This window comes from Peribacillus faecalis, assembly GCF_014712675.1.
GTDB classification, from domain to species: domain Bacteria; phylum Bacillota; class Bacilli; order Bacillales; family DSM-1321; genus Bacillus_AD; species Bacillus_AD faecalis.
Genome location: NZ_JACXSI010000021.1, coordinates 1 through 56,564 on the forward strand (window position 1 = coordinate 1; position 56,564 = coordinate 56,564).

Genomic DNA, 56,564 nt, shown 5'->3' on the forward strand with positions numbered 1-56,564 from the left:
TGTCCGCTCGACTTGCATGTATTAGGCACGCCGCCAGCGTTCGTCCTGAGCCAGGATCAAACTCTCCAAAAAGTGTTTGATAAAGCTCATAAAATAAAAAGTTTTGTTTCGATCAATGCCGAAACGTTTTATTAGAATTAACGTTGACGTTTTTGTTTTGTTTAGTTTTCAAAGATCAATCCGTTGTTTCAAACAGAAGCTTTTTTATAATAACATTAACTCAATTGTTTGTCAACAACTTTTTTTATTTTCTCCACTTCACTCAGAAGCGACTTTATTAATTTAACATTTCGTGCCGCCTGTGTCAACAACTTTTTTAAGAAGTTTTTTCTTAATTATTTGTTGTATCGCGACGACGTTTATTAATATACCAGCATCTAAAATAGAAGTCAATAACTTTTTCGCAAAAACTTTTAATTAAATTTCCGGCTTCGAACATAACGCGAACACGCTGCCGGACTAGCAAGCTTAGAATATAACTTAAACAGGATACTATAGCGTTCCTCCATAGCCCGCTTAACAATCCCTTCTATTTTCTTATCCTCAAAATCATAAAGAAGCTCATCCATTTCCCGCTTCACCAAATACTCAATTTCCTGCTTTTCAACATCAGTCAATAAAATCCCAAGCATTCTATCACCTCATCTGTACAAATCACTTATATTCTCACCACTATCAGTTCGAATATGTATTTCGCCAGTCATATCTTTTATGTACAAGCATAAAGTGGAATATATAGATGATTGAGGTGATTACATTGAACTTTTTTATAGCGCTCTCTGTGAAAAAAATAAAATTAACACTCTTCATTGTTATGTTGGCATTTTTCACAGCCTGGTTTCTATTCATCCAATATTCAACAGAGACTCCTGTATTTTCGACAAAAGACGGGCCTAAAGCTGTATATCGGGGTGAAAAGAATGTAGCCCTCACCTTCAATATAGGCTGGGGCGATGAAAAGGCAGCTATTATTTTAGAAGAACTGAAGAAGAATGACGTCAAAGCCGCTACCTTTTTCATATCCGGGGCATGGGCAGAACGACATCCGCATCTTGTCGAGAAGATGCTTGAGCAACGGTATGAGATTGGTCTGTTAGGTTACAACTACGTTAATTACGCCAGTGCAGAAAACACGGAAATCACAAAGGATATCATTAAAGGTCGAGAAGCTTTTAAAAAGTTGGGTATTCAAGAAGTAAAATACCTCCGTTCACCAACCGGCCACTTCGATAAACGCCTCTTAGACGTGAGCGAGCAATTCGGCTACACAATTGTCCATTGGAGTGTTGATTCCAAAGACTGGACCAATCCGGGAATCAACAAAATCATCAGCAATATAAAAGATGTAAAGGAAGGCGACATTTTATTATTTCATGCCTCTGATTCCGCTCAACAAACCGCTGAAGCCATCCCTGATATCTTGAAGACAATTCGCGATAAAAATCTAAAAATGGTCACTGTCTCGCAGATGGTCTCCAATTCGTCCGTCAGAACAGAAGAAATTAAGTAAGGCACAAAAGCGCAAGCGCCCTGTTTAGCACCGTATGAACTGGTGACCACCGACCGAGAGACGATATACTTTTTTAAATGATACTCAATGTGAAATTTTATAATGTCCTAAAGCATGAAAAAAGCGACAGTTCATGAAACTGTCGCTTCAACCTTACAGAACACTTGTTCTCACACCGTTGAAATTTCATTATCTTGCCGTCACTTGTTTCTTCTCAATCTCACGCGCAATTCTCTCATTGATTTTATGTAATGTCAGAAGTTGATAGCTATTGCAAATCAAAAGCGGCCACAACATGAAATATAGCCATCCTTGGTCGTTCTCAACTAAAACCGGTACCCACTGTAAAACTGTAAAAACGGTCATAAAAAACAGAGCCGGAATAAACGCTTGACTATTTGTCTGTTTCATTTTCACGTATGCAACTAAAAGACCAACAGCCAATACAAGTCCGGCTAAACCGATGTACGGCATTAAACCTTCTCCCTCATTGAAGGCATTATAACGCAAGTAAATTAAATCAAATAACACAAATACTATCAGGACAATTTGCACTCCGCTCCACATATTCTTAAAAATGCTAATCCCAAAGCGATGGATTGTTAAATACGCAAAGAAGCTCATCTGACTGATGACACTAAAAATTAATCCGACACCCATCAGCCATACGAATGTCGATAAAATCTCCATTACATTTCCGGCCTCAAACAGCGGATCGAATTGCTCCCACCTTACCAAAAAGCCAACAATACCTGCTGATACTCCCCCTATTAACAAGGTAGAGAAAAATAAGCGTACCAATTGACGACTATTCACTGACCGTTCCCCCAATAATTGTACTTTTAGGGTAATTGTACCAATATAAAAGAGGAATTTCTACAAAATATCTAAACGAGGCATAAAGTTCAAAATTCTGCCCAACTTAACAGTAGAACTAGAATTGAAGGGAAATTCCGTTATGAAGAAACAAATGTTGTTCACTCTCCTCCTATTCATCCTCCTTACAGCATGTTCGAATGGCAACCCCTCCGGTACGCAAGACAGTCAATACGAAGTAACAAAACAACTTGTCATCGATCTGCTGAAAACAGATGAAGGAAAAGCTACGTTAGCTGAACTACTAGCTGATAAGGAACTGAAGGAGCAGTTAGTTATTGAGCAAGATATTATTAAGACCTCCATCGAAGAGAATTTGACATCCAAGCAAGCCATGTCTTTTTGGAAAGAAGCATTTAAGGATCCGACTTTCGCTGCTGCTTATGCCAAAAGCTTAGAAGCTGCCCACAAACAGTTGCTAATCGATTTAATGGAAGATGCGCACTACCGAAAACTTCTTTTAGAGGTCATGCAAGATCCAAAGATGGAAAAAGAAATTACTAAAGTTATTCAAAGCAGCGATATTCGGGAAGAAATAAAAAATGCAATCATTGAAACCTTTAGCAGCCCTTTAGTACAAGCAAAACTGCAATCTATAATCTCACAGTCCGGTGGTGCATCCTCAGAATCACAGAGCGACAGCGAATCCAGCCAGACTGATACAGGCAGCGGAGGCGGAAATGGCGGCGGAGAATCCGGTGGCCAAGGCGGGGAATCCGGCGGCAGCTCAAGTAACACCCCGTAAAAATAGAAAGAAGACCCGTCCCATACTGGCAGGTCTTCTTTTCTTTATTTCTCAATAATTGCAATTACTTTCTTAGCAATATCTTTATAAATTTGCCCTAATTTATGATCTTCTTCATAAATAGACGGAGCAAAATCTTCTTCATTCCAGTCCGGCTGTTGCAATGGCAACTGACCCAGCAATTCTGTCTGAAGTTCTTCAGCTAATTTTTGTCCTCCACCTTGACCGAATACATACTCTTTCTCTTTTGTAACCTTACTTTCAAAGTAGGACATATTCTCGATGACACCAATTACTTCGTGTTCTGTTCGGATTGCCATCGCACCCGCTCTAGCTGCTACAAAAGCCGCCGTTGGATGCGGAGTAGTTACGATGATTTCTTTACATGCCGGCAGCATATTGTGCACATCTAATGCTACGTCTCCTGTTCCCGGAGGAAGATCCAGCAATAAGTAGTCCAATTCTCCCCATTCAACTTCTGTAAAGAAATTGTTCAGCATCTTTCCAAGCATCGGTCCGCGCCATATAATCGGTGCATTGTCTTCTACAAAGAAGCCCATTGAAATGACTTTGACGCCAAAACGTTCAACAGGGATAATTCTTTCACCTCGCACAACCGGGCGTTTTGTGATACCCATCATATCCGGTACACTGAAGCCGTATATATCCGCATCAACAAGCCCGACTTTTTTGCCCAAACGAGCAAGGGATGTTGCCAAGTTTACAGATACCGTCGACTTGCCGACACCGCCTTTACCGCTGGCGATGGCAATAAACGTTGTCTTGCTAGTAGGTGATAATAGACCTAAACCATCTTCAGGAGCATTGCTTCCACGGTATTTTTCCAGTTCCTCTTCAGAAAGCGCGCCAAATCGGATCCCAACCGATTCAAAACCTGCTTTTTTCAGCAAATCAACGACTTTCATTTGCAATTGTAACTGTTCCGGAGTGCCTGTTTTTGCAATATTGATTTTTACGCTTATATGATTTTTCTCAGGCTTTATTTTAACTTCTTGAATTCCGTTCGTTTCTTGCAAACCTTTATGTAGAAAAGGGTCTTGCAGGGCCCCTAACAGCTCTACTACTTGTTGTTCCGTCATTATTGAATAGCACCTCTCTTGAATTCATTCTCATCTTTAAGTATATCATAACTGTCCAAAATGAATGTTAATTCAAGATTTTCAGATAAAAGGTAAGCAAGTTAATTTTCTTCTTCCTCATCTATCGGTTCTTCTGTAAAAAAGCGCATAACGCCTTTATAAACCGAAACGGCTATTTTATCTTGATATTCTTCGCTCGCTAGTTCTTGCCTCTCTCTAGCATTCGATAAAAAACCTACCTCCACAAGTGCACCAGGCTTTTTAGCATGCTTCAATACATAGACGTGATCAATCGGCTTTGCCACCCTCTTTGTATTTTCGAGGTTTTTTTTCAACTCTTCCTGTATAAAGGTTGCCGCCCACTTATTCTCTTTATAGCGCAGTGTATAGAAAGTCTGCGCACCGCTTGAGCTTGAGGATGGAAATGCATTTAAATGAATGCTTAAAAATAAGTCCGCTTCCGACTCATTAATCATCTCCAGCCGTTTTTTCAGGTCTGCGGTTTTTCGGGCTCGGTATCCTTCTACATCCCCTGCTAAGTCACTATCTTCCTCTCTCGTCATAATAACTAAAGCACCCTGCTCCTGCAGATAATCTCTTAACATTCTCGAAATCGAAAGAGCTATATCTTTTTCCACTACACCATCCACAACCGCTCCGCCGTCCGGGCCTCCATGACCGGGATCAATAATAATCACCTTTCCCGCTAACGGCAAATTCCAGGCTTTCCACGAATATTCTTCAAGTAGTTGAAATGTAAAAATCAAAAATAACGATACAATCGCAATCGCCAAACCTGTGTACTTCAGTCTGCTCCACATACCCCTTCCCTCCTACTCATCCTACAATAACCTTATGGGACGAGCAGAGCTTTTAGAACCTTTTAATGCAAGCGAAGCTTGTGCCGTTTAGCGCCTTTTGCAAAACCGTCCCGCCACCAGCAATCCACATATCCTTCGCATTGGTAATACAAAGATTCATTATACAAATCATAATCGCTGACTTTTCCCCAGTACAAAATAAAATTAAACAGTGTATCAATTAAGTGCTTTTCTTCAGAAAAACATCTCGACTTCACCTCTTCGATTGACTCACCATATAGACCGAATTTACTGAAGTTCGCACCCAGCAAATAAGATTCAATGGCTACATCATAGCACCCTTCTTCAAGCACTTGTGAAAAAGCAACCCCTAAGGAATGCTTATTGTTAAAAAATAATTGAAAGCGTTCCTTTAACATTTTTGGGGTTATTTCCTTCAATACTTTCCGTTCATATTTCAATTGTTTATCTCTTCGTTTTTCCTTAAACGTCAATATCACATTATCCAAAACTTCACCTCATTCAAGGCTTTCCTTCATTCAGCATACACTCATTTCATTTATCGATGAGCTACCTATAGTTTTCGATGAAAAGCCAGGTGCAATTCTTCCTATTTCTGTGTTCTTTGTTAAACCATATATAGTATAAATATAATGCTTATTCCCTCTAAAAAATCAGAACTTAATTTACTTTTCTGTCTAAACCGAGTACTTGGGCAATTGTTTGTTGAATCAAACGGTCTGTCACAGTTGGAATACCTAATAGCCGAATGCCGCCGTCAGGTTTCGGGATTTCGACTCTGCGGACTGGCTTCAGTTCATAGGCACCTTCGAGAATAGCCTCTCTGATGGATGTCCAATTTTCGATGATGTGCTGTCGTAGGATTTGTACGGGCATCATATCTACTCCGTGGCTTCCTTTGTTCTGTTCCACTCGTTTGAGTGCGAGAAGCATATTTTCCCGTGACAGAATTTGATTCAAAAACATCGTTCTTACTTCCTTCCGTGAATAGTTTATCTTCTTATGCCAGTTGTCACTCCATCCTCCGAGAAGTCCCCCACGGGATTCACCGCTTCCTCCTTCAAGTGAGGTATCTAACGTTTTCTATGGTCACAGTGACAAACTGAATGCCAAGGACTATTCTCTCTTAATTGTTCGGTCCTTCCGGATGGTTCTAGACCCATCCGTACTATGACCTCTGCTGACTTCTGATGGTTCAGCTGCTTATCGCTAAGCAGGTTATGAAGGGTACTTCACGTTTCCATCAGAGCTCCCCGGGTAAGAGTGCAATCTTTCTTTCCATCTATCTGCTTCATTTACTCTGTATCACCTTCGGCAGAAAGGACTTTGTTTTGTTAAGCAAACTCATCCAATGATACTTAGCCTTCTATGAAGTTCGTGTTCCTCAGACCGGAAGTTTGCCGCCCGCTTCCTTCAGATTCCGCGTCACCACGGACACCCTTGCGTTAAGCTAACTGTTACTTCTGCCTTCACAGCTCGGGACTTTCACCCTATAGATTGCACCCATGCCGGGCGCACTTAAAGAGCCTATGTCCCATCTGGGGTGCATAGGCTCTTTAAATACAAAAAAGACTCCCAAACCAAAATGGTTTGAGAGCCTTGAAACGGTAATATAAAAATTAACGTTTTGAGAACTGAGGCGCGCGACGAGCACCTTTAAGACCGTATTTTTTACGCTCTTTCATACGTGCATCACGAGTTAAGAAGCCTGCAGATTTAAGTGCTGGACGGTATGCAGGATCAGCTTGAAGTAAAGCACGTGCAATACCGTGACGGATTGCACCAGCTTGACCAGTGAAGCCACCGCCAGATACGTTTACAAGCACATCGTAGTTTCCAGTAGTTTCTGTAGCTACTAATGGTTGTTTTACAACTAAAATAAGAGTATCGAATGGGAAATATTCATTAATATCACGGTCGTTAATGATAATACGTCCTTCGCCTGGTACTAAACGTACGCGAGCTACTGAACTTTTACGACGACCTGTTCCATAATATTGAACTTGTGCCAAGATAGTTACCTCCTTTTAAAATTATCCGCGTAATTCGTATACTTCTGGTTTTTGAGCTTGTTGATTGTGCTCAGCGCCAGCATATACGTGTAATTTTTTAAACATTTGACGTCCAAGAGAGTTCTTTGGAAGCATACCTTTAATAGCAAGCTCTAACATTTGCTCAGGGTATTTAGTTTTCATTTCTAATGCTGTTCTTTCTTTCAATCCACCTGGGTGCATTGTGTGACGACGATAGATTTTGTCAGTCAACTTTTTACCTGTTAAGTGAATTTCTGAAGCATTGATAATAATTACATGATCACCAGTGTCAACGTGCGGTGTGAATGTCGGTTTATTTTTACCACGTAAGATAGATGCTACTTCGCTAGCAAGACGACCTAATGTTTGGCCTTGTGCGTCGATCACATACCATTTACGCTCGATTTCATTTGCTTTCGCCATGAATGTCGTACGCATTATTTTACCTCCTAATAATTTAAGAAAAATTAGTTTATTTATTTACAATCACGAAAAACTCTTCCGGGGCTCATCGTGGGATTAAATAAAATACATACCATATTATATTAACTATTATAGGTGTGATTGTCAAGATAATGTTCTTCAAATTTAACCCTTCTTACAGATGGTGGAAAGCCCTTTGTGATATAAATCAATTTCATCACGCTATTTATTCAGATAATATACTTCCTTTAAATAAAGTCCTTGTGGTGGTGCAGTCTTACCGGCTGCGCTACGGTCACGTGCTGCTATAATGCCGGCCATTTCTTCCGGCTCTCGTTTACCTGAGCCGATTTCGATCAGCGTACCAGTTAATATCCGTACCATATTGTACAAAAATCCATTGCCTGTATACGTGAGCGTCAACAGATCGCCTGCCTGCACACAATCAATCGAATGGATAGTACGGACTTTGTCTTTCACATCTGTATTGGCTGCACAGAAACTCGAGAAATCATGTGTGCCTAGCGCATATCCAATAGCCTTTTTAATCCTTCCGACATCAATCGGATACGGATAATGAAATGCATGGTGGCGCATGAGCGGATTTCTAATCTTACTCAGTTGAATCTCATATTTATAGGTTTTTCCTTCGGCGTCATATCTCGCATGAAAATTTTCGGAAACGGGTTCAGCTGACAAGACAGCAATATCTTTCGGCAGCATTGCATTCATTGCCTGGACCCACCTGTCGGCAGGAATGTCCAAATGCGTATCAAAGTGTATAACCTGCCCAAGCGCATGCACACCTGCATCTGTCCGGCCGGATGCCACAACCTTTACAGCCTTCTTATGCATCTTTTCCAAAACAGCCTCAAGCTCACTCTGAATGGTGCGCTTGTCCACTTGGACTTGATAGCCGGAAAATAACGTTCCATCATACGAAATGATACATTTCATTCGTTGCATCTTACATAACTCCTACATTCTGAAATAAAAAAGAATAATTGACAATACAGCTAGCGATAACATTAGCAGCGTATCGGCCAAGTTCCATTTTAACTGACGATATTTCGTTCTTCCTTCGCCTCCGCGATAGCCTCTTGCCTCCATTGCGGTTGCTAACTCTTCAGCCCGTTTAAAAGAGCTGACGAACAATGGAACGAGCAAAGGTACAATAGCTTTAATGCGTTCTTTAATCGGCCCTGTCGAAAAATCAACGCCTCTTGCTGCCTGCGCCTTCATGATCTTTGATGTTTCCTCAAGCAAAGTCGGAATGAAGCGGAGCGAAATGCTCATCATTAACGCCAGCTCATGAACCGGCATTTTCAGTTTCTTGAACGGGTTCAGCAAACTCTCCAAGCCGTCTGTTAATGTGATTGGTGTTGTTGTAAGCGTCAATAAAGTCGTGATCAATATCAAATACGTAAAGCGCAAGGAAATATATATCCCTTGTCGCAACCCGCCTTCATAAATTTGCAACCAGCCAAAGTCCCATAACACATCTCCCTCTTTTGTGAAAAACACATGCAGAAAGAAAGTGAATAAGATTAAGAATAAGACAGGCTTCAATCCATTTATAATGAATCGTAACTGGATTTTAGACAGATACACAAGAATTAAGGTGTACAAACCTAAAATAGCGTACGTGATCGTATTATTAGCAATAAACACGATACAAACAAAAAGAAAAACAAGCAGCAATTTCGAACGGGGATCCATTCGATGCAGCACTGAATTCGCGGGCACGTAGCGTCCGATCAGCATGCTCTCTAGCATATAGAAGACCCCCTTTTCAGCACTTCAGCTACTTCAGCTGCCAATGACTCTATCGATAAGCAAGGCCTGTCAAAACGGTAGCCGGCCTCTTTCTGAAGAAGCAATTGAAAGCGAACAGTCTCTGGTACATCCAAGCCAATCTCGAGCAACTGCTCCGGTTGAGAGAAAATATCGAGAGGCGCACCTTTTTTAAAAACCGTTCCTTCTCGCATAACGATAATCTCATCTGCATAAACAGCGGCGTCTTCCATACTGTGCGTAACTAAAATGGTTGTTAAGTTTTTCTCTTTATGCAGTGAAGCAAATAAGTCCATAATCTCACTGCGTCCACGCGGATCCAATCCTGCTGTCGGCTCATCAAGTACAATCACTTCGGGCTCCATCGCTAATACTCCTGCGATTGCTACCCGCCGCATTTGTCCTCCCGACAAGTCAAATGGTGATTTTTGTAAAATATCCTCAGATAACCCAACCAGACCGATTACTTGGCGAGCTATTTTCTTCGCTTCTGCTTCTTGTACACCGAAGTTCATAGGACCGAAGCAAATATCTTTTTCAACTGTTTCTTCAAATAGCTGATGTTCCGGAAACTGAAATACAATGCCTACTTTTTTTCGAATTGGCTTCAGATCCTTCTGCTTCTTGTTTGCTGAGATAACACGATCTCCGATTTGTACTTCGCCTCTTGTCGGACGCAAAAGTCCATTCAAATGCTGCAGCAACGTTGATTTGCCGGACCCCGTTTGTCCGATCACCGCATAGTATTTACCGGATGCAAGTTCGAGATTGACATCATGAATCGCCATCCGTTCAAAAGGTGTATTCATTTGATAGCGATATTCTACTTCTCGGAATTCAATGCGCATAGCTCTTTCACCAACTGTTCAAATAATAAATGTCGACCGGATATCGGCACGTGCTGATCATATAGTGCCTTAGAAAGTTTTATAGCAAAAGGAATATCCAAACCGATAGCAGAAAGCTCTTCATCCAACCTGAAGATATCAGCCGGTTTCCCCTCTCTATACACCTTTCCTTTATTCATGACAATGATGCGGTCTGCCTGTGCTGCTTCATTCAAATCATGAGTAATCGAAACAACCGTAATCTTTTGAACTTCCCTCAACCGTCTCACAAGCTCGATTAACTCTTCTCTGCCCCGAGGATCAAGCATGGAGGTTGCCTCATCGAGAATTATGATGCTCGGCTGCAGGGCCAGTACTGAGGCAATCGCCACTCTCTGCTTTTGCCCTCCCGAAAGATGGTGCGGCTCTTGATCGAGAAATGCTTCCATTTTGACGCTTTCCAAAGCCCAATGCAGCCTTTCGACCATAACTTCACGGGGAATCCCGTTATTTTCTAAACCAAAAGCCACATCATCTTGAACAGTTGTTCCCACAAACTGATTATCCGGATTTTGAAAGACCATACCTACTTCTTTTCTAATATCCCAGACCGTCTCGTTCGTTAGCTGTAGTCCATTTACATATATTTCGCCCGACTCTGGGAAATGCAGTCCGTTTAGCAGCTTCGCCAACGTTGACTTTCCGGAACCGTTATGACCGACTATTGCAAGCCATTCCCCTTCCATAATGGAAAGAGAGACATCCGTCAGCGCTTGTTCTGCTTGTCCATCATATGTAAACGAAACATGATTCACTTTCATTAATTCCTTGCTCATGCAAGCACCTCCGTATTTATAGCTCTGCACATCGTCATAAGTCCCTAATTAGAAGTGTATAACGCTTTTCATCAGCTCGTCCAGAAACTTCTATTATTTTATGTATATTAAAAAACGCTGCACCCCCCCTAAAGGAAACCAAAAGTTCCTTAGCGAAAATAGCAGCGTATACCCTTAGCTTATTTAGCAAAAGCGAGGAGGGGTGCGAGAGCTAGACGTGAAGCACGGATAAAGATTGTGCAGCCATCGTAACACTCTAATTGCGTATTTCTCATTACAATCACTGTCAATTTAGAAAATTGGCAGAATGTTAATTGTAAAAAAAGGGCAAGAACACGTTAGTTCTAAACTGTCCCCACCCTTTTTGGAAAATATAATTAAACTAACTCGATAACTACCATTGGAGCTCCGTCACCACGACGTGGACCCATTTTCATGATACGAGTGTAACCGCCTTGGCGATCTTCGTAACGAGGTGCGATATCGCTGAATAATTTTTGAAGTGCGTCTTGACCAGATTCCTCATTAGCAACTTCTTTGCGGATGAATGCTGCTGCTTGACGACGAGCGTGCAAGTCACCACGTTTACCAAGAGTGATCATTTTTTCCACTACAGAACGAAGCTCTTTTGCTTTAGCTTCAGTAGTTTCGATACGCTCGAAAACGATTAGGTCAGTAGCCAAATCACGAAGTAATGCTTTACGTTGAGAACTAGTGCGTCCTAACTTTCTGTAACCCATTGAAAGTTTCCCTCCTTTGTTGAAATTATTATCTATAAATGCTTAATTAGTCGTCTTTACGAAGACCTAATCCAAGCTCATCTAGTTTTGCTTTAACCTCTTCAAGAGATTTGCGTCCTAGATTACGTACTTTCATCATATCTTCTTCTGTTTTATGAGCAAGCTCTTGAACAGTATTGATTCCAGCACGCTTTAAGCAGTTGTAAGAACGAACAGAAAGGTCTAGTTCTTCGATAGTCATCTCTAGAACTTTTTCTTTTTGATCTTCTTCTTTTTCAACCATAATTTCAGCATTTTGTGCTTCATCAGTAAGACCAACGAAGATATTTAAGTGCTCTGTTAAAATCTTAGATCCTAATGCAATTGCTTCTTTTGGACCAGTGCTTCCATCAGTCCAAACATCAAGCGTAAGCTTATCGTAATTTGTCATTTGCCCTACACGTGTGTTTTCAACTTGATATGAAACACGTGCAACAGGAGTATAAATAGAGTCGATTGGAATCACACCTATTGGCTGATCATCACGTTTGTTTTGTTCAGCTGGTGTATAGCCACGTCCGCGACGAGCAGTTAATCTCATGCGTAGATGGCCGCCTTTACCAATAGTAGCAATGTGCAAATCTGGATTTAGAATTTCCACGTCGCTGTCATGTGTAATATCAGCAGCAGTGACTACTCCTTCACTCTGTACATCAATTTCAAGCGTCTTCTCTTCATCAGAGTAGATTTTTAGCGCTAATTTCTTAACGTTAAGAATAATAGAAGTTACATCTTCTACTACGCCTTCAATTGTTGAGAACTCATGTAGAACTCCATCTATTTGAATAGATGTGACAGCTGCACCTGGCAGTGAAGATAATAAAATACGACGAAGGGAGTTCCCTAAAGTTGTACCATATCCACGCTCAAGCGGCTCGACGACGAATTTTCCGTACTTGGTGTCATCGCTGATTTCAACCGTTTCGATTTTTGGTTTTTCTATTTCGATCATCACTAAACCCTCCTTCAAAACGTCAAAACCTCGGTTAGTATATTAGTTAGGTTCTAACCGAAATTCCCCCATGTAATTGTTCTCGACTATGCGCAACAACTAATTAATCATCTGCAAACATAATAATGTATCATAACCCATTATAGACGAAAGATACTAGTTTTATACAGAAAAATTATACACGGCGACGTTTTGGTGGACGGCATCCGTTATGCGGAACTGGAGTTACGTCTTTAATAGCTGTAACTTCTAATCCAGCAGCTTGAAGAGCACGAATAGCAGCTTCACGACCTGAACCAGGTCCTTTAACTGTAACTTCAAGAGTTTTTAAACCGTGTTCCATTGAAGCTTTAGCTGCAGTTTCAGCTGCCATTTGAGCTGCGAATGGAGTAGATTTACGAGAACCTCTGAAGCCTAGTGCACCGGCACTTGACCATGAAATTGCATTTCCGTGAGTGTCAGTGATAGTAACAATAGTGTTGTTGAATGTTGAACGGATATGTGCAACACCAGCTTCAATATTCTTTTTCACACGACGTTTACGAGTGTTTGTTTTACGAGCCATGAATAGTAACCTCCTTTACAAATTAATTATTTTTTCTTGTTCGCTACTGTACGACGAGGTCCTTTACGTGTACGAGCGTTGTTTTTAGTATTTTGACCACGAACAGGTAGTCCACGACGGTGACGAAGACCGCGGTAGCAGCCGATTTCCATTAAACGTTTGATGTTTAATGAGATTTCACGACGAAGGTCACCTTCAACTTTTAATGAATCGATCGCTTCACGGATTTTGTTTAATTCATCTTCCGTTAAGTCGCGAGCGCGTGTATCTTCAGAGATACCAGTTTCAGCTAAGATTTTTTGAGCTGTAGCTTTACCGATACCGTAGATATATGTTAATGAAATGACAATACGTTTGTCACGTGGAATATCAACACCAGCAATACGTGCCATAGGTGTGCACCTCCTCTTTAATTAGCCTTGTTTTTGTTTATGTTTAGGGTTTTCACAAATAACCATTACTTTGCCTCGTCTGCGGATAACTTTACACTTTTCGCAGATAGGTTTAACTGATGGTCTCACTTTCATGTACCTAACCTCCTTAGATCAATCGGAGTGTAACTCAGATTATTTGAATCTGTAAGTGATTCGTCCGCGAGTTAAGTCATACGGTGAAAGCTCAACAGTCACTTTATCACCAGGCAGAATGCGAATAAAGTGCATGCGTATTTTGCCGGATACGTGAGCTAATATAGTATGACCGTTTTCTAATTCTACCTTGAACATTGCGTTTGGCAGCGTCTCAGTGACAGTGCCTTCAATTTCAATTACATCATCTTTAGCCATTGATGTCGTCTCCCTTCTCTTAAGACAAATTCGCCTTATTGATTATATCCATTCAACACAGTTTTCTACATAGGAAGCTTAAATCTTCGTTAATATTTCAAACCCGGATTCAGTGATAGCTATTGTATGTTCGAAGTGTGCGCACATTTTCCCGTCTTGAGTAACGACAGTCCAGTTATCCTTTAAAGTTTTCACATATCTGCTTCCTGCATTCACCATTGGTTCGACAGCAAGCACCATGCCAGGCTTTAAACGAGGACCTTTGTTCGGCGGACCGTAGTGAGGAATTTGTGGATCCTCATGTAAGTCTTGGCCGACACCATGACCGACATACTCTCTAACAATAGAGAATTTGTTTGCCTCAACATATGTTTGAATGGCATGGGAGATATTTGAAAGTCGCGCGCTAGGCTTTGCTTCTTCCAAACCTCTATATAAAGACTCTTCCGTTACATCCAAAAGTCTTTGCGTTTCTTCATCAATCACTCCAACAGCATACGTCCAGGCTGAGTCGCCGTGATAACCTTGGTACTTGGCACCAATGTCGATGGAGATAATATCTCCTTCTTTTAAAACACGTGAACCAGGGATCCCATGAACAAGTTCTTCATTTACTGAAGCACATATGCTGCCGCGAAATCCATTATACCCTTTAAATGAGGGAATTGCATCATGTTTACGAATAAAGCTTTCTGCAATCGTATCCAGCTCTTTTGTCGTAATGCCCGGTACAATATGCTTCTTCAATTCTTCATGAGTTAAAGCAACAATTTTCCCAGCTTGACGCATTATATCAATTTCGCGTGGGGTTTTACAAATAATCATACTTATAAGCCCCCAAGAAGTTTTTCAATATCTTCGAACACAACGTTAATATCTTGTTGTCCGTTAATATTGCGAAGAGTGCCTTTATCTTCGTAGAAGGATAAAAGCGGCTTAGTTTGTGCAAGATTTACTTCTAAGCGGTTTTGAACCGTTTCAGCATTATCATCTGCACGTTGGTAAAGCTCTCCGCCACAGCGTGTACATACACCTTCTTGAGCAGGTGGGTTAAACACCAGGTGGTAAGTTGCTCCACACTCTTTGCAAATACGTCTTCCAGTCAGTCTTTCCATTAAAATGTCTTGATCTACATCTACGTTAATTACGTAGTCAATCGGACGACTTAATTCAGAAAGCATTTCATCAAGTGCAGCCGCCTGAGCCACTGTACGAGGGAAACCGTCTAAAAGGAATCCTTTTTCGCAATCATCTTTGCTTAATCGATCTTTTACAATGCCGATTGTTACCTCATCAGGTACCAATGCGCCTTTGTCCATGAAAGACTTCGCTTGTAAGCCTAGTTCCGTTCCTTCTTTAATAGCAGCACGGAACATATCTCCAGTTGAGATATGAGGGATGTTATATTTTTCTACAATTTTTTCAGCTTGAGTGCCTTTACCGGCACCAGGAAGCCCCATAAGAACTAGATTCATTTATCTTCCCCCTCAAACTCCATAATGGGTGTTGGGAACATCGTTTGTTCCCAAACCTATTATTTAATAAAACCTTTGTAATGACGTTTCACAAGTTGTGCTTCTAATCCCTTCATCGTTTCTAAGGCAACCCCTACGACGATGATCAAAGAAGTTCCGCCGATTTGCACCGATTGCGGAAGACCCGCAATATTGATGAAAAATACAGGAAGAACAGCTATGACAGCTAAGAAAATAGAACCGACAAATGTTAAACGCGACAATACACGTTTTAAATACTCTTCAGTATTTTTACCCGGACGAATACCAGGTACGTAACCGCCTTGTTTCTTTAAGTTCTCTGCAACTTGTTCAGGGTTAACTTGAACAAACGCATAGAAATAAGAGAAAGCGATGATTAATGCTACATACAGAATCATACCTATTGGTTGAGTATAATCGAAAGTTTTAATAATCCATTCAGTCACACTGTTTGATTCAAAGAAACCAGCTATGATAGGTGGAGTCATGATAAACGATACTGCAAAGATTACCGGGATTACACCCGCAGCATTTACTTTTAACGGTAAGTGCGTTGATTGTCCTCCAATTTGATTGCGGCCTGCAGTACGTTTAGCATACTGAATCGGTATTTTACGCAGTGCTTGTTGGATGAATATAACACCAACGATCATTGCAATTACGGCAAGTACGATAAGAACGACGATCACTATACGCATAAATAGTTGATCTCCAGCATTTTCAAGCTGTTGAGCATAAATCTGATTTACCATATTCGGTATACCGGCAATGATCCCAGCGAAGATAATGATTGAGATTCCGTTCCCTACGCCTTTAGCTGTAATTTGCTCCCCTAGCCACATTAGGAATGCCGTTCCAGCAGTTAGTACCGTAGCGATCAACAAGTAAGTCGCGATGCCCGGATTTGTAATAAGCGTTCCATTAGCCATACTATTAAATCCGATTGACATACCGATTGCTTGAATGAAGCCTAGCACTATTGTCCCATAGCGGGTAAACTGAGCTAATTTACGACGACCAACTTCACCTTGCTTAGACCATTCCGTAAACTTCGGCACAACATCCATTTGCAAAAGCGAAATGATGATGGATGCCGTAATATAAGGCATGATGCCCATAGCAAGGATGGAGAAGTTTTGTAAAGCTCCTCCACCAAATGTATTCAGAAGACCGAATACACCTAATTCATCTTGAGCTTTAAAAAAGTCAGCATTCACATGTGGTACTGGGATAAACGTACCAATGCGGAATACGATGAGCATTAATAACGTAAAGAAGATCTTGTTTCGTATTTCAGCCACGCGCATAAAATTGGAGATTGTCCGAAACATTAAATCACCTCAGTTTGACCGCCAGCAGCTTCAATTGCTTCTTTCGCAGCAGAGGAGAATTTGTGAGCTTTGACAGTAAGTTTTTTCTCTAATTTACCGTTAGCAAGAATTTTGATTCCAGCACGCTCTTTTTTAACAACACCAGCTTCGATTAGAAGAGCTGGAGTTACTTCTGTTCCGTCTTCGAAAACGTTAAGAGTTGAAAGGTTAACGACTGTGTAATCTTTACGGTTGATGTTCGTGAAACCGCGTTTTGGTAAACGACGGAATAATGGTGTTTGACCACCTTCGAACCCTAGACGTACACCGCCACCTGAACGAGCATTTTGACCTTTGTGACCTTTACCAGCTGTTTTACCATTACCAGTACCGATACCGCGACCTTTACGTTTACGTTCTTGACGAGAACCTTCTGCAGGTTTTAATTCATGAAGTTTCATTTGGGCACCTCCTTGTTAAGAGAAAAAGTTTAATTATTGTTCTTTGACAGTAACAAGATGAGAAACCTTATTAATCATACCGCGGATAGCAGCATTATCATCTAGAACAACTGTTTGATGCATTTTACGTAAACCAAGAGTGTTTACTGTTACGCGTTGGTCGTTCGGACGACCGATTAAGCTACGAGTAAGGGTAATTTCTAATTTCTTTGACATTGATATTCCCTCCCTTAACCTAACAGTTCTTCTACTGATTTACCACGTAATTTAGCTACGTCTTCAGCACGTTTTAATTGTTTTAATCCGTCCATAGTAGCACGAACCATGTTAATAGGCGTGTTAGAGCCTAGTGATTTTGAAAGAATGTCACCAACACCAGCTAATTCAAGAACCGCACGAACTGGTCCACCAGCGATAACTCCTGTACCTTCAGCAGCAGGTTTTAAAAGAATTGAACCTGCACCGAATCCTCCAAGAACTTCGTGAGGGATACTTGTATTAACCATTGGTACTGTGATTAAGTTTTTCTTAGCATCTTCGATAGCTTTGCGGATAGCATCTGGTACTTCTTGAGCTTTACCAGTACCGAAACCAACGTGACCATTTTTGTCACCTACAACTACTAACGCAGTGAAACGGAAACGACGTCCACCTTTCACAACTTTAGCTACACGGTTAACTGTAACTACGCGTTCTTCTAGTTCTAATTTATTAGGATCAATACGACGCATTGTTTTGTCCCTCCTTATCCATTAAAATTCTAAGCCGTTTTCGCGAGCAGCATCAGCTAATGCCTTCACACGACCATGGAAAAGGTAACCTCCGCGGTCAAAAACCACAGATGTATAACCTTTTTCAACTGCGCGTTTAGCAATTGTTTCGCCGACTTTTTGAGCTGCTTCAATGTTGCTAGTGCTTTCAACGTTAACATCTTTGTCTAAAGTTGAAGCACTTGCAAGAGTTACGCCGTTCACATCGTCAATTAGTTGCGCATAAATGTGCTTATTTGAACGGAACACATTTAAACGAGGACGAGCTTCAGTTCCAGACAGTTTAGCACGAACGCGTGCGTGTCTTTTTTGACGAACTGCATTTTTATCAAGCTTCGTGATCAATTTACGTCACTCCTTTCATTTACTTATGCAAACTTACTTACCAGTTTTACCTTCTTTACGACGTACAAATTCACCTTCGTAACGAATACCTTTACCTTTGTATGGCTCTGGCGGACGAACGTCACGGATATTAGCTGCTAATGCACCTACGCGCTCTTTGTTCGCACCTTTTACGATGATTTTAGTGTTAGAAGGAACTTCGATTTCGATACCTGCTTCAGGTTCGATTTCAACCGGGTGAGAGTACCCAACGTTAAGAACAAGTTTAGTACCTTGTTTTTGAGCACGGTAACCTACACCGATAAGTTCTAGACCTCTTTCGAAGCCTTTAGACACACCTTCAACCATGTTAGCTAGTACAGCACGAGTTGTACCATGGATTGTACGGTGTTCTTTAGAATCAGAAGGACGAGTTAATGTGATCACGTTCTCTTCTTGAGTGATAGTAATTTCAGGATTGAAAGTACGAGATAACTCGCCTTTTGGTCCTTTTACGATAACATTGTTGTTCGCATCAATTGTTACAGTAACGCCTGATGGAATTTCAATAGGTTTTTTACCTACACGAGACATTTAGTGCACCTCCATTCGTGAAAAAATTTATTACCAAACGTAAGCTAGTACTTCTCCGCCAATTTTCTTAGCGCGAGCTTCTTTATCAGTGATTACACCTTGAGAAGTTGAAACGATAGCGATACCTAAACCGTTTAATACGCGTGGAACCTCTCCAGCTTTTGCATAAACACGTAGTCCAGGTTTACTAATACGTTTAAGACCAGTAATTACACGTTCATTATTTGAACCGTATTTTAAGAAGATACGGATAATACCTTGCTTGTTGTCTTCGATAAGTTCTACATCACGGATGAAGCCCTCACGTTTCAAGATTTCAGCAACATCAGTTTTAATCTTAGAAGCAGGAAGCTCAAGCTTCTCGTGACGCACCATGTTCGCGTTACGAATGCGAGTAAGCATATCTGCAATTGGATCTGTCATGACCATTTAATTTTACCTCCTTCCCAAAATCGGGTTTTACCAGCTAGCTTTCTTCACGCCAGGAATTTGTCCTTTATATGCAAGTTCACGGAAACAAATACGGCAAAGCTTAAATTTACGGTATACAGAGTGCGGGCGACCACAGCGCTCACAACGTGTATATTCTTGTACTTTAAACTTTTGAGTGCGCTTTTGTTTCACGACCATTGATTTTTTAGCCACGTTTACGCCTCCCTTTATTTTTGATTACTTTTGGAATGGCATTCCGATTTGAGTAAGCAATTCACGTGCTTCTTCATCAGTGTTTGCCGTCGTAACGATTACGATGTCCATTCCACGAACTTTACTTACTTTATCGTAGTCAATCTCAGGGAAGATTAGTTGTTCTTTTACACCAAGAGTGTAGTTTCCACGACCATCAAATGATTTCTTAGAAACACCACGGAAGTCACGTACACGTGGTAAAGAAATTGATACTAACTTGTCTAGGAATTCATACATGCGCTCACCGCGAAGAGTTACTTTCGCACCGATTGGCATGCCTTCACGAAGACGGAAGCCAGCAATTGATTTTTTCGCTCTAGTTACAACTGGTTTTTGACCAGTTACTAGGCTTAATTCTTCCACTGCATTGTCAAGAGCTTTAGCATTTGCTACAGCATCACCTACACCCATGTTGATAACAATCTTCTCAACTTTAGGAGCTTGCATTACAGATGTATAATTAAACTTGCTCATAAGAGCAGGAACGATTTCTTTTGTATATTTTTCCTTTAGGCGGTTCATGTATTGTACCTCCCTTCATTAATTACTTATTTATCTAAGGATTCACCAGATTTTACAGAAACGCGTACTTTTTTACCGTCTACTGTTTTGTAGCCAACACGTGTTGGAGCTCCAGTTTTAGGATCTAGAGGCATAACGTTTGATACGTGGATAGCAGCTTCTTGGCTAATAATTCCTCCTTGAGGGTTAGCTTGAGAAGGTTTTGAATGCTTCTTCACGATATTTACACCTTCAACCAATACACGGTTTTTCTTCGGGTAAGCTTCAAGGATAACACCTTGTTTGCCTTTATCCTTACCAGAGATGACTACTACTTTGTCACCTTTTTTAACATGCATGTGTTTCGCACCTCCTTGAAAGGCCTTTACAGGTTTTTACATTACAGTACTTCTGGAGCAAGTGATACGATCTTCATGAAGTTGTTGTCACGAAGTTCACGAGCAACTGGTCCGAAGATACGAGTCCCACGAGGACCTTTGTCGTCTTTGATAATTACACAAGCGTTCTCATCAAACTTGATGTAAGAACCATCGTTACGACGTACACCAGATTTAGTACGCACAACTACAGCTTTAACTACATCACCTTTTTTAACAACGCCACCAGGTGTTGCTTGTTTTACAGTACATACGATGATATCACCGATGTTTGCAGTTTTACGGCCTGAACCGCCAAGAACTTTAATTGTTAAAACTTCACGAGCACCTGAATTGTCAGCAACTTTTAGACGTGATTCTTGTTGAATCATGTACGAGACCTCCTTTCGGAATTTACTTTATCCGAACAGAATATAATTAGATGATAACAGCTTTTTCTACTACTTCAACTAGACGGAAGCGTTTAGTTGCAGATAGAGGGCGAGTTTCCATGATTTTCACGATATCGCCGATTTTCGCTGCGTTTTGCTCATCGTGAGCTTTGAACTTTTTAGTGTACTTTACGCGTTTACCGTATAGTTTGTGCGTTTTGTACGTTTCTACTTGAACTGTGATCGTTTTATCCATTTTGTCAGATACTACGCGTCCAGTGTAGACTTTGCGTTGGTTACGTTCACTCATTTCCGCAAACCTCCTCTCGATTATTAATTGTTGGCACTGATCTCTCTTTGACGAACAACAGTTTTCATACGAGCGATCGATTTGCGCACTTCGCGAATACGTGCAGTATTTTCAAGTTGTCCAGTAGCTAACTGGAAACGAAGGTTGAATAACTCTTCTTTTAGCGATTTTACTTTTTGTTCAATTTCAGCAGTGGTTAGGTCTTTAATTTCATTAATTTTCATTTGATTCACCACCATTTTCTTCTCGTTTCACGAACTTACATTTTACTGGAAGTTTGTGTGATGCAAGACGTAATGCTTCACGAGCAACCTCTTCAGATACACCAGAGATTTCAAACATTACTTTACCAGGTTTAACAACAGCTACCCATCCTTCAGGAGCACCTTTACCAGAACCCATTCGGACTTCTAGAGGTTTAGCAGTGTATGGTTTGCTTGGGAAGATTTTGATCCAAACTTTACCGCCACGTTTCATGTAACGAGTCATTGCGATACGAGCAGCTTCGATTTGACGGTTAGTGATCCATGAAGCTTCTAGAGCTTGGATACCGTATTCTCCGAAGTGTACTTCTTTACCGCCTTTAGCTTGGCCTCTCATTTTGCCGCGGTGTTCACGACGATATTTAACGCGTTTTGGCATTAACATGATTATTTTCCTCCTTCCTCGGATTTCTTCTTAGTAGGAAGGACTTCTCCACGATAGATCCATACTTTAACACCAAGCTTACCGTAAGTAGTGTCAGCTTCAGCATGAGCATAGTCTATATCAGCGCGAAGTGTGTGAAGTGGAACAGTTCCTTCGCTGTATTGTTCTGAACGAGCGATATCAGCGCCACCAAGACGACCAGATACCATTGTTTTGATACCTTGCGCACCAGCACGCATTGTGCGTTGGATTGCTTGTTTTTGAGCACGACGGAAAGATACACGATTTTCTAATTGACGAGCGATGTTCTCTGCAACTAGTTTCGCGTCAAGATCCGCTTTCTTAATTTCAATGATGTTGATGTGTACACGTTTACCAGTTAACTGGTTTAAAGCTTTACGTAGAGCTTCTACTTCAGTACCACCTTTACCGATAACCATTCCTGGTTTCGCAGTGTGAACAGAAACGTTGATGCGGTTAGCAGCACGTTCGATTTCAACCTTAGATACAGAAGCATCATTTAAACGTTGCGCGATGTATTCACGAACTTTTAAGTCTTCATGTAAAAGATTTGCGTAGTCTTTGTCAGCGTACCATTTTGATTCCCAATCACGGATGATCCCGACACGCAAACCGATTGGATTTACCTTTTGACCCACAGATTATCCCTCCTTCTTTTCTGATAAAACGATTGTAATATGACTAGTACGTTTGTTGATCGCACTCGCACGACCCATAGCGCGAGGACGGAAACGTTTTAAAGTTGGTCCTTCGTTCACGTATGTTTCAGCAACTACTAAATTATTTACGTCCATTTCGTAGTTGTGTTCAGCGTTTGCCATAGCAGATTTTAATAATTTCTCTACTACTGGAGATGCTGCTTTTGGTGTGTGGCGAAGGATTGCGATCGCTTCTCCTACTTGCTTACCTCTGATAAGATCGATTACTAAACGAACTTTACGAGGCGCAATGCGAACTGTATTAGCAACAGCTTTTGCTTGCATGAGATGCCCTCCTCTCATTAACGTCTTGTTTTCTTGTCATCACTTGCGTGACCTTTGTAAGCGCGCGTTGGTGCGAACTCACCTAACTTGTGACCTACCATATCTTCCGTTACGTATACAGGAACATGTTTACGTCCATCATAAACAGCGATTGTGTGACCGATGAATTGTGGGAAGATAGTAGAACGACGAGACCAAGTTTTTACTACTTGTTTCTTGTCAGCTTCATTTAACTTCTCGATTTTAACCATTAAATGATCATCAACAAAAGGTCCTTTTTTTAGGCTACGACCCATGGGTGTACCTCCCTTCGTGATTGTCCTACGGTTCGGTTGTTGAACCGTAGCTCAACCCCGTTATTTTTTAGAACGACGAACGATAAATTTGTCGGATTTGTTTTTCTTCTTACGTGTTTTAGCACCAAGAGTTGGTTTGCCCCATGGTGACATTGGTGATTTACGTCCGATTGGAGAACGACCTTCACCACCACCGTGTGGGTGATCAACTGGGTTCATTACAGATCCACGAACAGTTGGGCGTTTGCCTAACCAACGAGAACGACCTGCTTTACCGATGTTGATAAGTTCGTGTTGCTCGTTACCAACTTGACCTACAGTAGCACGGCAAGTAGCTAGGATCATACGAACTTCACCAGAGTTAAGGCGTACTAATACGTAGCGTCCTTCTTTACCAAGTAATTGTGCAGAAGTACCAGCTGAACGTACAAGTTGGCCACCTTTACCAGGTTTTAACTCGATGTTGTGAATTACAGTACCTACTGGAATGTTTTGAAGTGGTAGTGCGTTACCTACTTTGATGTCAGCCTCAGCGCCTGACATGATCTCCATACCTACTTCTAGGCCTTTAGGAGCTAGGATATAACGTTTTTCACCATCCACATAGTTAATCAATGCGATGTTTGCTGAACGGTTTGGATCATACTCAATAGTAGCAACGCGTCCTGGTATACCATCTTTATTGCGTTTGAAGTCAATAATACGGTATTGACGCTTGTGGCCGCCACCTTGATGACGAACAGTTAACTTACCTTGGTTATTACGACCGCCCTTTTTGTGTAAAGGAGCTAATAGTGACTTTTCTGGAGTGCTAGTAGTGATCTCAGCGAAATCAGAAGCAGTCATATTACGTCGACCATTGGAGGTAGGTTTATACTTTTTAATCGCCATTGTTTTCCCTCCTTCTACTAATTAATAAAGCTTACGCTTCAAAAATCTCGATATCTTTACTATCTTGTGTTAGTGTAACAATCGCTTTACGGCGCTTGTTTGTATAGCCTGCATGACGTCCCATGCGTTTGAATTTACCTTTATAGTTCATGATGTTAACTTTTTCAACTTTAACGTCAAAGATTTCTTGAACAGCATCTTTAACTTGAGTTTTGTTAGCTTTTACATCAACTTCAAAAGTGTATTTCTTTTGAGCCATTGCGTCAGCAGAAGCCTCAGTGATTACAGGGCGCTTAATGATATCACGTGCATCCATTATGCAAGCACCTCCTCTACTTTTTCAACAGCTGATTTAGTGATGATTAGCTTGTTGTGAGATACTAAATCTAACACGTTTAAGCCGTTAGCGTCAACAACTGTAACTCCAGGGATGTTACGAGCTGATAATGCTACGTTATCATTCACTACATCTGTTACGATAAGTGCTTTAGTGTCTACAGATAATCCTTTTAAGAACGCTACCGCTTCTTTAGTTTTTGGAGCTTCGAAAGATAAGCTGTCAATTACTAAGATGTTCTCTTCTACTACTTTAGAAGCTAAAGCAGATTTAAGAGCTAAGCGACGTACTTTCTTAGGAAGTTTGTAGCTGTAAGATCTTGGTTGTGGTCCGAATACAGTACCACCGCCACGCCATTGTGGAGAGCGGATAGAACCTTGACGTGCACGACCAGTACCTTTTTGACGCCATGGTTTACGTCCACCGCCTGATACTTCAGAACGATTTTTTACTTTGTGAGTACCTTGACGTAATGAAGCGCGTTGCATAACGATTGCTTCGAATAATACGCTTTGGTTAGGTTCAATACCAAAAATAGACTCAGCTAGCTCGATTTCGCCAACTTTAGCGCCTTTTTGGTCAAATAATGTAACTTTAGGCATTTTCTAATGCTCCTCCTTTCTTGTTAACTTATTTTGCTTTAACCGCACTTTTAACTTTGATTAGAGATTTTTTCGCACCAGGTACGTTACCTTTAATCAATAGTAAGTTACGCTCAGCGTCAACTTTAACAATTGTTAAGTTTTGAACAGTGATTTGATCTCCACCCATACGTCCAGGTAATAATTTACCTTTGAATACACGGTTTGGAGCAACAGGACCCATTGAACCAGGGCGACGGTGGTAACGAGAACCGTGAGACATTGGTCCGCGAGATTGTCCGTGGCGTTTGATTGAGCCTTGGAAACCTTTACCTTTTGATACACCTGTTACATCAACTACATCGCCTTCAGCGAAAATATTAACTTGGACTTCTTGACCAACCTCATATTCATCAAGGTTAACTCCGCGGAATTCGCGAATGAAGCGCTTAGGTGCAGTGTTTGCTTTTGCTACGTGTCCTTTTTCAGGTTTGTTAGCTAATTTTTCACGTTTGTCAGAGAAACCGATTTGGATTGCTTCGTAGCCATCGTTTTCGATTGTTTTCTTTTGAAGAACAACGTTTGAACCAGCTTCAACAACTGTTACAGGGATTAATTCACCGTTTTCAGCAAATACTTGCGTCATACCGATTTTTCTTCCTAAGATTCCTTTGGTCATAAGTCACACCTCCTGATAATGTTTTATTTATGATTACAATTTGATTTCGATATCAACGCCAGATGGCAGATCTAAACGCATTAATGAATCAACAGTTTGTGGTGTTGGATTCACGATGTCGATTAGACGTTTGTGAGTACGCATCTCGAATTGTTCACGAGAATCTTTGTACTTATGAACTGCACGTAGGATCGTATATACTGATCTTTCTGTTGGTAATGGAATCGGACCAGATACAGCAGCACCAGAACGTTTTGCAGTTTCAACGATTTTCTCAGCAGATTGATCAAGGATACGGTGATCATATGCTTTTAAACGAATACGAATCTTTTGTTTTGCCATTATTTTCCCTCCTTTTCGCCTATTTTTCTAAATAGACATTACTCCGCGGAAATTTCCTTACACTCGCCATGGCAAAGCGGCCGGGTGTATCAGCAACCTCCCGCATCATCGCGGCCAAAGACCAACATTGTCTATTATACAGAACTTCAAATCAAAATGCAACCCATTTTTATTTCTGAACATGTTCTGTAGCACACTTTTTCTATTATACATAGTAAACGACTTTTTTTCAAGCTGTAGTTATCAGCTGGCAATTGTTTATTAAAACTCCAGCAAGTAACTGCTCGATGAGTCTTGCTATTCAATCGTAGAGTTCTATCTCGCTGCTTAGTTAATAATAGAAGAAACTCGTCATTTACTTACCTATGCTCTTATAACTTATCGTTTCTCAAGCTTTATGATTATATCATAGAAAATAAAAAAAGCAGATGGAAAATCCATCTGCTTTTGGAATGCGTTAGCGCAAATTACTTGATGATAGAAGAAACTACGCCAGCGCCTACAGTACGTCCACCCTCACGGATAGAGAATTTAGTACCTTCTTCGATAGCAACTGAAGCGATTAGTTCAACAGTCATTTCGATGTTGTCGCCAGGCATAACCATTTCTACACCTTCAGGAAGGTTACAGATACCAGTTACGTCAGTTGTACGGAAGTAGAACTGTGGACGGTAGTTTGAGAAGAATGGAGTGTGACGTCCACCTTCTTCTTTTGATAGTACGTAAACTTCAGCTTTGAAGTTTGTGTGTGGGTTGATTGAACCTGGTTTAGCTAATACTTGACCACGTTCGATTTCGTCACGAGAAACACCACGAAGTAGTGCACCGATGTTGTCACCAGCTTCAGCATAGTCAAGAAGCTTACGGAACATTTCTACACCAGTTACAGTTGTTGATTTAGCTTCTTCAGCAAGACCTACGATCTCAACAACGTCACCAACTTTAACTTGTCCACGCTCAACACGACCTGTAGCAACAGTACCACGACCAGTGATTGAGAATACGTCCTCAACTGGCATCATGAATGGTTTGTCAGTGTCACGAGTTGGAGTTGGGATGTATTCGTCAACTGCAGCCATAAGCTCGTTGATTTTTTCTTCCCATTCAGCTTCTCCTTCAAGAGCTTTAAGAGCAGAACCTTTGATTACTGGGATATCATCGCCAGGGAATTCGTATTCAGAAAGAAGGTCACGAATTTCCATTTCAACTAGTTCAAGTAACTCTTCGTCGTCTACCATGTCACATTTGTTCATGAATACAACTAGGTAAGGAACACCTACTTGACGAGAAAGAAGGATGTGCTCACGAGTTTGTGGCATTGGGCCGTCAGCAGCAGATACTACTAGGATACCGCCGTCCATTTGAGCAGCACCAGTGATCATGTTTTTAACATAGTCAGCGTGTCCTGGGCAGTCAACGTGTGCATAGTGACGAGTTGCAGTTTCATACTCAACGTGTGCAGTTGAGATTGTGATACCACGTTCTCTTTCTTCTGGAGCACCGTCGATTTGGTCGTAAGCGCGAGCTTCAGCTCCACCTACTTTAGAAAGTACTGAAGTGATAGCTGCAGTTAGAGTTGTTTTACCATGGTCAACGTGACCGATAGTTCCGATATTAACGTGTGGTTTAGAGCGATCGAATTTAGCTTTAGCCATTAGGAATTTCCTCCTCAAAATAGATAATTAGATTTGTTAAGTATGCTGCTATAAAGGAAGAATATAACACTTCCTTCATAGCTTACATAAGTAGTTATACTTTATTGAAAGATGAAAATCAATTATTCACCTTTATTTTTTTTGATGATCTCTTCAGAGATAGCTTTAGGTACTTCTTCATAGTGGTCGAAGTGCATTGAGAACGTTCCGCGACCTTGAGTTGCTGAACGTAGAGTCGTTGCATATCCGAACATTTCAGATAGTGGAACGAACGCTTTAACTACTTGTGCGTTACCGCGTGCTTCCATACCTTCAACGCGTCCACGGCGAGAAGTAATGTTACCCATAATATCTCCAAGATACTCTTCAGGCATTACAACTTCAACTTTCATGACTGGCTCAAGAATAACTGGCTTACATTTTGATGCAGCATTTTTCAATGCCATAGATGCAGCAATTTTGAAGGCCATTTCAGATGAGTCAACATCATGGTAAGATCCGTCGAATAATTTAGCTTTAACGTCAACCATAGGGAATCCAGCTAATACACCGCGCTCAAGAGCATCTTCTAGACCTGCTTGAACTGCAGGAATGTATTCACGTGGTACAACCCCACCAACGATTGCGTTTTCGAATTCAAAGCCTTTTCCTTCTTCATTTGGAGCGAATTCGATCCAAACGTGTCCGAATTGACCGCGTCCACCAGATTGACGAGCAAATTTACCCTCAACTTGAGCAGATTGGCGGAAAGTTTCACGGTATGCAACCTGAGGTGCACCAACGTTAGCTTCTACTTTAAATTCGCGACGCATACGGTCAACGATGATATCAAGGTGAAGCTCACCCATACCTGCGATAATTACTTCACCAGTTTCTTGGTCAGTATGCGCACGGAATGTAGGATCTTCTTCTTGAAGTTTTTGTAGAGCAGTTGTCATTTTATCTTGGTCGGCCTTAGTTTTAGGCTCGATAGATAATGAGATAACTGGCTCTGGGAATTCCATAGACTCAAGAATTACAAGATTCTTTTCGTCACATAGAGTATCACCAGTTGTAGTGTCTTTTAGACCTACAGCAGCAGCGATGTCCCCAGCGTATACTTGTGAAATCTCTTCACGAGAGTTAGCGTGCATTTGAAGGATACGACCTACACGTTCACGCTTACCTTTTGTAGAGTTTTGTACGTATGAACCTGAGCTCAATGTACCAGAGTATACACGGAAGAATGTTAATTTACCAACATAAGGGTCAGTCATAACTTTGAACGCTAGAGCTGCGAACGGCTCTTCGTCGCTTGATGGACGAGTAACTTCTTCATCTGATTGAGGTACAGTACCTTTGATAGCCGGTACATCAAGTGGAGATGGAAGATAGTCAATTACAGCGTCAAGCATTAATTGAACACCTTTGTTTTTGAATGCAGAACCACAGATTACTGGGTAGAATTCAACGTTTACTGTACCTTTACGGATAGCAGCTTTAAGCTCATCAATAGTGATTTCTTCTCCGCCAAGGTATTTCTCCATTAATTCTTCGTCAAGCTCAGCTACCGCTTCAACTAATTTTTCACGGTATTCTTCAGCTTGATCTTGGTATTCTGCAGGGATTTCAACTTCCTTGATATCAGTACCAAGGTCGTTTCCGTACATGATTGCTTTCATTTCAACTAGGTCAATGATACCTTCGAATTGATCTTCAGCACCGATTGGTAGTTGAATTGGGTGAGCATTCGCTTGTAGACGATCGTGTAGAGTCCCTACAGAGTATAGGAAGTCTGCGCCGATTTTGTCCATTTTGTTTACGAATACTACACGTGGAACTCCGTAAGTTGTAGCTTGACGCCAAACCGTTTCAGTTTGAGGCTCAACGCCTGATTGCGCATCAAGTACAGCTACAGCACCATCAAGTACACGAAGAGAACGTTCAACTTCTACAGTGAAGTCTACGTGTCCTGGTGTGTCGATGATGTTAACGCGGTGTTCTTTCCACTGAGCTGTTGTAGCAGCTGAAGTGATTGTGATACCACGCTCTTGTTCTTGCTCCATCCAGTCCATTTGTGAAGCACCTTCGTGCGTTTCACCAATTTTATGGATACGGCCTGTATAGTAAAGAACACGTTCAGTAGTGGTAGTTTTACCAGCATCGATATGTGCCATGATACCAATATTACGAGTCTTTGCTAAGGAGAACTCTCTAGCCATTTGGTATTTCTCCTTCCTTATTGAAGAATATTATTAGGAATAATGTGTGAATCCTACCAACGATAATGAGCGAATGCTTTGTTAGCTTCAGCCATTTTGTGAGTGTCTTCACGTTTCTTAACTGATGCACCAGTGTTGTTAGCAGCATCAAGGATTTCGTTAGCTAAACGCTCTTCCATAGTTTTTTCACCACGAAGACGAGTGTAGTTAACTAACCAACGAAGACCTAAAGTAGTACGACGCTCTGGACGCACCTCAACTGGTACTTGGTAGTTTGAACCACCAACACGACGTGCTTTAACTTCAAGCACAGGCATGATATTTTTTAGAGCTTGATCGAATACTTCCATAGGCTCTTTACCAGAACGTTCTTTAATTAGATCAAAAGCGTTGTACAGAATTTGTTGTGCTGTACCTCTTTTACCATCAATCATTAGCTTGTTGATAAGCTTTGTGATTAATTTTGAATTATAAATTGGATCTGGTAATACATCTCTTTTTGCAACAGGACCTTTACGAGGCATGTTATTTCCTCCTTTCAACGAAGAATTATTTTAATGTTTTAGTTATTAGTTCTTTGGAGCTTTCGGACGCTTAGTACCGTATTTAGAACGGCCTTGCATACGGTTGTTAACACCTGCAGTATCAAGCGCACCACGTACGATATGATAACGTACCCCTGGTAAGTCTTTTACACGTCCACCACGAATTAGAACAACACTGTGTTCTTGTAGGTTGTGTCCGATACCAGGAATGTATGCAGTAACCTCGATTCCGTTAGTTAAACGTACACGAGCGTATTTACGTAACGCTGAGTTTGGCTTCTTAGGTGTCATTGTACCTACACGAGTACAAACACCACGTTTTTGTGGAGATGACACGTTAGTTTGAGCTTTTTTGAAGCTGTTGTAGCCTTTGTTAAGTGCTGGAGACTTAGATTTAGTTTCCTTAGACTGACGTCCTTTACGCACTAATTGGTTAATAGTAGGCATTGGTTTTCCTCCTTTCACTTCTTGTTCTTGTACCACACATCCAGGTGGTTCATAATTTAGCAAAAACAAAGTTTTTGTAGTTACTACCACAAAAACAGTTTTACTTTTAAAGAATAATATGCGTTTCAGTGAAACACATTTCAGGCGGATCTGCTTCACTTTGTACCATTCGTACATGTTGAATGTCAAATGGTATAGCAGAAGCACCTTTGCTATAATATCATTTTTGTCCGATGACTGTCAACTAACATTATCAAAAATAAATAAAACGGTCAGTGAACCGGTCACTGACCGTTTTATTATTTATTATTCTACCGGTGTAGCTTCTTGTTCTAAGTCTTCAACAAATACTGGAGTTGCTTTGCGGTAGCGCGGCATACCAGTACCTGCAGGAACTAGCTTACCAATGATAACATTTTCTTTAAGTCCCAGTAACTCGTCTCGTTTTCCTTTGATTGCTGCATCTGTAAGAACACGAGTTGTTTCTTGGAATGATGCTGCAGATAGGAATGAGTCTGTTTCAAGAGACGCTTTTGTAATACCAAGTAATACCGGGCGTCCGGTAGCCGGAGTTTTCCCTTCAAGTAGCGCTGATGTGTTAGCATCAGTGAACTGATGAATATCAAGAAGCGTACCTGGTAGAACGCTCGTTTCACCCGCATCGACTACGCGGATTTTGCGAAGCATTTGTCTTACCATTACCTCGATATGTTTGTCTCCGATTTCTACCCCTTGCATACGGTATACTTTTTGTACTTCTTTAAGCAGATATTCTTGTACTGCAAGCGTATCTTTAACTTTCAGAAGTTCTTTCGGATCGATAGAACCCTCAGTTAATTCCTGACCGCGTTTAACGTTGTCAGAAACAGCCACTTTCAGACGTGATGTATAAGGAACGGCGTATTCACGTTTCTCTACTTCGCCTTCGATGACAATAATCTGTTGTTTATCTTTTCCTTCGCTGATATCTGCAACATATCCGTCAATTTCAGAAATGTGCGCTAAACCTTTTGGATTACGCGCTTCGAAAATCTCTTGGATACGAGGTAAACCTTGAGTGATATCGTCTCCGGCAACCCCACCTGTATGGAATGTACGCATCGTTAACTGTGTACCTGGCTCACCGATTGATTGAGCAGCGATAATACCTACCGCTTCTCCAACTTCAACCTCTTGACCAGTAGCTAAGTTGCGGCCATAACATTTTTTACATACGCCGTGGCGTGTGTTACATGTGAATGCAGAGCGAATCCACACTTGCTCGATACCAACATCTTCAATATATTTAGCAAGATCTTCAGTGATCAGTCCGTTTTCAGGAACGATAACTTCGCCTGTTTCCGGATGTTTAATTGTTTTTCTTGCATAGCGGCCTACTAAACGTTCTTCAAGACGTTCAATTGTTTCCGTACCTTCTCTTAATGCACCAACAAGAAGTCCGCGGTCAGTTCCGCAATCATCGTCACGAACGATAACATCTTGGGCTACGTCTACAAGACGGCGAGTCAGGTAACCTGAGTCGGCAGTTTTCAGGGCTGTATCGGCTAGACCTTTACGAGCACCGTGTGTAGAGATGAAGTACTCTAATACTGTCAGACCTTCACGGAAACTTGATTTGATTGGTAACTCAATGATACGACCAGCCGGGTTGGCCATCAGACCACGCATACCTGCTAGCTGCGTAAAGTTAGATGCGTTACCACGGGCACCAGAGTCACTCATCATGAAGATCGGGTTGCGGCGGTCTAATGATTTCATTAGTTTCGCCTGAATTTCATCTTTTGCTGCACTCCAGATAGAGATTACACGGTCATAGCGCTCATCTTCTGTGATTAAACCACGTCTGAATTGCTTCATAACGTTATCTACTTTTGTTTGTGCATCATCGATGATTTTTTTCTTCTCTTCTAATACAACGATATCAGCTACACCAACAGTGATACCAGCTTTAGTAGAGTATTTGAATCCAAGGTCTTTCATGCGGTCAAGCATTTTAGACGTTTCAGTGATTTTGAAACGCTTGAACACTTCAGCGATGATTTTTCCAAGGTAACCTTTTTTGAACGGATCAATGATTGGTTGAGCTTTAATGCTCTCCACTACATTTGCGCCTTTCTCAACGAAGAAACGCTCAGATGTTTTTACTTCTAGGTTTTCTTGAGTTGGTTCATTGATATATGGGAAAGTCTTAGGAAGAATTTCGTTGAATATCAATTTACCGACTGTAGTCATTAGAAGCATGTTGTTTTGCTCTTCAGAGAAAGTAGGGTTTCCTAATGAACCAGCATTTACAGCTACACGTGAATGAAGATGTACATATCCATTTTGGTATGCCACTAATGCTTCATTTGTATCATTGAAAATCATACCTTCACCAACAGCGCCTTCTCGCTCAAGTGTTAAGTAGTAGTTACCTAATACCATATCCTGAGAAGGTGTAACAACCGGTTTACCGTCTTTAGGGTTCAAGATGTTTTGAGCAGCTAGCATTAGAAGACGAGCTTCTGCTTGTGCTTCAGCTGATAAAGGAACGTGAACCGCCATTTGGTCACCGTCAAAGTCTGCATTGTATGCAGTACATACTAACGGGTGAAGACGAATTGCGCGACCTTCTACTAACGTAGGCTCGAACGCTTGAATACCAAGTCTGTGAAGCGTAGGTGCACGGTTCAGTAATACAGGATGCTCCTTAATTACTGATTCCAAGACGTCCCAAACTTCCGGTTGTAATCTTTCGATTTTGCGTTTTGCTGATTTAATGTTATGTGCTAAGCCTTTGCCTACTAATTCTTTCATTACGAAAGGTTTGAATAGCTCGATTGCCATTTCTTTCGGCAGACCACATTGATACATTTTTAAGTTTGGTCCTACGACGATAACCGAACGACCAGAGTAGTCTACACGTTTACCAAGAAGGTTTTGACGGAAACGACCTTGTTTACCTTTCAGCATGTGTGAAAGTGATTTTAACGGACGGTTACCCGGTCCAGTTACTGGTCTTCCACGACGACCGTTATCGATCAGTGCGTCAACTGCTTCTTGTAGCATACGTTTTTCGTTTTGAACAATGATGCTTGGAGCACCTAGGTCCAACAAGCGTTTTAAACGGTTGTTACGGTTGATAACTCGACGATATAGATCGTTCAAGTCAGATGTCGCGAAGCGTCCACCGTCAAGCTGTACCATTGGACGAAGTTCTGGCGGGATTACCGGCAGTACATCTAAGATCATCCATGATGGCTCATTGCCTGAGTTACGGAATGCTTCTAGTACTTCTAAACGTTTGATTGCTCTTGTACGACGTTGTCCTTGAGCAGTTTTTAATTCTTCTTTTAAAGCTTCTACTTCTTTTTCTGTATCAATGTCAGAAAGAAGTTTGCGGATTGCCTCAGCACCCATAGAAGCTTGGAATTTGTTTCCGAATTTTTCTCGATAAGTTCTATATTCTTTCTCTGAAAGAAGTTGTTTCTTCTCTAGAGTAGACTGTCCTACATCTGTTACAACGTAAGAAGCGAAATAGATAACTTCTTCAAGAGCTCGCGGGGACATGTCTAAGACAAGTCCCATACGGCTTGGAATTCCTTTAAAGTACAAAATGTGCGATACAGGTGCAGCAAGTTCAATGTGTCCCATGCGCTCACGGCGAACTTTTGATCTTGTTACTTCAACACCGCATCGATCACAGACTACGCCTTTATAGCGTACGCGTTTATATTTACCGCAATGACATTCCCAATCTTTTGTCGGACCGAAGATTCTTTCGCAGAATAGACCGTCCTTTTCAGGTTTCAATGTACGGTAGTTAATTGTTTCTGGTTTTTTGACTTCCCCATATGACCAAGAACGTATCTTGTCAGGAGAAGCTAAACCTATTTTCATATACTCAAAATTATTAACATCCAGCAAGGGGCCGACCTCCCTTTTAAATTCCAGGCATTTTCCTTATATTTAAGGCTTGTGGAAGAATCCGTTACTTGGTTGTATTTACTTCTGTTTCTTCGACAGTTTCTGCAGTTACATCTGTTTCAATTGATAAAGAATCTACTTGGTTTGCATCTTCCTCATCTTCAAGGTCGCGCAAATCAATTTCTTTGTCGTCTCTAGAAAGCATTTTTACGTCCATACCAAGACTTTGTAGTTCTTTGATTAATACTTTGAACGATTCAGGAACACCTGGTTCCGGAACATTTTCACCTTTAACGATGGCTTCATAAGTTTTAACACGACCTACAACGTCATCCGATTTGACTGTCAGGATTTCTTGAAGAGTATATGCAGCACCGTATACTTCTAGTGCCCATACCTCCATCTCTCCGAAACGTTGTCCACCGAACTGAGCTTTACCTCCAAGAGGCTGCTGCGTTACTAGTGAGTAAGGTCCAGTTGAACGAGCGTGAAGTTTGTCGTCAACCATGTGAGCAAGTTTGATCATGTACATAACACCTACAGATACACGGTTATCAAACGGTTCACCTGTTCTACCATCATAAAGAACAGTTTTAGCATCACGTGCCATACCTGCTTCTTCAATTGTAGACCATACATCTTCCTCTGTTGCTCCATCGAATACTGGTGAAGCGACATGGATACCTAATTGACGTGCTGCCATACCTAGGTGTAGTTCAAGCACCTGTCCGATGTTCATACGGGAAGGTACGCCCAATGGGTTTAACATGATATCGATCGGTGTGCCGTCTGGTAAGTAAGGCATATCTTCTTCAGGAAGAATTCTTGAGATAACCCCTTTGTTACCATGGCGTCCGGCCATTTTATCACCTTCGTGAATTTTACGTTTTTGTACGATGTATACGCGAACCAGTTGGTTTACACCTGGTGGTAGTTCATCGCCGTCTTCACGATTGAATACTTTAACATCTAGAACGATACCGCCACCGCCGTGAGGTACACGTAATGAAGTATCACGTACTTCACGAGCTTTTTCACCGAAGATTGCATGTAGAAGACGTTCTTCAGCAGTAAGCTCTGTTACACCTTTAGGTGTTACTTTACCTACAAGCAAGTCACCGTCTTTTACTTCAGCACCGATACGGATAATTCCGCGCTCGTCAAGATTTTTTAGAGCATCTTCACCAACGTTTGGAATATCACGTGTGATTTCTTCAGGTCCTAGCTTTGTATCGCGTGATTCTGATTCATATTCCTCAATATGAATAGAAGTATATACATCGTCTTTTACAAGACGTTCGCTCATGATGATGGCATCCTCATAGTTGTAACCATCCCAAGTCATGAAACCAACTAATACGTTACGTCCTAGAGCTAATTCTCCAAGTTCCATTGAAGGTCCGTCAGCTAGGATTTCTCCTTTTGTTACACGGTCTCCAACTTTAACGATTGGGCGTTGATTGTAGCACATACCTTGGTTTGAACGTTTGAATTTCAATAAGTTGTACTTGTCAAGATTGCCTTTAACCTCTTGGCCATCGACTTCTGAGATACGGCGAACCCATACTTGACGAGATTCGACGTGCTCAACAATACCTTCATGTTTCGATACAACAGCAGCTCCTGAGTCTTTGGCAGAAACGTGTTCCATACCAGTACCTACGAATGGAGCTTCAGGGTTGATCAAAGGTACAGCTTGACGTTGCATGTTCGCACCCATTAGGGCACGGTTGGAGTCATCGTTCTCTAAGAAAGGAATACAAGCTGTCGCAGCCGATACTACTTGCTTAGGCGATACATCCATGTAGTCAACACGGTCGTTTGGTACTACTGTGTTTTCACCGCGGAAACGAGCGACAACTTCACCATCTATGAAAGTACCGTCGTCCGCTAAGCGAACATTCGCTTGCGCAACTACGTAGTTGTCTTCTTCGTCAGCGGTTAAATAATCTATGTGACTTGTTACTTTACCTGTTTCAGGATCAACTTTTCTATAAGGCGTTTCAATGAAACCGAAGCGGTTTACTTTCGCATAACTAGAAAGTGAGTTGATCAAACCGATATTCGGACCCTCCGGCGTTTCAATCGGACACATACGGCCATAGTGAGAATAGTGAACGTCACGCACTTCCATACCAGCGCGCTCACGTGTTAAACCACCAGGTCCAAGTGCAGACAGACGACGTTTGTGCGTCAACTCGCCAAGCGGGTTTGTTTGGTCCATGAATTGCGATAATTGAGAGCTTCCGAAGAACTCTTTGATTGACGCGATTACAGGACGGATATTGATTAATTGCTGAGGTGTGATTGTGTTTGTGTCTTGGATAGACATTCTTTCACGAACCACACGTTCCATACGGGATAAACCAATACGGAATTGGTTTTGCAGCAACTCACCAACAGAACGCAGACGACGGTTACCTAAGTGATCGATATCATCTGTATCGCCAACTGAATGCAATAAGTTAAAGAAATAACTAATAGATGCAATGATATCGGCAGGAGTGATATTTTTAATCTCTTCTTCGATATTTGCATTGCCGATAATGTTGATGACATTTTCGCTGTCTGATTCAGTTGCTGAATAGATTTTAATTGATTGAAGCAGCACATCGTCCTCTACAACGCCGCCGAAAGGCTTGAATGTTTTGAAGCCAATACCTTCTTCTAAGAATGGAAGAATGCGGTCTAATGTACGGCGGTCTAAAATCGTTCCTTTTTCAACGATAATTTCTCCTGTTTCAGGATCAACCAGCGTTTCAGCAATTCGTTGATTGAATAAACGATTTTTAATGTGAAGCTTTTTGTTCATTTTATAGCGGCCTACATTCGCTAAATCGTATCGTTTCGGATCGAAGAAGCGAGATACAAGCAAGCTCTTAGCGTTTTCGACAGTAGGCGGTTCACCCGGTCGTAAACGTTCATATATTTCAATGAGCGCTTTTTCAGTACTCTCTGTGTTATCTTTTTCAAGCGTATTGCGTAAGTATTCGTTTTCCCCGATAAGGTCAACGATTTCTTGGTCAGAACCAAATCCTAACGCACGAAGAAGTACCGTAACCGGCAGCTTTCTTGTACGATCGATTCTTACGTACACAACATCTTTTGCATCTGTTTCATATTCCAGCCATGCACCACGGTTTGGAATAACAGTTGCAGTAAAGCCTTGTTTACCGTTTTTATCTACTTTATTGCTAAAGTAAACACTTGGAGAACGAACTAACTGAGAAACAATAACACGTTCTGCCCCGTTAACGATAAATGTACCTGTTTCCGTCATTAATGGGAAATCGCCCATGAATACATCTTGGTCTTTAACTTCCCCTGTCTCTTTATTGACAAGACGGACTTTTACACGTAGAGGAGCTGAGTAAGTAACATCGCGTTCCTTTGATTCCTCTACTGAGTATTTAGGCTCACCTAAGCTGTAATCAATGAATTCCAGCGATAGGTTTCCTGTGAAATCCTCGATTGGAGAAATATCTTTGAACATTTCTCTTAATCCTTCATCCAAGAAGTTTTGGTAAGAAGCTGTTTGGATTTCAATTAAGTTTGGTAATTCTAGCACCTCGCTAATGCGTGCATAACTTCTGCGTTGGCGGTGTCGTCCATACTGAACAAGTTGACCTGTCAACAGATTCACCCCTCAAATCAAGCGTTATAAGAATCTATCGTCTGTCCGGACAATACTGTCCTTCTAGACAAAAAGAAAATGGTTTCATATCAAAACCATAATTCACAAAAAACGAACTATTATTATATATATATTGACCTCTTGCCCTAAGTTTATACTATCGTTTTTAAAGAAAATGAGCCGAGATTATATATATGCATTTTATAATACTATCATAGCCCGTTTTAAGAGTCAATTTTTTTCGACATCAAAATGAAATAGCCTTTTTTCTTAACGATAATTTCTACATTACCGAACAGACTCTCCATCTTTTCCATGGCGGATGGAGCGCCTTGTTTTTTCTGGATAACTACCCAAAGCTCGCCAGATGGCATCAAGTGTTCACAGCTTTTCTCAAAAATCTCATGAACAATCTGTTTCCCTGCCCGGATAGGGGGATTTGTTAGGACTGCAGCAAAGGATCTATGTGTTACTGAAGAAAAAACATTACTCTCATGTATATTCACATTCGAGATTTGATTGAGCTCAGCGTTTTCTCGCGCCAGTTGTATAGCTCTCTCATTTACATCTACCATTTCAACCTTAACATGCGGGTAGCTATATGCCATACTTAAACCGACCGGACCATAGCCACACCCTACATCTAACAGATCCCCTTCTATTCCTTCCGGATAAGAAAAAGCTTCAATCAGCAAACGTGAACCGAAGTCCACTTCTTTCTTTGAAAATACACCATTATCCGTCTTGAAGCGAAATGATTTGCCTCGTAAAATGAAATCCCAAAATTGAGGATTACTTTCAGTCGTTGGATTTTTGGAGTAATAATGATTATTCAAGGGACAGCCTCCTTTAAAAAGGATTTTTAGAAGATCAGGTTTATAGAAGATAAATAATGAAGAATTACGAAAACCACTATCGGTCTTTCCTTATTAGTTAACATAGCCAAAAAAAGCTCGCTGGATTCAGCGAGCTCTTTTTTAAGCAACATTACTTAACTTCAACGTTTGCTCCAACTTCTTCAAGTTTAGCTTTGATTTCTTCAGCTTCTTCTTTAGCAACGCCTTCTTTAAGTGCTTTTGGAGTGTTGTCAACAAGTTCTTTTGCTTCTTTAAGTCCAAGACCTGTTACTTCACGTACCACTTTGATAACTTTGATTTTTTGATCTCCAGCAGAAGCTAGAACAACGTCAAATTCAGTTTTCTCAGCAGCAGCTTCTCCGCCACCAGCTACTACAGCTACAGGAGCAGCAGCAGTTACGCCGAATTCTTCTTCGATTGCTTTTACAAGGTCATTTAGTTCTAAAACAGTCATAGCTTTTACAGCTTCAATGATTTGTTCTTTAGTCATTTTATATTTCCTCCTTAGTACATTTCAAAATAGTTTAGTTTATAATCCGGTACTACTTATGCGACGCAGTAATAATTATGCGCCTTGCTCTTCCTTTTGATCTGCAACTGCTTTAGTAGCAAGTGCAAAATTGCGGATTGGAGCTTGAAGAACACTAAGCAACATAGAAAGAAGACCTTCGCGAGATGGAAGTTCAGCAAGAGCTTTAACTTCTTCTACAGATGCAACGTTACCTTCGATTACACCAGCTTTAATTTCTAGTGCTTCGTGTTTTTTAGCGAAATCGTTTAGGATTTTCGCAGGAGCAACTACATCCTCAGTTGAAAATGCAATTGCGTTTGGACCAGTAAGTGCTGAATTAAGTTCAGCAACTTCAGCTGATTCTGCTGCAAGACGAGTTAGTGTATTTTTGTACACTTTGAATTCGATACCCGCGTCACGTAGTTGTTTACGAAGTTCAGTAACTTCAGCAACGTTTAATCCACGGTAATCAACAACGATTGTTGATTTGCTAGCTTTGAATTTGTCGGCAATTTCTTGCACGATTTGTTTTTTAGCTTCAATAGCTTTGCTCATCTATTACACCTCCTGTATATTTGCTCAAAACACATTTATACCGGTCAAAAAGAAAACCCTCAGATCAAGCAGACGTGAGGGCAGTAATTTTCAAAGCATCATAGTCACTAGGACTCAATAAATCGAAATTACCTCGGTAGGAAATTAAGCTCTATTGAGCACCTACTGTCTACGGTACAAATGGTATTCGTTTTTTTCAACAAAAAGTATTATATAATCAATTGACCATGAAAGTCAAATGTTTTTTAACTTAGTTTTTGATAGCGAAAGTAGATGGATCTACTTTAACACCAGGGCCCATTGTAGAAGTTACAGCAAGGTTTTTGATGTAAGTTCCTTTAGCTGCCGCTGGTTTCACTTTTAACATAGTATCATAGATAGTAGCGAAGTTTTCAACAAGCTTGCTGTTTTCGAATGATACTTTACCGATTGGTACGTGGATGTTGCTTTGACGGTCTACACGGTATTCAACTTTACCAGCTTTGATTTCGTTAACCGCTTTTGTTACGTCGAAAGTAACTGTTCCAGTTTTAGGGTTTGGCATTAAGCCTTTAGGTCCTAATACACGACCAAGTTTACCAACTTCACCCATCATGTCAGGGGTTGCAACGATTACGTCGAACTCAAACCAACCTTGTTGGATTTTGTTGATGTAGTCTGCATCGCCTACGAAGTCAGCACCAGCAGCTTCTGCTTCTTTTGCTTTTTCGCCTTTAGCGAATACTAAAACGCGTTGAGTTTTACCAGTTCCGTGTGGAAGTACAACTGCTCCACGGATTTGTTGGTCAGCTTTCTTAGGGTCTACGCCTAAACGGAAAGCAACTTCAACTGTTGCGTCGAATTTAGCGAAGTTAGTTTTTTTAACTAATTCGATTGCTTCTTCAACTGAATAAGCAACTGAACGATCTACAAGCTTTGCAGCTTCGATATATTTCTTGCTTTTTTTAGCCATTTTATAAATCCTCCTAATAATGTGGTTTTAACGGTATAAGCCTCCCACGAAAAAGGTTGCGAAATACTTATATGAACTTCGCAACCCCGTAGAAACGTCTAACTTATTTGCAAGGATTAGTCTTCGATGACAATACCCATGCTTCGTGCAGTACCTTCAACCATACGCATTGCAGACTCAACGTTTGCAGCGTTTAGGTCAGGCATTTTAGTTTCAGCAATCTCACGCACTTTGTCGCGTTTAACTGTTGCAACTTTTTTACGATTTGGTTCACCAGAACCAGACTCGATACCAGCTGCTTTCTTAAGCAATACAGCAGCAGGTGGAGTTTTCGTAATGAATGTAAATGAACGGTCTTCGAAAACCGTAATTTCTACAGGAATGATAAGACCAGCTTGTTCTGCAGTACGAGCGTTGAACTCTTTACAGAAACCCATGATGTTAACACCTGCTTGACCTAGTGCTGGACCAACTGGTGGAGCTGGATTAGCTTTAGCTGCAGGAATCTGAAGCTTTACAATTTTAATAACTTTTTTAGCCACGAGACACACCTCCTTAAAGTCCGTGATGTGGTAATAGGGGTTTGCTCCCCTCCCACTCAACGTTTTCATTCTTTATATAGTGAATAAAGAACCAAACTATCTGTTCAGGCCTCTAATCATTGAGACATACTGACCTATGAAAGTTTATCATCTTTCAGCATGTATTTCAAGTTATTTCACATTATAATTTTTCCACCTGAGAAAAATCAAGTTCTACCTTCGTATCGCGACCGAACATATTTACAAGTACTTTCAGCTTCGCTTTGTCAGCATCCAGTTCTTCAATTGTTCCTGTGTATGATGCGAATGGACCTTCTTTAATGGTTACTGTTTCACCAAGCTCATAGTCCATGTCCACGCGTTTCTCATCCATTCCCATTCTCTTCAGAATGAAGTTAATTTCATCCTGCAATAATGGAGTCGGCTTTGATCCGGAGCCAGCTGATCCTACAAACCCTGTGACGCCAGGTGTATTACGTACAACGTACCATGAATCATCTGTCATAATTAATTCGACAAGCACGTAGCCAGGGAACACTTTTTTCTTAACTACTTTTTTCTTGCCGTTTTTTAAATCTGTTTCTTCTTCTTCCGGAACAACAACTCGGAAGATTTTATCTTGCATACCCATTGATTCAACACGTTTTTCTAGGTTTGCTTTTACTTTGTTTTCATAACCAGAATACGTATGAACAACATACCAGTTTTTTTCCATAATTAAACAGGGTTAATAAAACCCTTCCCTCCCTCGGATTAATTCATCTTCAATTTGAAGCCATCTATGTTTTGTGCTAACAAACTATAGTCAGCGAGCTAATTTTGAGCAAATTAAAAAAGCCGCGTTACGGGCTTTTTTTCTTTACACATTATTCTAACACTATTATGTCTTTTTTACGAATAAGTTATTCGTTCAAACAATGTTTTCTGCGAATTACAGACTCGTAACAAAACGGATTAATTCCGAAATACCTAAATCAATAACCGTGAAAAATAATGCCATAAAAATTACCGTACTGATAACGATAACAGTATAGCTTGTAAGCTCTTTTCTTTTCGGCCAGCTTACTTTCTTCATCTCTCTGCCGATGCCACGGAAATACTCGGTCAAGCGCTGCATTTTCTTTACCTCCAACGTATGTGACTGCTTAAAAATTGGTGCTGATTTATTTCGTCTCTTTGTGAAGAGTATGAGCATTACACGTTTTGCAAAACTTTTTAATCTCAATTCGATCTGATTTGGAAGCTTTGTTGCTTTCAGTCGAATAGTTGCGTGAACCACAATTGCTGCAAGCCAGAATTGCTTTCGTTCTCATTGAATATACACCTGCTTAAATTTTTAAAAATCCGTAATTATAACCTTATCACGGGCTTGGTTGCTTGTCAACGGAGCATCCCATTCACTTGCACCAGATGGAATATGACTAATTCAAAGATTTTAAAGCGAAATTTCACGAATTTCTAAATATCTTTCTAATTTTCGCTTTACTCTTTGGAGGGCGTTATCAATAGATTTCACATGGCGGTTCAATTCTTCAGAAATCTCTTGGTAAGACTGTCCATCAAGGTATAACGCAAGGACCTTCCTTTCCAGGTCACTCAGAAGCTCCGCCATTTTCAGTTCAATGTCGTCGAATTCCTCTTGGTTAATAATCAACTCTTCCGGATTCATCGCTTTCGCACCCGTTATGACATCTAACAAGGTCCGGTCGGATTCCTCATCGAAAATGGGCTTGTCCAAAGAAACATACGAATTGAGCGGAATGTGCTTTTGACGTGTAGCCGTTTTAATCGCGGTAATGATTTGTCGTGTAATACAAAGTTCAGCAAACGCTTTAAAAGAAGTGAATTTATCTCCTTTAAAATCGCGAATAGCTTTATATAAGCCAATCATTCCTTCTTGTACAATATCCTCTTTATCTGCACCAATCAGGAAATATGTCCGCGCTTTAGCACGCACAAAGTTTCTGTATTTATGGATTAAAAAATCCAACGCTTCACTTTCTCCCTGATGCACTAATTCCACAAGCTGATCATCATCAAACTGCAAATATCTCTCATCCACTTTATGTTCATTCAGCACAAACTCCCCCCCTTGCCCGAACCAATGATTAGAATCATTATACAGTAGGAAAATTTTAGTAGTCAATAATCAAAACTGACCTCTTCTCCATTTTTCGAATTTTTCAGCCACTTCATCAGACAGCTGAATTTTCGCAGAAGGTTTCGACTCGCTCTGCACCTTCACATGTTTTTCTACCTCTCCGGAAATGTGACGGCACTCATTCAAGAGCTCCCGGGCAGATTTTCGGAGAGCTCCCTGTCCGAAAATCGCCCATTGCTCTGTAAAGTCTGACGTCGCTACATGGATTTGTGTTTTAATGTTGCTCATTTCGACAGCCAATTTTTCTATTCTTTCATCTGCTGTCTCATTTTCTTTTGTAAAGATGACGTCAATCTTATAGTTTTTATATTTTCTTTCTAATCCTTTGACAATATAAGCATCAAAAACAACTACTACTTCATATCCTGTATAACCTTTATATTCAGCCAATATTTCTATCAGCCGATCGCGGGCGGCAGAAAGATCCTTCTCCTTCAGCGCTTTTAATTCCGGCCAGTCCCCTATAATATTATAGCCGTCAACGATTAGGATATTTTTCATTGCTTATTGTCCTAGTGGATGTCGTTTTCTGTATACTTCATACATAAGGAGACTTGCTGCCACCGAGGCATTCAGCGATGTGACCTTACCAATCATCGGCATGTGTACAAGGAAATCACATTTTTCTTTCAAGATGCGGCTCATACCTTTACCTTCACTACCGATAATGATGCCAATTGACATACCGCCATCCAATTGTCGGTAATCATCGCTTCCTTTTGCATCTGTACCAGCAATCCAAAGACCGCGATCTTTTAACTCTTCAACTGTTCTGGCCAAATTCGTCACACGTGCTACAGGTATGTATTCAATTGCCCCTGTCGAAGCCTTCGCTACCGTTGCTGTAAGACCTACAGCACGTCTTTTCGGAATAATGATGCCATGCGCTCCTGTTGCATCCGCTGTTCTCATAATCGAGCCTAGGTTATGTGGATCTTCAATTTCGTCTAAGATTAAAAAGAAAGGAGCTTCATTTCTTTTTTCCGCCACTGCAAATAAGTCATCCAATTCAGCGTACTGATAAGCCGCTACTGCAGCAATTACACCTTGATGGACACCGACACCCATTGCGTCAATTTTCTTTTTCGGCACAATTTGAGTCAGTACTTTTTTTTGTTTAGCAAGCTCAATGATTTGACCCATCGAGCCTTTCTGCGAACCTTCCGCAATCAAAATTTTGTTAATATCTCTGTCGGACTTTAATGCTTCCAATACTGGATTGCGTCCAATAATGTATTCTTCACTCATGGAGCATCCACCTCATTTCATTTCTTCTCTTCTATATAATCAATTGCCATCGCAATGATCTCTTCCATTCTTTGCAACCGATCACTCAGAAACAAATAGCCTATTAATGCTTCAAAAGCGGTTGAATACCGATATGTCTGTACATCTGTATTCTTAGGGACTGTTCCCGATTTAGCATTTCTCCCTCTTCTGACAACCCCTTGTTCTTCCTCCGATAAAACACCAGCATCCAATAAAGCATGAATAACTTTATTTTGAGCTTTTGCAGATACATAGTTTGTTGAGGCGCGATGCAAAAGGTGCGGTTTGACTGCCCCTTTTAAAAGCAGATGATGCCGTATATATTTCTCATATACAGCATCACCCATATAAGCTAACGCCAAACTGTTTAATTCCATCGGATTCAAGTGATTATTACGATTATCCATGTTTATCCTCTTTTCCATCTCGTACCTTGAGGCGTATCTTCCAAGATGATGTTTCGTGATTTTAAGTCATCACGGATTTCATCTGAACGTTTAAAGTCACGGTTTTTTCGTGCTTGAATGCGTTCTTCAATCAATCGCTCAATCTCTTCATCCAACAGTTCTTCATCTTGCAGCGATAAGCCAAGCACGCCGAACAGTTCTTCAAATTCACGAATGAAAGCTTGAAGTACCTCTGTATGTGTTTGTTGCTCCATCAAATAATAGTTCGCCTGTTTAGAAAGCTCGAACAGAACCGAGATGCCGTTCGCTGTATTGAAGTCATCATCCATCTCTGCAATAAATTGATTGTGCAGTTCTCCCACTTTAGCTAGCCATTCCTCTTTGTGATCAGGCAGATTAGTCGCTGAAGAAAGTCTGTGATTTAGATTATGGTACGATGTTTTCAATCGTTCTAAAGCCGCTCCCGCATTGCTCAGCAATTCATCACTGTAATTGATTGGGTTTCGGTAATGAACAGATAGCATAAAGAAACGCAATACTTGCGGATCATGCTTCTTCAGGATGTCATGCACCAATACGAAGTTGCCCAGTGATTTTGACATTTTTTCATTGTCGATGTTGATATATCCGTTGTGCATCCAATACTTCGCAAATGGCTTGCCTGTGTATGCTTCCGATTGGGCAATTTCATTTTCGTGGTGAGGAAATGCTAAATCTTGACCGCCTGCATGAATATCGATGCTGTCGCCAAGGTATTTTTTCGCCATAGCAGAGCACTCAATGTGCCAGCCCGGACGCCCTTTCCCCCATGGACTTTCCCAGAAGATTTCACCTTCTTTAGCCGCTTTCCATAAAACGAAGTCTAATGGATCTTCCTTCTTCTCGCCCACTTCAATTCTTGCACCCGCATGCAAGTCATCGATTGACTGCTGAGATAGCTTTCCGTAACCTTCGAACTTGCGAGTGCGGTAATATACATCTCCCTCAGACTCGTACGCGTAGCCTTTATCAACAAGCGTCTGAATAAATTCAAGAATAATATCCATACTTTCTGTTACGCGTGGGTGTGCATCAGCTTTTGAGCAACCAAGAGCCAATACGTCATTGAAGTACGCATCAATGAATCGTTGCGAAACGACAGGTACCTCTTCACCAAGCTCATTGGCAACGCGAATGATTTTATCGTCTACGTCCGTAAAGTTGGAGACATATTTCACGTCATATCCGCGGTATTGCAAGTATTTTCTCACAGTATCGAAAACAATCGGCGGACGGGCATTCCCGATATGGATGAAGTTATATACTGTCGGTCCACACACATACATTTTCACTTTACCTTCTTCTAGAGGCACGAACTCCTCCTTCTGGCGTGTTAATGTATTATAAATTTTTATAGTCACTTTGTATTGCTCCTTTCGTTCAGCAACGCTTCCATTTGTTTCTTCATCTCTGCTACTTCATTTTCAAGCTTGCTAATGCGATCTCCTGTTGGGTCTGGCAGATCCGAATGATTCAAATTGTGTTTCAAGCGGACGCCATCCCGAATCACTACCTTGCCTGGTATCCCTACTACCGTTGAGTTAGGTGGCACCTCTTTTAGCACTACTGAGCCTGCGCCTATTTTAGAATTCTCTCCCACCTTAATAGAACCTAAAACCTTCGCCCCTGTCGCAATTAAAACATTATCTTCTATCGTCGGGTGTCTTTTACCCTTCTCTTTTCCAGTTCCCCCAAGCGTCACACCCTGAAAGACGGTTACATTGTCCCCGATTTCACATGTTTCACCGATTACAACGCCCATACCATGATCAATAAAAAATCTTCTGCCGATCTTGGCACCCGGGTGTATCTCAATACCTGTGAAGAAACGGCTGATTTGAGAAATAGAGCGGGCTATGAAATACATTTTTCTTCTGTAAAATCCGTGGGCCAGACGATGCCACCAAATGGCATGAAGCCCGGAATAAGTCAATATGACTTCCAAATAACTTCTTGCCGCAGGATCTTGGTCAAATACGACATCTATATCTTCTTTTAATAACTTAAACATTCCTTTCTCCCCTCAATTCCCCTTGTGATATCAATAAACTTTTGAAGTACAAAAAAGCGTCTCTGCCATGAAGACAGAGACGCTTGAATAAAGCGCGGTTCCACTCTGTTTGGAAATAGAAATACACTAATTTCCCAACTCTTCATTGTAACGGTATGAGACCGCCTATACCTACTGATACATTTTCAGCATAGGACTCCGGAGTGCATTTCAAAAGATATAGCTTAGATCACTTGCAGCCGGTGGTGACCCTCTCTTTAAAGCATAATCTTTATACTTCTCTCCATCAACGCAAACATATGTTAATTTTACTTATACTATATAATATTTTCGACTAATTGTTAATCTAAAATACCTTGCAGACGTTTTTTAATTTTGTCTTTCCCAATCAGTGCAATAGCTTGCGGCAGATCCGGACCGTGTGTTTGTCCTGTCGTTGCCACTCGAATTGGCATAAACAGCTTTTTGCCTTTTTGGCCAGTCAATTTTTGGACAGCTTTCATAGCTGCTTTAATTGCTTCAGCTTCAAACATTTCAATTGATTCAAGCTCTGCCAAAAATGCTGACAACACTTCAGGAACTTGCTCTTCAGCCAATACAGCTTTTCCTTCTTCATCCAGTTCGATCTCATCTTTAAAGATTACTTCAGATAAAGGAACGATCTCTGCTCCGTAGCTCATTTTCTCTTGGTATAGAGACAAAAGTTTACGAACCCATTGCATATCTTCTTCTGATAACGGCTCGCTTACTTTGCCTGCTTTCACTAAGTGAGGTAATGCCAGTTGTGTCAGGCGATCCAGATCAAGATTTTTTAAGTACTGGTTGTTCATCCAAGTAAGCTTTTGCGTATCGAATAGAGCCGGTGATTTAGACAATCTGTTCTCATCGAAGATTTCAATGAATTGCTCTTTCGTAAAGATTTCTTCTTCTCCGCCCGGAGCCCATCCAAGCAGAGCGATGAAGTTGAATAATGCTTCTGGCAGATAGCCCAGTTCTTCATATTGCTCAATGAATTGAATAATCGATTCATCACGTTTGCTTAGCTTTTTACGGCTTTCGTTGACAATCAATGTCATATGGCCGAATACCGGAGGCTCCCAGCCTAATGCTTCATAGATCATCAATTGCTTTGGCGTATTAGAGATATGGTCATCTCCGCGTAAAACATGAGAGATTTTCATTAAGTAGTCATCAATTGTTACTGCAAAGTTATACGTTGGCGTACCGTCTTTTTTCACAATAACGTGATCACCGATGCCGTTAGATTCAAAAGATACTTCACCTTTAACCATATCGTTGAAAGTGAATGTTTTGTCTGCAGGAACAGCAAATCTAATGCTTGGCTGTCTGCCTTCCGCTTCCAGTTTCGCTTGCTCTTCTGCAGTCAGATGACGGCATTTTCCTGAATATGCAGGTGTTTCGCCGCGCGCAGCCTGTTCTTCACGTTCCGCTAAAATTTCCTCTTCTGTACAGTAGCACTTGTATGCCAAACCTTTTTCTAAAAGCTCTGTATAATATTGTTCATAAATGTCATTACGTTCTGATTGACGGTATGGTCCGTATTCGCCAGGCACATCGACACTTTCATCCCAGTCGATTCCTAACCATTTCAAATATTTAAGTTGGCTCTCTTCGCCGCCTGCGATGTTTCTCTTTTTATCTGTATCCTCAATTCGGATAATGAATTTTCCACCTTTATGACGTGCAAATAAATAATTGAAAAGTGCTGTACGAGCATTTCCAATATGTAAATGACCAGTTGGACTTGGAGCATAACGAACTCTGATGTTATCGCCCATTGTTTGTGCCTCCCATGCAAAAATAATTTCTAATTAGATAAATGCAGCGAACTGCATTAAGTAGAGTTAAATATTGATTTATTGTAACACTGTGTCTATAAGAAAAAAAAGTATCACTTACTATTCTTCTACTTTTTCTTTAATAAAACCGCTACTTGAGCAGCAATTCCTTCGCCTCTTCCCGTAAAGCCAAGCTTTTCGGTAGTCGTCGCCTTTACATTGACGTTTTCTTCCGCTGTTTCAAGTAGTTGCGCAATACGTGTGCGCATCTCAGGAATATACGGAAGCATTTTAGGTTTTTGGGCGATGATGGTGCAATCGATATTGCCGATTTCATATCCTTTTTCTTTCACAATTCCCCATACATGCGTCAGCAGTTTAGCTGAGTCTGCATCCTTAAAGGCCGGATCTGTATCAGGGAAGTGTTTGCCTATATCCCCCTCAGCAACCGCACCTAAGCAGGCATCTGCCACTGTATGAAGCAATACGTCGGCGTCTGAATGTCCCAATAACCCTTTTTCATACGGAATCGTGATTCCACCGATTATAAGCGGTCTACCTTCCACTAACTGATGTACATCAAATCCTTGTCCGATTCGAAACATCTGCATTCACTCCTCTTTGCCTTGAGCTGTTTTTTTTAATATTGCCTCTGCAAAATACAAATCTTCCGGCGTTGTAATTTTTATATTAAGATAATAATCTTCTACCATAAATACTTTCTCACCGTACGCTTCAACAAGACTGGCATCATCCGTTCCTAAGTAGCCGCTTTCTACAGCCTGCTCATGCGCCTTTTTCAAGACAGACACACGAAAAGCTTGTGGGGTATGCACTGCCCACAAGCTTGATCGCTCAACTGTATCTATAACTTGTCCGTCTGTTACCCTTTTGATTGTATCTTTCACACGCACCCCAGGAATAGCACTTCCCTTATCGACAGCCATTTTGACCAATTCAGAAATCGTTTCCTGTTTCACAAAAGGCCGGGCTCCGTCATGAACTAGCACAACAGAATCCCCTAGGTGATCAACAGCCTGCAACCCATTATAAACACTATCTTGTCTCTCTTTGCCGCCACTAACAATCTCGATTGTCTTATTGAATGAATAACGTTGAAGAACAGCTTCAATATCGTTTCTTTCATTTGCGTTTATAGGAAGAATAATTTTTTTACAAAAATGATCATTGTCAAATACCTTTAGCGTATGGATAATGAGAGGCGTATCAGCAATCTGTAAAAACATTTTGTTTTTACCGGCTTTCATTCGCTTCCCTTGTCCCGCTGCAAGGACGATAACTTCATAAAACATGAGCAATTATTCCTCCATCTTTATGCTACAATACTTTTTCTAATAGTTTTGGCTTAGCAAAAATCATTCGGCCCGCTGATGTTTGCAGGACACTTGTCACAATAACATCAATTTGTTTGCTAATATAATCTCTGCCGCCTTCTACAACAATCATGGTACCATCATCAAGATAGGCAACACCTTGGTTCTGCTCTTTACCGTCTTTAATTACCAGTACATTCATCTCTTCACCAGGGATGACGACCGGCTTGACTGCATTCGCTAAATCATTAATATTTAGCACAGGTACATTTTGAAATTCGCATACTTTATTCAAATTAAAGTCATTAGTCACAAGTACACCTTGCATCACTTTAGCCAGCTTGATTAGTTTACTGTCCACTTCTTGAATCTCTTCAAAATCGCCTTCGTAAAACTCGACTTTAACCGCCAGCTCTTTTTGTATGCGATTCAATATATCCAAGCCTCTTCGACCGCGGTTACGCTTCAGCGCATCTGATGAATCAGCGATGTGTTGCAGTTCCTCAAGAACAAATTGCGGAATTACAATCGTTCCTTCCACGAACCCTGTTTGGCAAATATCTGCGATTCTTCCATCGATGATTACACTTGTATCTAGAATTTTATATGAAGTACTTGTTTGGCTTTGCTTATTCTCGCTGCCATCCAGCTCTTGTTCATGAGATTTTTTTCTGTTCAATTTGAACAAGCCCATCAGTTCATCACGTTTCTTCGTTCCGACTTGAAGTCCCAGATAACCGAATAATAATGTGATTAAAATCGGCAACACTGTGTTAACAAACGGCACCTTGATGCTTGAAATTGCAAAGCTGATTAGGAACGCCACCAATAAACCGACTATCAAACCAATTGTTCCAAAAATGATATCTGTAATAGGTACTTTAACGAGTCTTTCTTCCGTCCATTTAATTGTATCTATAACATAATCTACTGTCCAAAAGGTAATAAGAAAAAAAATGAGTGCGCCTAAAATTGCTGATACGTAAGGATTGTTAATATAATTAATATCATCAGCACCGATTAACATAAGCAACTTCGGTATGAGAACCATCCCTAACGTTCCGCCTATAATCAATAAACATGCTTGTGTAATACGTTTTAACATCCTTTCACCTCCCTTTAATAATCATTATTAACAAATATATATTTTTTAAATGCAGACCATTGCAAAATATGTGCTCATTTGTTCAATCTAGCGTATACAAAGAACAAACTAATATCAACTAAGTATCATTTCCATTCCCTTTAAGGCTAGCACTCCCTAAAAGCAGTGTCAATTGAGACACTATAGTTAAAAAGTCCTTTCCGTATGGAGATGATTTCTGAGCACACGCAGACCTTCTCTTATTTTCTTCGCCCGCACTTCACCGATACCTTCTACATCATCCAGTTCCTCCACAGACGCATTCATGATGGCCGTGAAGTTTTCAAACGTTTGCACAAGATTTTCAATGATCAGTGCCGGCAGTCTCGGTATTTTATTCAGCATGCGATAGCCCCGCGGAACAATTGTCTCATCAAGCGGCACATAGCCGTTATAGCCCAGCGCCTTTAAAATGGCCCCGTCTTCCACTAACTGCTGGTGAGACAGCTCATGCAACTTATCCATTACAGTATTGACCCCAGCTTGTTCATCGTTCATATAATCAAGCACAATCAGTTCACCCTCTTCTTCAAGAGACGAAATGACCTCGTTCATTTGCAATCGAATAAGGCGACCTTCTACACCTAACTCGGTCAAATAAGAAAGCAGCTCATTCTTTATACGAATGAACATGATAAAACGTTGCAAAACTCGAATTAATTCTGCGTATGTCACAATATCTTCAAATTCAGAGCGTCCTAAGTTGCCGATACTTTGATATAAAACAGATTTATATTTCTCAAGTGTCTGTATTGCCTGATTTGCTTTTGTCAGAATTACACCCATGTCAATCAGCGTATAGCGGAAGTTCCCTTGATACACCGTAATGACATTCCGGCGTTGTGATATCGCGATGACAAGTGCTTTTGTTTCTTTTGCAACCCGCTCCGCTGTACGGTGACGCATCCCCGTTTCACTTGAAGAATACGTCGTGTCAGGAACTAGCTGGGCATTAGCTAACAAAATTTTATCTGCATTCTCATTTAAAATAATCGCTCCATCCATTTTCGCCAATTCATATAAAGAGCTTGGCGAATATGGGCAGCCGATTGAAAAGCCTCCCTCTACGATTGCTTTAACCTTTTCGTTATATCCGACTACAATTAATCCGCCTGTATTGGCTCGCAATACATTATCTATCCCATAGCGTAAAGGTGTACCGGGAGACACTAGCTGTAATATTTCTGATTTCGTTTTGTCAGCCCTTTTTTCACTCATCTATTATCCTCCTAATGCATGCCTTAAAGCCTCTGAAACTGTCGCTACGCCTATGACTTCAATTTCTTTCGGCGGGTTCCAGCTGCCTAGATTATTCTCCGGAAGAATCACTCTCTCAAAACCTAATTTGGCCGCTTCTTGAACTCGCTGCTCAATCCTTGATACTCTTCGCACTTCGCCTGTCAGGCCAACCTCTCCGATAATGCAATCCGTTTGTTTCGTCGGCTGGTCACGAAAACTTGATGCAATACTGACAGCAATCGCTAAATCAATAGCTGGTTCATCTAATTTTACGCCGCCGGCCACTTTCAAATATGCATCTTGGTTTTGCAGAAGCAGTCCTACTCGTTTTTCTAAAACAGCCATTATTAATGAAACGCGATTATAATCCATGCCAGTTGCCATTCTGCGCGGATTACCGAAACTGGTCGGAGCAATTAACGCCTGGATTTCTACCAATACCGGTCTTGTTCCTTCCATAGAAGCGACTACTGTGGAGCCTGATGCTCCTTTCGAACGCTCCTCAAGAAAAATTTCTGACGGGTTCGCTACCTCTTCCAAGCCTTGTTCCTTCATTTCAAAAATACCCATTTCATTTGTAGATCCGAACCGGTTCTTCACTGCCCGTAATATTCGGTAAGTATGGTGTCTTTCCCCCTCAAAATATAAGACAGTATCCACCATATGCTCCAATAATCTTGGTCCCGCAATATTTCCCTCTTTTGTTACATGGCCAACAATAAAAATTGCAATGCCTTTTGTCTTAGCTATTCTCATTAAAGAGGCTGTGCATTCACGAACTTGCGAAACGCTTCCCGGCGCTGATGTCACTTCCGATTGGAATACTGTTTGAATAGAGTCGACAATCACGAGGTTAGGCTGCACTTCATTGATTGCCTGTTCGATGAAATCCATATCTGTTTCTGAAAACACATATAGTTGTTCCGAAACCGTTCCAAGACGGTCAGCTCTAAGCTTTGTTTGTTTGACAGATTCCTCACCGGAAACGTAGAGTACTTTTTTATTATTTTGAGCCAGCTGAGCGGACACCTGGAGCAGCAATGTCGATTTGCCGATGCCCGGGTCACCGCCAATCAGCACAAGCGAGCCATTTACAATCCCTCCCCCAAGGGCACGATTGAGCTCCTTCATATCTGTTTTTATACGGGATTCTATATTAGTTTCAATGGAAGTAATCGGTGCTGCCTTTACACGGACTCCGGATGCTCCAATGCCCTCGCTATGCGTGAATGCTCCTTTGCGCAATGGCTTTACAATCTCAACTTCCTCAACCATCTTATTCCACTCAGAACATCCTGGGCATTTGCCCATCCATTTTGGAGATTCATATCCGCATGACTGGCAAATGAATTTTGTCTTCTTTTTTGCCAATTTACTTCCTCCTTCAGATTATCCATAATCAATTTATCATAAAATTGTCGGATGTTAGACCTTTTTACTATTCTTATTATAAAGAAGTTTTCTTACAAAAAGATTAAGAAAAGATTAAAAAAAATGCACAGCTTTATAAACGCTGTGCACTTCACATTGTTTGCCCCGTTTCATAGAGAATGGAACTTTTACTTCAACGAAGCAATAAAAGTGCAATATAACATCTAGTAATCAGTCTGCAAGTCAGTAACAGCAGCTAAGGATGCATTTCACATCTTAGCCGCTGTAATCCCAATCCGCAAGAAACTTCGACAAGGCATAAAGCAGCTCTCAATAGGATAGCCTACTTCAAAAGGTTGGTTCTTCAAAAGCGCCGGCAGATGCTGAAGTTTTTGGGAAACCCTTAAAAACAAAGTTTCACTTATTTACTGGTGGATGCTACCTCCACTGTTTTCACTTTAAACTCTCCGTTTTCAACATCGATACGCACCAGCTTGCCTTTTTCAATATTACCTCTTAGCAGCTCTTCTGATAGCTGGTCTTCAATATATTTTTGAATAGCGCGACGAAGCGGTCTCGCTCCATATTCAGGATCAAATCCTTCTTCTACAATTTTATCTATAGCAGCCGGAGTTAATTCCACATAAATATCTTGCTCTTTTAAGCGGCTTATTAACTGATTCGCCATTAAATGAACAATTTCCTGCAGATGTTTCTTCTCTAATGAATGGAAGACGATTGTTTCATCGATACGGTTCAAAAATTCCGGACGGAAAGCTTTCTTCAGCTCTTCCAGCACTTTGCCTTTCATATCTTTGTAGTCCGTATCTCCATCGTGAATGTTGAAACCGACGTATTTATTGCGTTGCAATGCTGATGCTCCGACATTCGATGTCATAATCAAAATCGTATTTCTGAAGTCGACTGTACGTCCTTTAGAATCTGTCAAACGGCCATCCTCAAGTACTTGCAGCAGGATATTGAACACATCCGGATGGGCTTTTTCAATTTCATCCAACAAGACAACAGAGTAAGGCTTTCTGCGCACTTTCTCCGTTAATTGTCCGCCTTCTTCAAAACCGACATAACCGGGAGGCGAACCCACCAGACGGGAAGTCGAATGTTTTTCCATAAATTCCGACATATCGACACGGATCATTGCATCTTCATCACCGAACATTGCTTCTGCTAAAGCACGTGCTAATTCTGTTTTACCGACACCAGTCGGGCCCAGGAAAATAAACGAGCCGACCGGACGCTTCGGATCTTTCAACCCTGCACGAGCACGGCGAACAGCTTTCGCCACAGCTTTAACGGCTTCTTCTTGTCCGATAACGCGGTTATGAAGTATCTCTTCCATATTCAGAAGTTTGTCAGTCTCCGTTTGCGCAAGTTTCGTCACCGGAACTCCCGTCCAGTTTGAAACAACTGTCGCGATATCATCAACTGTCACTTCGCTATTTTCTTTGCCCTGTTTTTCTTTCCAAGTTTTCTTCGTATTTTCAAGCTTTTCGCGTAAACGCTGTTCAGAATCTCTTAATGATGCTGCCTTTTCAAACTCTTGACTTTGGACAGCAGCATCTTTCTCTTTGCGCACCTCTTCTAACTGAATTTCAAGCTCTTTCAAGTTAGGAGGCGTTGTATAGGAACGAAGACGTACTTTCGAGCCAGCTTCATCAATTAAATCAATCGCCTTGTCAGGCAAGAAGCGGTCTGAAATATAGCGGTCTGAAAGTTTAACCGCTGCTTCAATCGCAGCATCGGTAATTGATACACGATGGTGCGCCTCATAGCGGTCACGCAACCCTTGAAGAATTTGAATCGATTCTTCCACTGTCGGCTCATCTACTTGAATCGGCTGGAAACGTCGCTCAAGAGCCGCATCTTTCTCGATATATTTACGATACTCATCTAACGT

At 41.1% G+C, this 56,564-nt stretch carries 70 protein-coding genes, 1 rRNA gene, 1 pseudogene and 2 other annotated features (1 of these 74 running past the window's edge); of the genes and pseudogenes, 2 read left to right on the forward strand and 70 right to left on the reverse strand.

Going from position 1 to position 56,564, the window contains the following annotated elements:
* Both IEO70_RS09450 and IEO70_RS09455 read right to left on the reverse strand, forming a co-directional pair.
* A 16S ribosomal RNA gene (locus tag IEO70_RS09450) occupies nt 1-72 on the reverse strand; the annotation flags it as partial.
* 341 nt (nt 73-413) lie between these two features.
* Nucleotides 414-632, reverse strand: coding sequence for a hypothetical protein (locus tag IEO70_RS09455; protein ID WP_190998137.1), 219 nt, complete (start codon nt 630-632; stop codon nt 414-416).
* Nucleotides 633-757: 125 nt separating this feature from the next.
* On the opposite strand from IEO70_RS09455, the gene IEO70_RS09460 reads away from it, so the two are divergent.
* A complete protein-coding gene (locus IEO70_RS09460; RefSeq protein WP_190998202.1) occupies nt 758-1,510 on the forward strand; it encodes a polysaccharide deacetylase family protein in 753 nt (250 codons plus the stop codon).
* A gap of 189 nt (nt 1,511-1,699) precedes the next feature.
* Here the strand turns inward: IEO70_RS09460 and IEO70_RS09465 are convergent, their stop codons facing one another.
* Nucleotides 1,700-2,326, reverse strand: coding sequence for a KinB-signaling pathway activation protein (locus IEO70_RS09465; protein WP_190998138.1), 627 nt, complete (start codon nt 2,324-2,326; stop codon nt 1,700-1,702).
* Between the two features lie 142 nt (nt 2,327-2,468).
* Between IEO70_RS09465 and gerD the strand changes: the two genes are divergently transcribed.
* Entirely contained in the window at nt 2,469-3,131 is a 663-nt protein-coding gene (gene gerD / locus IEO70_RS09470; RefSeq protein WP_190998139.1) for a spore germination lipoprotein GerD, read from the forward strand.
* Between the two features lie 44 nt (nt 3,132-3,175).
* On the opposite strand, the gene IEO70_RS09475 is transcribed toward gerD, so the two are convergent.
* The 67 genes and pseudogenes from IEO70_RS09475 to clpC all read right to left on the reverse strand — a co-directional run.
* On the reverse strand, nt 3,176-4,234 hold the full coding sequence (locus IEO70_RS09475) for an Mrp/NBP35 family ATP-binding protein (RefSeq protein ID WP_190998203.1): 1,059 nt from the start codon (nt 4,232-4,234) through the stop codon (nt 3,176-3,178).
* 98 nt (nt 4,235-4,332) lie between these two features.
* Entirely contained in the window at nt 4,333-5,052 is a 720-nt protein-coding gene (gene cwlD / locus IEO70_RS09480; RefSeq protein WP_190998140.1) for an N-acetylmuramoyl-L-alanine amidase CwlD, read from the reverse strand.
* A gap of 62 nt (nt 5,053-5,114) precedes the next feature.
* Complete coding sequence (locus IEO70_RS09485; protein WP_190998141.1) at nt 5,115-5,561, reverse strand: DUF2521 family protein; 447 nt, start codon at nt 5,559-5,561, stop codon at nt 5,115-5,117.
* Between the two features lie 196 nt (nt 5,562-5,757).
* Nucleotides 5,758-6,039: pseudogene (locus IEO70_RS09490) on the reverse strand (group II intron reverse transcriptase/maturase); the annotation flags it as partial.
* Between the two features lie 653 nt (nt 6,040-6,692).
* On the reverse strand, nt 6,693-7,085 hold the full coding sequence (rpsI, locus tag IEO70_RS09495) for a 30S ribosomal protein S9 (protein ID WP_190998142.1): 393 nt from the start codon (nt 7,083-7,085) through the stop codon (nt 6,693-6,695).
* Nucleotides 7,086-7,106: 21 nt separating this feature from the next.
* Entirely contained in the window at nt 7,107-7,544 is a 438-nt protein-coding gene (gene rplM, locus IEO70_RS09500; protein WP_190998143.1) for a 50S ribosomal protein L13, read from the reverse strand.
* A 207-nt stretch (nt 7,545-7,751) separates the two neighbouring features.
* Nucleotides 7,752-8,495, reverse strand: a complete 744-nt coding sequence (gene truA / locus IEO70_RS09505) for a tRNA pseudouridine(38-40) synthase TruA (protein WP_190998144.1) — start codon at nt 8,493-8,495, stop codon at nt 7,752-7,754.
* Between the two features lie 12 nt (nt 8,496-8,507).
* Nucleotides 8,508-9,305, reverse strand: coding sequence for an energy-coupling factor transporter transmembrane component T family protein (locus tag IEO70_RS09510; protein ID WP_190998145.1), 798 nt, complete (start codon nt 9,303-9,305; stop codon nt 8,508-8,510).
* Nucleotides 9,299-10,171: an energy-coupling factor ABC transporter ATP-binding protein gene (locus IEO70_RS09515; protein WP_190998146.1), complete on the reverse strand. Its 873-nt coding sequence runs from the start codon at nt 10,169-10,171 to the stop codon at nt 9,299-9,301. The genes IEO70_RS09510 and IEO70_RS09515 overlap by 7 nt, the downstream gene beginning before the upstream one ends.
* Entirely contained in the window at nt 10,147-10,986 is an 840-nt protein-coding gene (locus tag IEO70_RS09520; protein ID WP_190998147.1) for an energy-coupling factor ABC transporter ATP-binding protein, read from the reverse strand. Before IEO70_RS09520 ends, IEO70_RS09515 begins: the two co-directional genes overlap by 25 nt.
* A 377-nt stretch (nt 10,987-11,363) precedes the next feature.
* Nucleotides 11,364-11,726 (reverse strand): 50S ribosomal protein L17, encoded by a 363-nt coding sequence (gene rplQ, locus IEO70_RS09525; protein WP_190998148.1) that lies wholly within the window; start codon nt 11,724-11,726, stop codon nt 11,364-11,366.
* 46 nt (nt 11,727-11,772) lie between these two features.
* Entirely contained in the window at nt 11,773-12,717 is a 945-nt protein-coding gene (locus IEO70_RS09530) for a DNA-directed RNA polymerase subunit alpha (protein ID WP_190998149.1), read from the reverse strand.
* Between the two features lie 175 nt (nt 12,718-12,892).
* Nucleotides 12,893-13,282, reverse strand: a complete 390-nt coding sequence (gene rpsK / locus IEO70_RS09535; RefSeq protein ID WP_190998150.1) for a 30S ribosomal protein S11 — start codon at nt 13,280-13,282, stop codon at nt 12,893-12,895.
* A 26-nt stretch (nt 13,283-13,308) separates the two neighbouring features.
* The gene (rpsM, locus tag IEO70_RS09540) at nt 13,309-13,674 is read right to left on the reverse strand and encodes a 30S ribosomal protein S13 (RefSeq protein ID WP_190998151.1); all 366 of its coding nucleotides are present in this window, start codon (nt 13,672-13,674) and stop codon (nt 13,309-13,311) included.
* A gap of 21 nt (nt 13,675-13,695) precedes the next feature.
* Nucleotides 13,696-13,809 (reverse strand): 50S ribosomal protein L36, encoded by a 114-nt coding sequence (gene rpmJ, locus IEO70_RS09545; RefSeq protein WP_000868344.1) that lies wholly within the window; start codon nt 13,807-13,809, stop codon nt 13,696-13,698.
* Between the two features lie 39 nt (nt 13,810-13,848).
* Entirely contained in the window at nt 13,849-14,067 is a 219-nt protein-coding gene (infA, locus tag IEO70_RS09550) for a translation initiation factor IF-1 (protein ID WP_019244399.1), read from the reverse strand.
* Nucleotides 14,068-14,145: 78 nt separating this feature from the next.
* On the reverse strand, nt 14,146-14,892 hold the full coding sequence (gene map, locus IEO70_RS09555) for a type I methionyl aminopeptidase (RefSeq protein WP_190998152.1): 747 nt from the start codon (nt 14,890-14,892) through the stop codon (nt 14,146-14,148).
* A 2-nt stretch (nt 14,893-14,894) separates the two neighbouring features.
* Nucleotides 14,895-15,542, reverse strand: a complete 648-nt coding sequence (locus tag IEO70_RS09560) for an adenylate kinase (RefSeq protein WP_190998153.1) — start codon at nt 15,540-15,542, stop codon at nt 14,895-14,897.
* A gap of 59 nt (nt 15,543-15,601) precedes the next feature.
* Nucleotides 15,602-16,894, reverse strand: a complete 1,293-nt coding sequence (gene secY / locus IEO70_RS09565) for a preprotein translocase subunit SecY (RefSeq protein ID WP_190998154.1) — start codon at nt 16,892-16,894, stop codon at nt 15,602-15,604.
* A complete protein-coding gene (gene rplO, locus IEO70_RS09570; protein ID WP_190998155.1) occupies nt 16,894-17,334 on the reverse strand; it encodes a 50S ribosomal protein L15 in 441 nt (146 codons plus the stop codon). The genes secY and rplO overlap by 1 nt, the downstream gene beginning before the upstream one ends.
* Before the next feature lie 33 nt (nt 17,335-17,367).
* Nucleotides 17,368-17,550 carry a 50S ribosomal protein L30 gene (gene rpmD / locus IEO70_RS09575; RefSeq protein ID WP_190998156.1) on the reverse strand — a complete coding sequence of 61 codons (183 nt, stop codon included), beginning with the start codon at nt 17,548-17,550 and terminating at the stop codon, nt 17,368-17,370.
* 14 nt (nt 17,551-17,564) lie between these two features.
* Entirely contained in the window at nt 17,565-18,065 is a 501-nt protein-coding gene (rpsE, locus tag IEO70_RS09580; RefSeq protein ID WP_190998157.1) for a 30S ribosomal protein S5, read from the reverse strand.
* A 21-nt stretch (nt 18,066-18,086) separates the two neighbouring features.
* On the reverse strand, nt 18,087-18,449 hold the full coding sequence (gene rplR, locus IEO70_RS09585; protein ID WP_190998158.1) for a 50S ribosomal protein L18: 363 nt from the start codon (nt 18,447-18,449) through the stop codon (nt 18,087-18,089).
* A gap of 33 nt (nt 18,450-18,482) precedes the next feature.
* Nucleotides 18,483-19,022, reverse strand: coding sequence for a 50S ribosomal protein L6 (gene rplF, locus IEO70_RS09590; protein WP_190998159.1), 540 nt, complete (start codon nt 19,020-19,022; stop codon nt 18,483-18,485).
* A gap of 30 nt (nt 19,023-19,052) precedes the next feature.
* Nucleotides 19,053-19,451, reverse strand: a complete 399-nt coding sequence (gene rpsH, locus IEO70_RS09595) for a 30S ribosomal protein S8 (protein WP_050613644.1) — start codon at nt 19,449-19,451, stop codon at nt 19,053-19,055.
* 30 nt (nt 19,452-19,481) lie between these two features.
* Nucleotides 19,482-19,667, reverse strand: coding sequence for a type Z 30S ribosomal protein S14 (locus IEO70_RS09600; RefSeq protein WP_019244389.1), 186 nt, complete (start codon nt 19,665-19,667; stop codon nt 19,482-19,484).
* A 24-nt stretch (nt 19,668-19,691) separates the two neighbouring features.
* Nucleotides 19,692-20,231: a 50S ribosomal protein L5 gene (rplE, locus tag IEO70_RS09605; protein WP_190998160.1), complete on the reverse strand. Its 540-nt coding sequence runs from the start codon at nt 20,229-20,231 to the stop codon at nt 19,692-19,694.
* A 26-nt stretch (nt 20,232-20,257) separates the two neighbouring features.
* Nucleotides 20,258-20,569, reverse strand: coding sequence for a 50S ribosomal protein L24 (rplX, locus tag IEO70_RS09610; RefSeq protein WP_190998161.1), 312 nt, complete (start codon nt 20,567-20,569; stop codon nt 20,258-20,260).
* A 41-nt stretch (nt 20,570-20,610) separates the two neighbouring features.
* Nucleotides 20,611-20,979, reverse strand: a complete 369-nt coding sequence (gene rplN, locus IEO70_RS09615) for a 50S ribosomal protein L14 (RefSeq protein WP_190998162.1) — start codon at nt 20,977-20,979, stop codon at nt 20,611-20,613.
* 46 nt (nt 20,980-21,025) lie between these two features.
* A complete protein-coding gene (gene rpsQ, locus IEO70_RS09620; RefSeq protein ID WP_190998163.1) occupies nt 21,026-21,289 on the reverse strand; it encodes a 30S ribosomal protein S17 in 264 nt (87 codons plus the stop codon).
* 23 nt (nt 21,290-21,312) lie between these two features.
* Nucleotides 21,313-21,513, reverse strand: coding sequence for a 50S ribosomal protein L29 (gene rpmC / locus IEO70_RS09625; protein ID WP_190998164.1), 201 nt, complete (start codon nt 21,511-21,513; stop codon nt 21,313-21,315).
* Nucleotides 21,503-21,937 (reverse strand): 50S ribosomal protein L16, encoded by a 435-nt coding sequence (gene rplP / locus IEO70_RS09630; protein WP_190998165.1) that lies wholly within the window; start codon nt 21,935-21,937, stop codon nt 21,503-21,505. The genes rpmC and rplP overlap by 11 nt, the downstream gene beginning before the upstream one ends.
* A 2-nt stretch (nt 21,938-21,939) precedes the next feature.
* Nucleotides 21,940-22,596, reverse strand: coding sequence for a 30S ribosomal protein S3 (gene rpsC, locus IEO70_RS09635; RefSeq protein ID WP_190998166.1), 657 nt, complete (start codon nt 22,594-22,596; stop codon nt 21,940-21,942).
* Between the two features lie 3 nt (nt 22,597-22,599).
* Nucleotides 22,600-22,941, reverse strand: a complete 342-nt coding sequence (gene rplV, locus IEO70_RS09640; protein ID WP_190998167.1) for a 50S ribosomal protein L22 — start codon at nt 22,939-22,941, stop codon at nt 22,600-22,602.
* 17 nt (nt 22,942-22,958) lie between these two features.
* A complete protein-coding gene (gene rpsS / locus IEO70_RS09645) occupies nt 22,959-23,237 on the reverse strand; it encodes a 30S ribosomal protein S19 (protein ID WP_190998168.1) in 279 nt (92 codons plus the stop codon).
* Nucleotides 23,238-23,297: 60 nt separating this feature from the next.
* Entirely contained in the window at nt 23,298-24,128 is an 831-nt protein-coding gene (gene rplB, locus IEO70_RS09650; protein ID WP_190998169.1) for a 50S ribosomal protein L2, read from the reverse strand.
* 31 nt (nt 24,129-24,159) lie between these two features.
* Nucleotides 24,160-24,444, reverse strand: a complete 285-nt coding sequence (gene rplW / locus IEO70_RS09655; protein ID WP_190998170.1) for a 50S ribosomal protein L23 — start codon at nt 24,442-24,444, stop codon at nt 24,160-24,162.
* Nucleotides 24,444-25,067 (reverse strand): 50S ribosomal protein L4, encoded by a 624-nt coding sequence (rplD, locus tag IEO70_RS09660; protein WP_190998171.1) that lies wholly within the window; start codon nt 25,065-25,067, stop codon nt 24,444-24,446. The genes rplW and rplD overlap by 1 nt, the downstream gene beginning before the upstream one ends.
* Nucleotides 25,068-25,095: 28 nt before the next feature.
* Nucleotides 25,096-25,725: a 50S ribosomal protein L3 gene (rplC, locus tag IEO70_RS09665; protein ID WP_190998172.1), complete on the reverse strand. Its 630-nt coding sequence runs from the start codon at nt 25,723-25,725 to the stop codon at nt 25,096-25,098.
* A 33-nt stretch (nt 25,726-25,758) separates the two neighbouring features.
* On the reverse strand, nt 25,759-26,067 hold the full coding sequence (gene rpsJ, locus IEO70_RS09670) for a 30S ribosomal protein S10 (RefSeq protein ID WP_019244375.1): 309 nt from the start codon (nt 26,065-26,067) through the stop codon (nt 25,759-25,761).
* Nucleotides 26,068-26,534: 467 nt separating this feature from the next.
* Nucleotides 26,535-27,722, reverse strand: coding sequence for an elongation factor Tu (gene tuf, locus IEO70_RS09675; protein WP_190998173.1), 1,188 nt, complete (start codon nt 27,720-27,722; stop codon nt 26,535-26,537).
* A 122-nt stretch (nt 27,723-27,844) separates the two neighbouring features.
* A complete protein-coding gene (fusA, locus tag IEO70_RS09680) occupies nt 27,845-29,923 on the reverse strand; it encodes an elongation factor G (RefSeq protein WP_190998174.1) in 2,079 nt (692 codons plus the stop codon).
* A gap of 53 nt (nt 29,924-29,976) precedes the next feature.
* Nucleotides 29,977-30,447, reverse strand: a complete 471-nt coding sequence (rpsG, locus tag IEO70_RS09685) for a 30S ribosomal protein S7 (protein ID WP_190998175.1) — start codon at nt 30,445-30,447, stop codon at nt 29,977-29,979.
* A gap of 45 nt (nt 30,448-30,492) precedes the next feature.
* Nucleotides 30,493-30,915, reverse strand: coding sequence for a 30S ribosomal protein S12 (gene rpsL, locus IEO70_RS09690; RefSeq protein ID WP_190998204.1), 423 nt, complete (start codon nt 30,913-30,915; stop codon nt 30,493-30,495).
* A 306-nt stretch (nt 30,916-31,221) separates the two neighbouring features.
* Nucleotides 31,222-34,821 carry a DNA-directed RNA polymerase subunit beta' gene (gene rpoC / locus IEO70_RS09695; protein ID WP_190998176.1) on the reverse strand — a complete coding sequence of 1,200 codons (3,600 nt, stop codon included), beginning with the start codon at nt 34,819-34,821 and terminating at the stop codon, nt 31,222-31,224.
* Between the two features lie 64 nt (nt 34,822-34,885).
* Nucleotides 34,886-38,455 (reverse strand): DNA-directed RNA polymerase subunit beta, encoded by a 3,570-nt coding sequence (gene rpoB / locus IEO70_RS09700; protein WP_190998177.1) that lies wholly within the window; start codon nt 38,453-38,455, stop codon nt 34,886-34,888.
* A 224-nt stretch (nt 38,456-38,679) separates the two neighbouring features.
* The gene (locus tag IEO70_RS09705) at nt 38,680-39,291 is read right to left on the reverse strand and encodes a class I SAM-dependent methyltransferase (protein ID WP_190998178.1); all 612 of its coding nucleotides are present in this window, start codon (nt 39,289-39,291) and stop codon (nt 38,680-38,682) included.
* 151 nt (nt 39,292-39,442) lie between these two features.
* Nucleotides 39,443-39,802 (reverse strand): 50S ribosomal protein L7/L12, encoded by a 360-nt coding sequence (rplL, locus tag IEO70_RS09710; RefSeq protein WP_190998179.1) that lies wholly within the window; start codon nt 39,800-39,802, stop codon nt 39,443-39,445.
* Between the two features lie 75 nt (nt 39,803-39,877).
* The gene (rplJ, locus tag IEO70_RS09715; RefSeq protein WP_190998180.1) at nt 39,878-40,378 is read right to left on the reverse strand and encodes a 50S ribosomal protein L10; all 501 of its coding nucleotides are present in this window, start codon (nt 40,376-40,378) and stop codon (nt 39,878-39,880) included.
* A gap of 41 nt (nt 40,379-40,419) precedes the next feature.
* Nucleotides 40,420-40,571: a sequence feature (ribosomal protein L10 leader region), on the reverse strand.
* 57 nt (nt 40,572-40,628) lie between these two features.
* Entirely contained in the window at nt 40,629-41,330 is a 702-nt protein-coding gene (rplA, locus tag IEO70_RS09720; protein WP_190998181.1) for a 50S ribosomal protein L1, read from the reverse strand.
* Nucleotides 41,331-41,446: 116 nt separating this feature from the next.
* Nucleotides 41,447-41,872, reverse strand: a complete 426-nt coding sequence (rplK, locus tag IEO70_RS09725) for a 50S ribosomal protein L11 (protein ID WP_026089433.1) — start codon at nt 41,870-41,872, stop codon at nt 41,447-41,449.
* Between the two features lie 181 nt (nt 41,873-42,053).
* Entirely contained in the window at nt 42,054-42,587 is a 534-nt protein-coding gene (nusG, locus tag IEO70_RS09730; RefSeq protein WP_190998182.1) for a transcription termination/antitermination protein NusG, read from the reverse strand.
* Nucleotides 42,588-42,803: 216 nt separating this feature from the next.
* Complete coding sequence (secE, locus tag IEO70_RS09735; protein WP_190998183.1) at nt 42,804-42,989, reverse strand: preprotein translocase subunit SecE; 186 nt, start codon at nt 42,987-42,989, stop codon at nt 42,804-42,806.
* A 46-nt stretch (nt 42,990-43,035) separates the two neighbouring features.
* The gene (rpmG, locus tag IEO70_RS09740; protein ID WP_190998184.1) at nt 43,036-43,185 is read right to left on the reverse strand and encodes a 50S ribosomal protein L33; all 150 of its coding nucleotides are present in this window, start codon (nt 43,183-43,185) and stop codon (nt 43,036-43,038) included.
* A gap of 122 nt (nt 43,186-43,307) precedes the next feature.
* Nucleotides 43,308-43,952 (reverse strand): RNA polymerase sporulation sigma factor SigH, encoded by a 645-nt coding sequence (sigH, locus tag IEO70_RS09745; protein ID WP_190998185.1) that lies wholly within the window; start codon nt 43,950-43,952, stop codon nt 43,308-43,310.
* 69 nt (nt 43,953-44,021) lie between these two features.
* Nucleotides 44,022-44,534: an NYN domain-containing protein gene (locus IEO70_RS09750; protein WP_190998186.1), complete on the reverse strand. Its 513-nt coding sequence runs from the start codon at nt 44,532-44,534 to the stop codon at nt 44,022-44,024.
* Between the two features lie 3 nt (nt 44,535-44,537).
* The gene (gene rlmB, locus IEO70_RS09755) at nt 44,538-45,281 is read right to left on the reverse strand and encodes a 23S rRNA (guanosine(2251)-2'-O)-methyltransferase RlmB (protein WP_190998187.1); all 744 of its coding nucleotides are present in this window, start codon (nt 45,279-45,281) and stop codon (nt 44,538-44,540) included.
* A gap of 17 nt (nt 45,282-45,298) precedes the next feature.
* A complete protein-coding gene (locus IEO70_RS09760; RefSeq protein ID WP_190998188.1) occupies nt 45,299-45,709 on the reverse strand; it encodes a Mini-ribonuclease 3 in 411 nt (136 codons plus the stop codon).
* 2 nt (nt 45,710-45,711) lie between these two features.
* A complete protein-coding gene (gene cysS / locus IEO70_RS09765; protein WP_190998189.1) occupies nt 45,712-47,109 on the reverse strand; it encodes a cysteine--tRNA ligase in 1,398 nt (465 codons plus the stop codon).
* On the reverse strand, nt 47,106-47,759 hold the full coding sequence (gene cysE, locus IEO70_RS09770; protein WP_190998190.1) for a serine O-acetyltransferase: 654 nt from the start codon (nt 47,757-47,759) through the stop codon (nt 47,106-47,108). Before cysE ends, cysS begins: the two co-directional genes overlap by 4 nt.
* 72 nt (nt 47,760-47,831) lie before the next feature.
* Nucleotides 47,832-48,058: a binding site (T-box leader), on the reverse strand.
* Nucleotides 48,059-48,100: 42 nt separating this feature from the next.
* The gene (gene gltX, locus IEO70_RS09775) at nt 48,101-49,558 is read right to left on the reverse strand and encodes a glutamate--tRNA ligase (RefSeq protein ID WP_190998191.1); all 1,458 of its coding nucleotides are present in this window, start codon (nt 49,556-49,558) and stop codon (nt 48,101-48,103) included.
* 128 nt (nt 49,559-49,686) lie between these two features.
* On the reverse strand, nt 49,687-50,163 hold the full coding sequence (gene ispF, locus IEO70_RS09780; protein WP_190998192.1) for a 2-C-methyl-D-erythritol 2,4-cyclodiphosphate synthase: 477 nt from the start codon (nt 50,161-50,163) through the stop codon (nt 49,687-49,689).
* 6 nt (nt 50,164-50,169) lie between these two features.
* Nucleotides 50,170-50,871 (reverse strand): 2-C-methyl-D-erythritol 4-phosphate cytidylyltransferase, encoded by a 702-nt coding sequence (gene ispD, locus IEO70_RS09785; RefSeq protein WP_190998193.1) that lies wholly within the window; start codon nt 50,869-50,871, stop codon nt 50,170-50,172.
* A gap of 25 nt (nt 50,872-50,896) precedes the next feature.
* On the reverse strand, nt 50,897-51,997 hold the full coding sequence (locus IEO70_RS09790) for a PIN/TRAM domain-containing protein (protein WP_190998194.1): 1,101 nt from the start codon (nt 51,995-51,997) through the stop codon (nt 50,897-50,899).
* Nucleotides 51,998-52,183: 186 nt separating this feature from the next.
* Nucleotides 52,184-53,254 carry a DNA integrity scanning diadenylate cyclase DisA gene (gene disA / locus IEO70_RS09795; RefSeq protein ID WP_190998195.1) on the reverse strand — a complete coding sequence of 357 codons (1,071 nt, stop codon included), beginning with the start codon at nt 53,252-53,254 and terminating at the stop codon, nt 52,184-52,186.
* 3 nt (nt 53,255-53,257) lie between these two features.
* Nucleotides 53,258-54,646, reverse strand: coding sequence for a DNA repair protein RadA (gene radA / locus IEO70_RS09800; protein WP_190998196.1), 1,389 nt, complete (start codon nt 54,644-54,646; stop codon nt 53,258-53,260).
* Between the two features lie 421 nt (nt 54,647-55,067).
* A protein-coding gene (gene clpC, locus IEO70_RS09805) for an ATP-dependent protease ATP-binding subunit ClpC (protein WP_190998197.1) crosses the window boundary here: on the reverse strand, nt 55,068-56,564 show its 3' portion. 945 nt of this gene lie beyond the right edge of the window; only the last 1,497 of its 2,442 coding nucleotides appear in the window; the start codon falls outside the window, past its right edge; it ends in the stop codon at nt 55,068-55,070.

Excerpts from the sequence above, each read along its gene's own strand:
- IEO70_RS09455 (WP_190998137.1), bottom strand. The coding sequence starts at position 632 with ATGCTTGGGATTTTATTGACTGATGTTGAAAAGCAGGAAATTGAGTAT.
- gerD (WP_190998139.1), top strand. The coding sequence starts at position 2,469 with ATGAAGAAACAAATGTTGTTCACTCTCCTCCTATTCATCCTCCTTACA.
- cwlD (WP_190998140.1), bottom strand. The coding sequence starts at position 5,052 with ATGTGGAGCAGACTGAAGTACACAGGTTTGGCGATTGCGATTGTATCG.
- rplM (WP_190998143.1), bottom strand. The coding sequence starts at position 7,544 with ATGCGTACGACATTCATGGCGAAAGCAAATGAAATCGAGCGTAAATGG.
- truA (WP_190998144.1), bottom strand. The coding sequence starts at position 8,495 with ATGCAACGAATGAAATGTATCATTTCGTATGATGGAACGTTATTTTCC.
- IEO70_RS09510 (WP_190998145.1), bottom strand. The coding sequence starts at position 9,305 with ATGCTAGAGAGCATGCTGATCGGACGCTACGTGCCCGCGAATTCAGTG.
- IEO70_RS09515 (WP_190998146.1), bottom strand. The coding sequence starts at position 10,171 with ATGCGCATTGAATTCCGAGAAGTAGAATATCGCTATCAAATGAATACA.
- IEO70_RS09520 (WP_190998147.1), bottom strand. The coding sequence starts at position 10,986 with ATGAGCAAGGAATTAATGAAAGTGAATCATGTTTCGTTTACATATGAT.
- rplQ (WP_190998148.1), bottom strand. The coding sequence starts at position 11,726 with ATGGGTTACAGAAAGTTAGGACGCACTAGTTCTCAACGTAAAGCATTA.
- IEO70_RS09530 (WP_190998149.1), bottom strand. The coding sequence starts at position 12,717 with ATGATCGAAATAGAAAAACCAAAAATCGAAACGGTTGAAATCAGCGAT.
- rpsK (WP_190998150.1), bottom strand. The coding sequence starts at position 13,282 with ATGGCTCGTAAAACAAACACTCGTAAACGTCGTGTGAAAAAGAATATT.
- rpsM (WP_190998151.1), bottom strand. The coding sequence starts at position 13,674 with ATGGCACGTATTGCTGGTGTTGATATTCCACGTGACAAACGTATTGTC.
- rpmJ (WP_000868344.1), bottom strand. The coding sequence starts at position 13,809 with ATGAAAGTGAGACCATCAGTTAAACCTATCTGCGAAAAGTGTAAAGTT.
- infA (WP_019244399.1), bottom strand. The coding sequence starts at position 14,067 with ATGGCTAAAGATGATGTAATTGAAATTGAAGGCACTGTCACTGAGACG.
- map (WP_190998152.1), bottom strand. The coding sequence starts at position 14,892 with ATGATTATTTGTAAAACCCCACGCGAAATTGATATAATGCGTCAAGCT.
- IEO70_RS09560 (WP_190998153.1), bottom strand. The coding sequence starts at position 15,542 with ATGAATCTAGTTCTTATGGGGCTTCCTGGTGCCGGTAAAGGCACTCAA.
- secY (WP_190998154.1), bottom strand. The coding sequence starts at position 16,894 with ATGTTTCGGACAATCTCCAATTTTATGCGCGTGGCTGAAATACGAAAC.
- rplO (WP_190998155.1), bottom strand. The coding sequence starts at position 17,334 with ATGAAACTTCATGAATTAAAACCTGCAGAAGGTTCTCGTCAAGAACGT.
- rpmD (WP_190998156.1), bottom strand. The coding sequence starts at position 17,550 with ATGTCAAAGAAATTAGAAATTACCCTTACTCGTAGCTTAATCGGTCGT.
- rpsE (WP_190998157.1), bottom strand. The coding sequence starts at position 18,065 with ATGCGTCGTATTGATCCTAATAAATTAGAACTAGAAGAACGCGTAGTT.
- rplF (WP_190998159.1), bottom strand. The coding sequence starts at position 19,022 with ATGTCTCGTGTAGGTAAAAAACCTATTGAAATTCCATCAGGCGTTACT.
- rpsH (WP_050613644.1), bottom strand. The coding sequence starts at position 19,451 with ATGGTCATGACAGATCCAATTGCAGATATGCTTACTCGCATTCGTAAC.
- rplE (WP_190998160.1), bottom strand. The coding sequence starts at position 20,231 with ATGAACCGCCTAAAGGAAAAATATACAAAAGAAATCGTTCCTGCTCTT.
- rplX (WP_190998161.1), bottom strand. The coding sequence starts at position 20,569 with ATGCATGTTAAAAAAGGTGACAAAGTAGTAGTCATCTCTGGTAAGGAT.
- rplN (WP_190998162.1), bottom strand. The coding sequence starts at position 20,979 with ATGATTCAACAAGAATCACGTCTAAAAGTTGCTGACAATTCAGGTGCT.
- rpsQ (WP_190998163.1), bottom strand. The coding sequence starts at position 21,289 with ATGAGTGAACGTAACCAACGCAAAGTCTACACTGGACGCGTAGTATCT.
- rpmC (WP_190998164.1), bottom strand. The coding sequence starts at position 21,513 with ATGAAAATTAATGAAATTAAAGACCTAACCACTGCTGAAATTGAACAA.
- rplP (WP_190998165.1), bottom strand. The coding sequence starts at position 21,937 with ATGTTAATGCCAAAACGCGTTAAATATCGTCGTGAACACCGCGGCAAA.
- rplV (WP_190998167.1), bottom strand. The coding sequence starts at position 22,941 with ATGCAAGCAAAAGCTGTTGCTAATACAGTTCGCATTGCGCCTCGTAAA.
- rpsS (WP_190998168.1), bottom strand. The coding sequence starts at position 23,237 with ATGGGTCGTAGCCTAAAAAAAGGACCTTTTGTTGATGATCATTTAATG.
- rplB (WP_190998169.1), bottom strand. The coding sequence starts at position 24,128 with ATGGCGATTAAAAAGTATAAACCTACCTCCAATGGTCGACGTAATATG.
- rplW (WP_190998170.1), bottom strand. The coding sequence starts at position 24,444 with ATGGATGCACGTGATATCATTAAGCGCCCTGTAATCACTGAGGCTTCT.
- rplD (WP_190998171.1), bottom strand. The coding sequence starts at position 25,067 with ATGCCTAAAGTTACATTATTTGACCAAAAAGGCGCTAAAGTTGGCGAA.
- rplC (WP_190998172.1), bottom strand. The coding sequence starts at position 25,725 with ATGACCAAAGGAATCTTAGGAAGAAAAATCGGTATGACGCAAGTATTT.
- rpsJ (WP_019244375.1), bottom strand. The coding sequence starts at position 26,067 with ATGGCAAAACAAAAGATTCGTATTCGTTTAAAAGCATATGATCACCGT.
- tuf (WP_190998173.1), bottom strand. The coding sequence starts at position 27,722 with ATGGCTAAAGCTAAATTCGATCGCTCTAAACCACACGTTAATATCGGA.
- fusA (WP_190998174.1), bottom strand. The coding sequence starts at position 29,923 with ATGGCTAGAGAGTTCTCCTTAGCAAAGACTCGTAATATTGGTATCATG.
- rpsG (WP_190998175.1), bottom strand. The coding sequence starts at position 30,447 with ATGCCTCGTAAAGGTCCTGTTGCAAAAAGAGATGTATTACCAGATCCA.
- rpsL (WP_190998204.1), bottom strand. The coding sequence starts at position 30,915 with ATGCCTACTATTAACCAATTAGTGCGTAAAGGACGTCAGTCTAAGGAA.
- rplL (WP_190998179.1), bottom strand. The coding sequence starts at position 39,802 with ATGACTAAAGAACAAATCATTGAAGCTGTAAAAGCTATGACTGTTTTA.
- rplJ (WP_190998180.1), bottom strand. The coding sequence starts at position 40,378 with ATGAGCAAAGCTATTGAAGCTAAAAAACAAATCGTGCAAGAAATTGCC.
- rplA (WP_190998181.1), bottom strand. The coding sequence starts at position 41,330 with ATGGCTAAAAAAAGCAAGAAATATATCGAAGCTGCAAAGCTTGTAGAT.
- nusG (WP_190998182.1), bottom strand. The coding sequence starts at position 42,587 with ATGGAAAAAAACTGGTATGTTGTTCATACGTATTCTGGTTATGAAAAC.
- secE (WP_190998183.1), bottom strand. The coding sequence starts at position 42,989 with ATGCAGCGCTTGACCGAGTATTTCCGTGGCATCGGCAGAGAGATGAAG.
- rpmG (WP_190998184.1), bottom strand. The coding sequence starts at position 43,185 with ATGAGAACGAAAGCAATTCTGGCTTGCAGCAATTGTGGTTCACGCAAC.
- IEO70_RS09750 (WP_190998186.1), bottom strand. The coding sequence starts at position 44,534 with ATGAAAAATATCCTAATCGTTGACGGCTATAATATTATAGGGGACTGG.
- rlmB (WP_190998187.1), bottom strand. The coding sequence starts at position 45,281 with ATGAGTGAAGAATACATTATTGGACGCAATCCAGTATTGGAAGCATTA.
- IEO70_RS09760 (WP_190998188.1), bottom strand. The coding sequence starts at position 45,709 with ATGGATAATCGTAATAATCACTTGAATCCGATGGAATTAAACAGTTTG.
- cysE (WP_190998190.1), bottom strand. The coding sequence starts at position 47,759 with ATGTTTAAGTTATTAAAAGAAGATATAGATGTCGTATTTGACCAAGAT.
- gltX (WP_190998191.1), bottom strand. The coding sequence starts at position 49,558 with ATGGGCGATAACATCAGAGTTCGTTATGCTCCAAGTCCAACTGGTCAT.
- ispF (WP_190998192.1), bottom strand. The coding sequence starts at position 50,163 with ATGTTTCGAATCGGACAAGGATTTGATGTACATCAGTTAGTGGAAGGT.
- ispD (WP_190998193.1), bottom strand. The coding sequence starts at position 50,871 with ATGTTTTATGAAGTTATCGTCCTTGCAGCGGGACAAGGGAAGCGAATG.
- IEO70_RS09790 (WP_190998194.1), bottom strand. The coding sequence starts at position 51,997 with ATGTTAAAACGTATTACACAAGCATGTTTATTGATTATAGGCGGAACG.
- disA (WP_190998195.1), bottom strand. The coding sequence starts at position 53,254 with ATGAGTGAAAAAAGGGCTGACAAAACGAAATCAGAAATATTACAGCTA.